Genomic DNA, 53,502 nt, shown 5'->3' with positions numbered 1-53,502 from the left:
ATATTGTTTTTTCTACAAAAGTTTACCACATTCTAGTTTGATATTTTGCTTGACAAGAGATAAAGTAAATTATAAAATAATTAAAATAAAACCTTTAAAGAAGTCCAGAGAGGCTACTAAGGAAGATACGGTTAAAATGGCAGTTACTGCCAATTTTCGTGTAACCTTGCCTCGGGCAAGGTTTTTCTATAGCTCGTAATAAGGCAAATTTAGAGCTATTGATGATTAGCTAGTGCTACTAAGCAACTTCACCGTTTGATGTAGTATAGTCAGTATTGAAAGGTGGCAGAGCTAGAGATTCTGTCAAAAGGTTAAAAATGGCGAAAAGCCTATAAAAAGGAGAAGAATCCATGCGTGAAGAACGTCCTATTATTGCCCTTGATTTTCCGTCATTTGATGATGTCAAGGAGTTTTTAGAGCATTTTCCAGAAGACGAAAAGTTATATGTCAAAATCGGTATGGAATTTTTCTATGCCATTGGTCCGGAAATTGTGCATTATCTGAAAGGTTTGGGACACAGCATTTTCCTAGATTTGAAATTGCACGACATTCCAAATACAGTACGCTCTGCCATGTCAGTTTTGAGAACCTTTGGGATTGATATGGTGACGGTTCATGCGGCAGGTGGCGTGGAAATGATGCGAGAAGCCAAGAAGGTTTTAGGTGATCAGGCAAAGCTGGTAGCAGTGACCCAGCTGACTTCTACCAGTGAGGAAGATATGAGGGATTGCCAAAATATCCAAACAACTGTTTCAGAATCTGTTGTCAACTATGCCTGCAAAGCTAAGGAAGCTGGACTGGACGGAGTTGTTTGTTCGGCTCAGGAGGTTAAGCTGATTAAAGCCGCAACATCAGAAGATTTTCTGTGCGTCACTCCAGGTATTCGACCAGCTGGTTCTGAAATCGGGGATCAAAAACGGGTTATGACGCCGCAAGAAGCTCATCAAATTGGTAGTGATTACATTGTGGTTGGGCGTCCAATCACACGAGCAACTGATCCAGTAGCTGCTTACCGAGCTATAAAGGCGGAATGGGTGAATGGTTAGAAAAATGTATCGAGCAATCATTGACAGACCAATAGGTTACAAAGACAACTTTGGCAATTGTTATCCTATCAACTATGGTTATATTCCGGATTTATTTGCTGGAGACAGCGAAGAACAAGATGTTTATATCATTTCGGAAAAAATACGAGAACCTTTGGAATCTTTTGAAGGAGAATTGACTGCTGTTATTCATCGACAAAATGATGTGGAGGATAAGTGGGTACTGACCTCTACAAATGAGAATGTGGCCTTAGAGGACATTAAAGAAAAAACACGTTTTTGGGAACAATATTTTGTTTCCACTATTGAATTATTGTAAAGGAGAAATCATGACTTTAGCAAAAGATATTGCCCGTGACTTACTGAACATTGAGGCTGTTTACTTAAAACCGGAAGAACCTTTCACTTGGGCAAGCGGTATCAAGTCTCCAATTTATACAGACAATCGTGTGACCTTGGCCTATCCAGAAACGCGAACGTTGATTGAAAGTGGTTTTGTAGATAAAATCAAGGCTGAATTTCCAGAAGTAGAAGTGATTGCTGGAACAGCGACAGCGGGTATTCCTCATGGTGCTATTATTGCAGACAAGATGAATTTGCCCTTTGCCTATATTCGTAGTAAACCAAAAGATCATGGGGCTGGAAATCAGATTGAAGGTCGGGTAAAATCAGGTCAAAAAATGGTCGTGGTTGAGGATTTGATTTCAACTGGTGGTTCTGTTTTGGATGCCGTTGCTGCAGCAAAGCGAGAAGGTGCAGATGTCATTGGAGTGGTGGCTATTTTCACTTATGAATTACCTAGAGCAGAAAAGAATTTTTCAGATGCAGGTGTGAAATTAGTAACCTTATCTAACTACACTGAATTGATCAATCTGGCAGAACAAGAAGGTTATGTTTCAGCAGAAGGATTGGCTCTACTTGAGAAATTTAAACATGACCAAGAAAATTGGCAGGGATAAGAAAGATGAATCTAATAGAACTAAGTAGGAAGTATCCTCGGGCAGAAGTTTGGGCACATCCAGATGAGTTTCCAAACTTATATGATTTAACATTGAGAGGAGTCAAGCAAGCGACAAGTTCTTGGTTTGAAGAGTATGAAAAAGACAAGGAATCGTTACCTAAAGTTGGAGAAGTCTCCATCATGCTAGATAGAATGGAGAATCCTAGTCGAGCCTTGGTCATGGTGACTAAAGAAGTTCTTGTCCGTCCCTTTCATCAAGTGACAGCAGAAGAAGCTTTTTTAGAAGGAGAAGGCAATCGCAGTTTAAGAGATTGGCAGACTATTTTTGGTGATTATTGGCGTAAAACCTTGCCAGAAGAAGGATTAGAATTTTCAGAGTCTGGTTTGGTTGTTACAGAAATTTTTACTGTCTTAGAAGATTATCTTTTAGACAATGAAGAAAACGGACGTAGCAAGTAATTAGACGTTAAGCAGCAATCTGACGATTGTTGTTTTTTTAAATAGCGAAACACTGTAGATTTTGTTATAATATCCCTATGCTAAAAATGTATTCTTTTTTCTTTTCAGCTTTGCAAAAAATTATGTTATTGATTGGTTTGCACTGGTTTTTTACTGTGATTATTCATCTAGGGACAATTTCTAATCTGGCTTTGATTGGGGTGGCGATACTAGCGTTTCTGGCATATCGTTATCTAGAAAATGTAAAAAAATGCTACCACTACCTGATGAAGCACAAAGTTGCTATTATGATAGCGGTAATTATATTTCAGTTAGCAATGCTTTTGTCTGCTCAGTTGCTGATTCGGCGAGATGCAGCAGTTGTTTTCAATGGTGCTTTCAAGTACTCAAAAGAGACTTCTATTTCCAGTTATTTGACACGCAATCCTAATAACTTGTTTCTCTTTTTGTATGAGCGCTTTTTTTATAATATCTTTGGAAGCTCAGCTTTATGGATTTTGCAGGGATTAAATATATTTTATGACGATATAACGGCACTCATTTTGTACAAGGGAATGAAAAAATATGTGAGTGAGTCTGCTGCTGATGTGACATTTAGTTTGCATGTCTTGCTAGTTGGCTTTTCACCTTATTTTTATTCGATGTACACGGATATATGGCCTCTTCCGCTCATTGCTTTACAAATATTCTTACTTTTTGATTTATTTGGGCTTCGATGGCAGGATAAGAGGGTACTCTTCATAAAGACAATCGGATTAGGTTTGATAAGTGGGCTTGCAGTGCTGATACGACCAACTGTGTTGATTATTATTATGGCGGGTTTTATGGTGCTGTTGTTCAAAAAGGAATGGAAGAAATTTATCTTAATCTTTTTCACCTTTCTCCTATCGTTTGGCGTAACTTCTATCGGCGGAAACTATCTGAAAGCGACACAAACAGAAGTGACATTGATACAAGAGAAAGGATTGTCTAAAAGTCCTCTGCTCTTTATTGACTTAGGGTTGACTTTTATTGGACACGATCAAGAAGACATGAAAGAGGGTTTGCTTCAATACATTGATGTGGATCAGAGAGAACAGTATAATAATGGAATGTTTAAGCAAGAAAATGTAAAAAAAGAAATCAAACGACGTTTAAAAGAGTATTCGTTTTTTGGATTTCTCAATCATCTTTACTATAAGCATTCATTAACTGTTTTAGAAGGAACTCTAGGCTGGTTGTATCGAGATGTGGAATATGAAAAAACGCCCTATATTTCTCCTCTTTATCCTTATACAAAAAAGAATCCTGTGGCGCAGTTTATCAGAACTTATTTTCTGAGTGTCGATAAGAATGAGTATCGGTATTATGAGATTGTGAAGCAGGTTATTTGGATTGTGATGAGTCTGGGTCTTGTTTTTGCCTTGTGGAAATATCGTGCAGATGATAAACTCAATATGCTCAGTCTTGCAGTCTTTGGTGGTTTGTTGTTTTTGCTCATTTTTGAAGGTGGAAAGACGCGGTATTTAATACAATTTTTACCGCAAATCATCATATTGTCTGCATTAGGATTGACTAAATATTTACCGGATTGGTTAAAAAGTAAGAAAGGAGAAAAGATAAAATGAGAAAATCGTTTTACACTTGGTTGATGACGGAGCGCAATCCCAAAAGCAAAGCACCGAAGGCGATTTTAGCAGACTTGGTGTTTCATGAAACAAATTTCCCTAAGCACACGGATGATTTTGATGAAGTTAGTCGTTATCTGGAAGAACATGCTGACTTTTGCTTTAATCTTAGCGATTTTGATGCGATTTGGGAAGACTATCAGGCTCATTAGTTCGGAGAAATGATAGAATTTTCCGAGTTACTTTGCTATAATAATAGTAAATAATGTGAAGAAAGAGGTTCTTTATTTGCAAGAACATTCAGTAGAAATTACCTTACAGCATCCGGATGATGCTTTTCATCTTTTTGGTTCCAATGAACGTCACTTGCGTTTAATGGAACAGGAGTTGCAGGTAACAATTCATGCAAGGACGGAGATTGTCCAGATTATCGGTAGCGAAGTAGCTTGTGAGGAGACTCGTCAGGTTATTCAAGCTCTGCTAGTTTTGGTGAATCGCGGGATGACGATTGGGACACCAGATGTAGTGACGGCTATTACAATGGTCAAAAATGGTGAAATTGATAAGTTTGTGGCTCTGTATGAGGAAGAAATTATCAAAGATTCTTATGGCAAGCCCATTCGTGTCAAGACCTTAGGGCAAAAAATCTATGTTGATAGCATTAAGAATCATGATGTTGTCTTTGGGATTGGACCGGCAGGGACAGGAAAAACCTTCTTAGCGGTGACCTTGGCAGTGACAGCACTCAAACGCGGTCAGGTCAAGCGAATTATTTTGACTCGTCCGGCAGTAGAAGCGGGCGAGAGCCTAGGATTTCTACCAGGGGATTTAAAGGAAAAGGTGGATCCTTATTTGCGGCCTGTTTATGATGCATTGTATCAGATTTTAGGTAAGGATCAAACAACGCGTCTTATGGAGCGAGAAATCATTGAGATAGCTCCTTTGGCTTATATGCGTGGACGAACATTGGATGACGCCTTTGTCATCTTAGATGAAGCGCAAAATACAACCATTATGCAGATGAAGATGTTTCTAACACGACTTGGTTTTAATTCCAAGATGATTGTCAATGGGGATATTAGCCAGATTGACTTGCCAAAGAATAATAAATCAGGTCTCATTGATGCGACAGAGAAATTGAAAAATATCAAGCAAATTGATTTCGTTTACTTATCAGCCAAGGACGTTGTGCGTCATCCTGTGGTTGCAGAGATTATCCAAGCTTATGAACATTCTACTGAAATGGCGCATCATCATTTTTCTAAAGAAGAAAAATCAAGTTTGACCAATTCCAAAATTGTCAGCGAGCCAGTCAAGGAGTCGGAAGATGATGAAGGAATATCTCTTGGCTAATCTGGACAAGTTTCACACGACTGATTTTGAGGAAGTACGCTTGCAAAAGAATCTGCTACGTGACTGATGACTATCAATGCATCTTCCTATGTCATGATCACAGGACACAGAAAGTAAGAATTAAAAAATAATTGACCAACTATCTAAGCATTACAGATGTAGGATACTAACCGAAAAGGATATCCCAAGTATTTTATCTTTATATGAAAGCAATCCTCTGTATTTTCAGCATTGTCCACCAGGCATATCCTGATGAGGAGACTGTTTTTATTGGTTTGTTTATGGTTGAACAAGCCTATCAGAGGAAAGGATTGGCAGTCAGATTGTGACAGAAGCACTAGCTTATTTTGTTAAGAACTTTCGAAAAGCACGTTTAGCTTATGTTAAGGGAAATCTTTAATCTCAGCATTTTTGGGAAAAGCAGGGCTTTAAACCAATTGGATGCGAGGTTAAGCAAGAACTCTATACGGTTGTTATCGTTGAACAGAGCTTAGGAGATTAGAAATGACATCAAGTAAGAACTATTTGGAATTTATTTTGGAGCAATTATCAGGATTAGATGATGTGACTTACCGTTCCATGATGGGGGAGTATATTCTTTACTTCCGTGGCAAGATTATTGGCGGCATTTATGACAATCGCTTTTTAGTTAAACCCGTGCAAGCAGTCTTAGATAAGATTGACCAACCTTCTTTTGAGTTTCCATACGAAGGTGCCAAAGAAATGATTTTAGTGGAAGACCTTGATAATAAGATGTTTCTAGAAGACCTGATTTTAGCTATGTATGATCAACTGCCAACACCCAAACCTAAAAAGAAAAAGCAAAGGTAAACGAAGCAAAAAAGAAGCCTGCTAAGGTCCTGTCTTTGCACGGGCAAAACTTTATATATAAAAAGAAGCTGGGACGAAAGAGCTCAGCTTCCTTTGGTTTATATAGTTGTCATTACAAGACGCAGTGGTTGAGCGAAACTCTGTTGACTTTATTCAATTTAGAGTTTCTTATGAACAATTGAGTCTGGAATGAAAGTCTCCAGTTGCAAAGTATACAGTACAATAAACCAACGATGCAGTAGCTGATGACACAAAGCATAGTGGGTAGGACTTGCGAAGTCACCCTTTTCTTTTCAAAATTTATACTAAATCATTGATATCGGTGTAGTCACGATTAAGCCATTCTGCGACGGGTCGGCTAGTGAGATAACCTTTATAAGTAGTCACTCCTTGTTGTAGCCCCAAATCATCTGCTATAGCTTGTTCAAAACCTTTGTCAGCCAAATCTTCAATGTAAGGAAGTGTTACATTTGTAAGGAAGTGTTACATTTGTAAGGGCAAGAGTTGATGTACGGGCAACAGCACCTGGGATGTTGCAACGGCATAGTGAAGTACACCATGTTTTTCATAGACAGGTTCATCGTGAGTGGTTACACGATCAGCAGTTGCAACAACTCCACCTTGGTCAACAGCTACATCTACAATAACAGATCCAGATCGCATTTTACTGACCATTTCATCAGTAACGAGCTTGGGAGCTTTGGCACCAGGGATTAATACTGCTCCAATCACTACATCGGCCTCTTTGACACTTTCAGCAATATTGAAAGAATTAGACATAAGGGTCTGGATTTGATGACCAAAAAGGTCTTCTAGTTCTGACAGTCGTTTAGCGCTGATATCAAGAATAGTGACATGCGCTCCCAGTCCTAAAGCGATGCGAGCTGCGTGTGTTCCAACAACGCCCCCTCCAATGATAGTGACTTTTCCTTTAGGAACACCTGGAACACCGCCCAGTAGTACACCAGAACCACCTCCTTGTTTGGTTAAAAAGTGATCTCCAATCTGCACAGCCATTCTCCCTGCGACCTCACTCATAGGAACGAGCAGAGGGAGTTTTTTTCTTGGTCACGAACGGTTTCGTAAGCAATCCCTGTTGTTTTGCCCACAATCATCGCATCGGATAATTCAGGTGCAGCAGCCATGTGCAGATAAGTGAAAAGCAAGAGGTCATCACGTAAGAAGCCGTATTCAGTAGCTAAGGGCTCTTTGACTTTGACAACTAGATTAGCCACCCAAGCTTCGGCTGCAGTTGCAACAACTGTCGCTCCCTGTGCTTTATAGTCGGCATCTGTAAATCCAGAACCAAGGCAGGCTTTGGTTTCAACTAAAACCTGATGACCTTTTTGGACAAGACTATGAACGCCAGCTGGTGTTAAAGCAACACGATTCTCATTGTTTTTAATTTCTTTTGGAATACCGATTAACATAGATTTAATCCTTTTTTGAGATGTTTTTATTGTATATGAAAACGCTTTAAAAATCAAAGCGAAATCAAAAAACATTGATTTCGGTGAATATTTATGTTATGCTATGAGACAAAAAAGGAGGTTCATTCAAGATAGAAAGTATTTATCTAAAGCTAGCTGAAAACCGAACTTTGGAAACAGAGCGCCTGCTCTTGCGGCCTGTGACCTTAGATGACGCTGAGGATATGTTTGAATATTCCTCTGATGAAGAAAATACTCGCTACACTTTTTTACCTAATAAAGATTTGGAAGAAACTAAAAATATTATTGCTCGTTTATTTATGGGGAGACCACTTGGAAATTGGGGAATTGAGTTAAAAGAAAATGAAAAACTGATTGGCAGCATTGACCTACACAAGCTAGATCCGGTCCTCAAAAAGGCGGCTATCGGCTATGTGATTCATAAGAATTACTGGAATCAGGGCTTGGCAACGGAAGCTTTGAAAGAAATAATCCAGTTGGTTTTTGAAAGTTTGAATATGAATATGTTGGTGGCTCTCCATGATGTGGAAAATCCAGCTTCAGGACGAGTTATGGAAAAGGCTGGTATGAAGTTTTCCCATATTGACCCATACGCAGCACTCGATGAGCACGAGGAAGGCCGAATTTCTCAGAGAGCTTATTATCGTTTGACAAAGAAAGATTATTTTGAAAAAGACTGATGTGAATGTTAGATTTATAGGAAATTTCAATGGTGACTAGGTTCTTTTTGGAACGTTCTAGCAAAATTTTTTTCTTTTAATGAAAACATTTTTCAAATCTATTGACAAGTACCTCTCTGCATGATATAGTAGATAGGGACTGCTGATTTAGCTCAGTTGGCAGAGCGCATCCATGGTAAGGATGAGGTCGCCGGTTCAATCCCGGCAATTAGCATGAGGAACAGGAAAAAGCCCAATTTTAATGGGCTTTTTTGCATTGGTGACGATATTAAGACATCAAATTCACCAGCTATTATATGTGATGGTATTCTCTTAGGTCAAAGCGTTGGTACAGACCTAGTCGGTTTGGACTTCTATCATGAACCTACTTTATCGTTTTTACGATCCCCAAAAAGGGAAAATATATATTGATCAACAAGACATCCAACAATATTCTCGTGAAAGTCTTCGTAGTCACATGGGGATTGTTTTGCAAGATCCTTATCTATTCACAGGAACACTAGCAACTAATGTAGCGATGAGCCATTCAGGCATCAATCGTGAAAAAGTCTTGGAATCTTTAGAAAAAGTCGGTGCAGGGGACTTGCTGGCTCGTTGTAAAGAAGGAATTGATGAGCCTGTAAAGGATAAAGGGGCAGCATTTTCAAGCGGTGAATGTCAACTGATTTCATTTGCTCGAGCTCTCTATGCTAATCCTCAAATTTTAATATTGGATGAAGCAACTTCTCATATTGATACAGAAACCGAAGAACTGATTCAAAAAGCAATGGCTGTGGTCAAGGAGGGGAGAACGACTTTTATCATTGCTCACCGTTTATCCACCATTCAAGATGCAGACCAAATTTTGGTTATTTCTGAAGGAAAGATTGTGGAGAGAGGGCAACATGATACATTGGTAAAACAAAATGGCATCTATGCGCAAATGAGCCGCCTCCAGCAACAAGTATAAGTTTTGAAAGAAAAAATATGAAATAAAGAGCAGAACGAAATAGTAAATGATTTATAAATCAGGCATTCCTATCTGAAATATGGTATAATGAAGTGATACTAATAAAGTAGGTGTAATATGTATATAGAAATGGTCGACGAGACAGGGCAAGTTTCAGAAGAAATCATCAAGCAAACACATGATATACTGGAATTTGCTGCTAAAAAGATTGGCAAAGAAGAAAAAGAAATGGCAGTGACATTTGTTACAAACGAGCGCAGCCATGAGCTGAATTTGGAATATCGAAATACAGATCGTCCGACAGATGTTATCAGCTTGGAGTACAAGCCTGAGCTGGACATTGCCATTGACGAGGAGGATTTACTAGAAAATCCTGAGCTGGCGGAAATGTTAGAGGATTTTGATGCCTATATCGGAGAGCTCTTTATTTCCATAGATAAGGCGCGTGAACAAGCAGAAGAATATGGTCACAGCTTTGAGCGGGAAATGGGTTTTCTTGCAGTACATGGTTTTCTGCATATCAATGGATACGATCACTATACGCCGGAAGAAGAGGCGGAAATGTTTGGTTTACAGGAAGAAATTTTGACTGCTTATGGACTTACAAGACAATAATACAAATAAACGCAAATGGAAAAATCGAGATGTGATTTCGAGTTTAGAATTTGCTCTGACAGGGATTTTTACAGCAATCAAAGAAGAGCGCAATATGCGCAATCATGCTGTTTCAGCAGTTGCGGTCGTGCTTGCAGGATTGTTTTTTCGGGTATCTGCGATAGAGTGGCTCTTTCTCTTTTTGAGTATTTTTCTAGTCATTTCTTTTGAGATTATGAACTCTGCTATTGAAAATGTGGTAGATTTAGCTAGTGATTATCACTTTTCCATGCGAGCTAAAAATGCCAAGGATATGGCAGCAGGAGCTGTTTTGGTTGTTTCGGGTTTTGCGGTTATAACAGGATTGATTATTTTCGTTCCGAAAATTTGGAATTTACTTTTTTAACATGAAAATCGGAGAATCCTTTCCGATTTTCTTATATTAGACTAATAAGGAATAAACGAGGTGAAAAATGACCTTTAAATCAGGATTTGTTGCTATTTTAGGACGTCCAAATGTTGGAAAGTCTACTTTTTTAAATCATGTTATGGGGCAAAAGATTGCTATCATGAGTGATAAGGCTCAGACGACTCGTAACAAGATTATGGGAATTTACACGACAGATCAGGAGCAGATTGTCTTTATTGATACGCCAGGGATTCATAAGCCAAAGACTGCCTTGGGCGACTTTATGGTGGAATCCGCTTACAGCACGTTGCGTGAAGTGGATACAGTTCTTTTTATGGTTTCTGCCGATGAAAAACGCGGTAAGGGTGATGATATGATTATGGAGCGTTTAAAAGTGGCTAAAGTTCCTGTTATTCTGGTTATCAATAAAATTGATAAAGTACACCCGGATCAGCTGCTGAGTCAGATTGATGATTACCGCAAGCAGATGGACTTTAAGGAAGTTGTGCCAATTTCTGCTCTTCAAGGCAATAATGTTTCGCATCTAGTTGATATTTTAAGTGAAAAATTAGAGGAAGGTTTCCAATATTTCCCAGCTGACCAGATTACCGACCACCCTGAGCGTTTTTTGGTTTCTGAGATGATTCGGGAAAAGGTTTTATTGCTGACACGTGAAGAAATTCCGCATTCGGTGGCGGTGGTCATTGACAGTATGAAGCGGGATGAGGAGACTGACAAAGTGCATATCCGCGCTACCATTATGGTGGAAAGAGACAGTCAAAAGGGCATTATCATCGGTAAAGGCGGCTCTATGCTTAAGAAAATCGGCTCTTTAGCACGCCGCGACATTGAACTCATGCTAGGTGATAAAGTCTTTCTTGAAACTTGGGTTAAAGTCAAGAAAAACTGGCGGGACAAAAAGCTAGACTTGGCAGATTTTGGATATAACAAAAAGGAGTATTAGAGGCTGAGGAAGATGAGGTCGTTATTTGTCGCAGAAAAAGGTCACCAAAATGATAAAAGTATTGTCCTTTTGCATGCGTCTGGTTCTAGCAGTCAGATGTGGGCACATCATATCGCTGAGTTAAAAAATGATTTTCACTGTATAGCTGTTGATTTGCCTGGACCTGCTTCTAGCCGCGACATTGAGTGGACAAATTTTAATGATGTTACAGAAATGATTGCTGATATTATCAAAAACAGGGTTCACGGCAAGCCGCACCTTGTTGGACTATCGTTGGGAGGCGGTCTCGTTCTTAAATTGTTGGAAAAACATGCTGATTTATTTGATAGAGCGATTGTTGACGTTGCCTGTCACCACCCTATAAAAGGCTACCGCAAAGTCATTGCCGGTGTTTACATCATGTCGTTATTAAAAAACACTAAGCTAATGGGCAACCTTATGGCAAAAATGATGCAGAAAGATGGTGTACCTGAAGAGAGCTATCGTTAGTTCATAATGGATTTGCAAAGGGCTTCTGCTAAGTCTTTTCGCCGAGCAATGTTACAGGCAAATCTGCTGAGGATTACTGCAAATTTCGACAATCCTGTTTTCTTTGTTTCGGGCGGTAAAGAATCGAAGTCAATTCATGAATCTCATAAAGAATTGGTAAGAAAAAACAGATTGAGTGATCGTGCCTATTATCCAAATAAAGGGCATGCGTGGCTGTTTAGTGATATTGACACGCATATACAATTACTCCGCTACTTTTTTCAAGACGGAGCATTTCCAGATAAATTAAAAGGTTTCTAAATATGGACTACATTTCCTACATTCGCTCAAAGGTTGGGCATGACAAGGTTATTCTGACCTTTGCTGGCGGTATTTTAGCAGATGACGAGGGACGCGTGCTGTTGCAACTACGCGGGGATAAGAAAACATGGTCTATTCCAGGCGGTGCAATGGAGCTTGGCGAATCCACTCTTGATACTGCTAAGCGTGAATTTTTTGAAGAAACTGGCATTGAAGTAGAAGCTACTCGTTTTCTCAATGTTTACAGTAATTTCGAGGAAGTTTATCCGAATGGTGATGCGGTGCAGACGGATGTCTTCATCTATGAGCTGGCGGCGATTTCATCAGTGAATATTGCAGATTTTCACAATGAAGAAACTCTACGCCTGCGTTTCTTTTCTAAGGAAGAAATTGAGAATTTAGAATCTGTGAGTAGTAAGCATCGCCTGATGTTAGCTGAGTATTTTGATGACAACTTTGCGATGTGACATTGAGTTGAGATTGACATATAATCCGTGATTAATTTATTTTTTAAGGAGGTAGGGCAATGGAATTTGTAAATCTTTTAGTGGAAAATGTGGAACGAGCCGAGGAGCGTTTTTTATCGGTTCTGGCTAATTTATCTGTGGAAGAAGCGAATGCTTTTCCGGTTGCGGATACAGTTCCGTCCATTAAGTCTGTGACTTAGTTGACTTGGCATACGGCGCGGGAGCTGGATTTTCAGATTGCTGATTTAGCTAAGACCGAGCCAGTCTGGTTCTCTAAAGGTTGGAAGAAAAAGTTTGCCTTGGATTTGCCAGATGATACGGAAGATTGGCACCATACTCCTCAAGAAGCGCATAAAGTTGTGGTGACAGATATTGAGTTGCTCAAAGACTATCTGTCTGATGCGGTTGCGGCAACAATTGCTTATTTATCAGAGGTGAATGAAGACAGTTTGGACGATGTTGTTGATGAGAATTGGACTCCAGCTATTAAACGTGGGAATCGTTTAGTATCGATCATTGACGATGCTGCTATGCATTCAGGTCAGGCAATCTATGCTCACCGCCTGCTAGGAAGAGAAGAGTGAAAAAGATAATGGTAGGGGAAATTCGAGCGGTCGAAAAATCTCAACTAGCTGACTGGGCTTACTTTGCTCATTTAGCTTGGAAGATAGAGAAAAAGAAATTACTAGCAGCATTTTCTGAAGGCAAATTTCCTAATGAATTTTTATACTACTTAGAGGGAGAAGCCGTTGCTTGGATCAGCTTATCTATGCGTTCGGAGTATGTGGAAGGAGCAGAGCAACTTCCTATCGCATATATTGAAGGCATAGCGGTAGCACCTGCTTTTCAAAGAAATGGCATCGCTCATCAACTTCTAGAGTTTGCACAGTCGTGGGCGAAAGAAAAAGGAGTGTACCAGCTAGCTTCAGATTGTGATATGGACAATGCAGTCAGTCAAGCTTTTCACAAGAGTGCGGAATTTGAAGAAATAAGTCGAACTGTTCATTATATGTTACATTTGGATAAGAAAGGATAAAGATTTTATGCCCGAATTACCAGAAGTAGAAACGGTACGCCGTGGTTTAGAGCGGCTGGTTAAAGGAAAAGAGATTGAAAAGGTAGATGTCCGTTATGCCAAGATGATTGGAACGGGGGCAGATCCTTTTGTCTTAGAATTACCGGGGCAAAGCATTGATGCTGTTGGGCGTCGGGGCAAGTATCTGATTTTTTATTTGACGAATTGGGTGCTGATTTCGCATTTGCGCATGGAAGGAAAGTATCTTTTCTATCCTGAAGAGGTCCAGTTGACGAAGCATTCTCATGTAATTTTTCATTTTACAGATGGCAGCAGCCTCGTTTATCAGGATGTTCGGAAATTTGGCACGATGGAGTTGTTGAGAAAAGAACAAATAACATCCTATTTTACTGAGCGAAAGCTAGGACCAGAACCGACTGAATCAGATTTTCATTTACTGCCATTTGAAACCGCTCTGAAAAAATCTAAGAAATTGATTAAACCTTACCTGTTGGATCAAACTTTAGTAGCTGGTCTTGGCAATATCTATGTAGATGAAGTATTATGGCGGGCGCAGATTCATCCGGCAAGAGCAGCTAAAAGTTTGACTGCTGGAGAAGCAGAGGAATTACGCAAGCAGATTATTGCAGTCTTGCAGCTAGGTATTGAAAAAGGCGGTTCAACCATTCGCACCTACCGCAATGCTTTGGGAGAAGACGGAACCATGCAGGATTTCCTGCAAGTCTATGGAAAAACAGGCCAACCTTGTACTAGATGCGGTCACGAAATTGAAAAAATCAAACTAGCTGGTCGTGGAACTCACCTTTGTCCATATTGTCAAAAAATGAGGTAGGACATGGCAAAAATAATCGGAATTACAGGCGGTATTGCTTCTGGCAAATCGACAGTCACAAATTATCTCAGGCAAAAGGGCTATCAGGTCATTGATGCGGATCAGGTGGTTCATGAATTGCAGGCGAAAGGCGGTAAACTCTATCAAGCATTGGTCAGCTGGCTAGGGTCTGCTATCTTGAACGAAGCAGGTGAGCTTGAGCGTCCTAAACTATCTCAGCTCATTTTTTCTAGCCAAGAAAATTTAGCGAAATCTTCCCAGCTACAAAATGATATCATTCGGCAAGAGTTAGCCAATCGACGCGACCAACTGGCTAAGACTGAGGAGACTTTCTTTATGGATATTCCGCTCTTATTTGAGCAGGATTATGCAGACTGGTTTGATGAGGTTTGGCTGGTTTACGTGAATCCAGAGACACAAATCAAGCGGCTGAAGGCACGAAATGGCTATTCACAAGAAGAAGCGCAGCAACGCCTTGCCAGTCAGATGAAGCTGGAGGATAAAGTTCCTTATGCAGATTTTGTAATCAAGAATGATGGCAATTTAGAAGAGCTGATAGAACAGATTGATAAGAAGCTTAGGAGATTAAGAAATGATGAAAGCAATGGTTTATAGAGGAGGCGATTTGGGGAATGCTTTTGAAGTAAAAGAGATAAAACGCCCCATTCCTAAGGAACACCAGATTCTAGTGAAAGTAAACTATTCTTCTCTAAATAATGTTGACTATGAGCGCTTTAAAGGGAAAAAACTGTCTTTGTTTGCTCGAACAACCCTTCTTTTTGGAGGTAAAGGAAAAATTTTGGGAGGTGAAGTTTCAGGGCAGGTCGAAGCAGTTGGAGAACAAGTTCAAAACTTTAAAAAAGGAGATGAGGTCTTTGGTCAAACATTAGGTTTCATGGCTTTCGGAGCTTGGGCTGAATATGCTTTACTGGAAGAAAAGCAGACTGTACTTAAACCAAGCTACCTCTCATATGAAGAAGCAGCTGTTTTAGCTAGTGCCTCTAAGACAGCCATAGGCGCTTTATGTACAGGGCAATTGCAGTCTGGTCAGAGTGTTAATTTATGGTGCTTCGGGCGGTGTAGGGCACCTTTTAGTGTGTTACGCCAAAGCTTTAGGAGCATCTATAACCGGTGTATGCGGCCAGCGCAATTTGAAGATGGCAACTGATTTGGGATGTGATAGAGTCATTGATTATCAACATGATGACTTTGAGAAAGCAGCAGGAAAGGATGATCTCATTTTAGCCGTTAATGGACATGTTGATTTGAAGATACTAAAGGCACATTTGAAAAAAGATGGTATTCTAGTAGGTGTAGGAGCGAGCTATCTGCCTGCTTCATTCTTGCAATCTTTCTTTTCAAAAAGGGTTCGCTATTTTAGTTACTTTCTAAAACCAAGAGCAGCTTATTATAATGAAATGCAGATGTTAGTGATAAAGAAAGAAATCAAACCTTTCATTGATAAGGTCTATCCCATTACTCAGGTTTCACAATCCATCCAATATGTGATGAACGAACACCCCCAAGGAAAGATTGCTTTAAGAATGCATTTTTAGTATAGACAACCCTATATTAGATAGGCTATCATTCAGATGATGCTCAAAGTAGTTTAATAGATTGATTATTGGTTAATGACAAAGGATAAGAATTGTGTCAATTGAACATTGATTATAAAAAATTTTTAAAGACTGGCTGGGAAAATCATTATTAAAAATGCACAACTAGGATCTTCAGAAGAATTAAAAAGGCAGAGTGATGTTTATTATTCTGTGTTATAAACAAGTTGGAAAGAAGATGATTTTATTAAGAATCAAGTGAATTGGAAACGGAATTTATGGATTGCTTGGCTGGGGAACTTTTTTATAGGTGCTAGCCTGTCACTAGTTGTTCCTTTTATGTCTTTGTACGTGGAAGAATTAGGCGCCAGAGGCTCTATGGTTGAATTTTATTCAGGCTTGGCGGTTTCGAGTACAGCTTTGACAGCCGCACTTTTGTCGCCTGTCTGGGGAAGTTTAGCTGATAGGTACGGTCGCAAACCAATGATGATTAGGGCAGCTTTTGCAATGACCTTTACGATGGGAGGCTTGGCTTTTGTACCGAATGTATTTTGGCTCATTGTATTGAGACTGTTAAATGGAGTGTTTTCTGGTTATGTACCGAATAGCACGGCTTTGATTGCCAGCCAAGCACCCAAAAAACATTCTGGATATGCCTTGGGAACATTGTCAACAGGTGTCGTAGCGGGGACTCTGATGGGACCACTCTTAGGAGGAATGGTAGCTCAAAGTTTGGGAATGAGAAATGTTTTCCTTTTGGTTGGATTTTTCTTGTTTGTTGTTACTTTGTGGACCATTTTTGGGATAAAAGAAGATTTTCATCCTGTCTCTAAAGGAAAAGAAGTTTCGACCAAGCAACTATTTCAGCGAATTCCTCAAAAATCAATCCTTTTTGGTTTGTTCATTACTAGCATGGTGATTCAGATGATTGGACAGTCCATTTCCCCTATTTTGACACTTTATATCCGCTCTTTAGGACAAAAAGAAAATTTGTTATTGGTATCTGGTGCAATCGTTTCAGCAATGGGCATTTCAAGCATATTTTCATCTAGTTGGCTGGGAAAATTAGGAGATAAAATGGGAAATCACCGTTTGCTTCTGCTGGCTCTTTTGTATAGTTTTGTAATTTATATTTTCTGTGCGAGGGCTGGTACGCCACTTGAATTGGGAATTTATCGTTTTCTGTTTGGTCTGGGGACGGGTGCGCTTTTGCCTGGAGTTAGCTCTCTGCTCAATAAAATTACTCCCCAAGAAGGTATTTCACGGATTTTCAGTTACAATCAAACCTTCTTTTATATTGGTGGCGTTATTGGACCGTTAATGGGGTCAGCTATTTCTGTTCATTTTGGCTATCATTGGGTTTTCTATAGCACAGCAGGTTTAGCTTTATTGAACCTCTTCTTTTTATTGTTTAGTTTTAGAAAATATTTAGGAGCAAAGGAAATCAGTGCGAGTAAAAATTAATTTAAAGTGTTCTTCTTGCGGCAGTCAGAATTATTTAACGAGTAAAAATATGAAAACACATCCAGAAAAGGTTGAGGTATTAAAATACTGTCCCAAAGAAAGAAAAGTGACCTTACATCTTGAATCAAAATAAATTTTATGGTAGAATAGATGAGATTTTAAGGAGTTTGATATGTATAATTTATTATTAACCATTTTATTGATTTTATCAGTATTTATTTTAATTGCAATTTTTATGCAACCAACCAAAAATCAATCAAGTAATGTATTTGACGCAAGTGCGGGTGATTTGTTTGAACGACCAAAAGCCAGAGGATTTGAAGCAGTTATGCAGCGTTTGACGGGAGTGATGGTTTTCTTTTGGTTGTTGATTGCATTAATGCTGACAATCTTATCTAGTAAATAAAATGGGCTCTGACTTTGTCTTTGCCTATTTTTTCTGTAGTAGATGAGTAAAGGCGACTTAAAGTTTAGAAAACATAAGAAAAAAGGAAAGAATGAAAGAAGAAATTTTAAGCTATTTAAGAGAAAAAAAAGAAGCTAGTATGGATGAACTGGCGCAGGGATTAGGGAAAGAAAAGGCGAAAGACTTTAGAAACCTAGTCAAAACGATTTCTGAAATGGAGCGAAAACGTCAGCTGGCCTTTAGCGATGCAGGGAAAATCCAGCTTCGCAAAGAAAAGCAAATGCTTACCTTGAAAGGAATCTTTCACGCCCATAAAAATGGCTTTGGTTTTGTTACCTTAAATGAAGAAGAGGATGATCTTTTTATTGGTCGCAATGATGTCAACTATGCGATTGATGGTGATACGGTAGAAGTTGCAATCACTAAGGTTGCAGATCGCAGCAAGGGAACATCTGCTGAAGCCAAGGTTATTGATGTTTTGGAACACAGCTTGAAAACAGCAGTGGGTCAGCTTATCTTAGATGAAGAGAAGCCTAAGTATGCTGGCTATATTCGGTCAAAAAATCAGAAAATCAGTCAACCTATTTATATTAAGAAGCCTGCTTTGATTTTGGATGGAACAGAGATTTTAAAAGTAGAGATTGATAAATATCCAACTAAAAAGCATGACTTTTTTGTAGCTAATGTTTTAGATGTGGTCGGTCATAAGGATGATCCAGGAATTGATGTTCTGGAAGTTTTGGAGTCCATGGATATTGTGTCTGAGTTTCCAGAAAGAGTTTTGAAGGAAGCATCAGCGATTCCAGAGGCGCTGTCTGAAAAAGATTTTGAAGGACGTTTAGATCTGCGTAATGAAATTACCTTTACCATTGACGGGGCGGATGCGAAAGATTTGGATGATGCAGTTCATATCAAGAAGCTGGAAAACGGGCATTTTGAACTAGGAGTTCACATTGCAGATGTTTCTTACTATGTCAAAGAAGGATCTGAGTTGGACAAGGAAGCCCTCAACCGAGCGACATCGGTTTATGTGACTGACCGTGTAATACCGATGCTACCTGAGCGCCTGTCCAATGGCATCTGCTCGCTTAATCCTAATGTAGATCGGCTGACGCAATCGGCTATCATGGAGATTGACCAAAAAGGTCAAGTTATCAAGCATACTATTACTCAAACAATCATTAAAACTACTTTTCGTATGACCTATAGCGATGTGAATGACATGATTGCAGGAGATGAGGAAAAACGAGCAGCTTTTAAAGCGATTTTACCGAGTGTTGAAGTAATGGTGGAACTTCATACAATTCTTGATCGGATGCGATACAAACGTGGAGCTCTTAATTTTGATACGAAAGAAGCTAAAATTTTGGTCAATAAGACCGGGCGTCCAGTAGATATTGTTTTGCGCCAGCGTGGACTTGCGGAGCGTATGATTGAGTCCTTTATGCTAGTCGCCAATGAAACAGTGGCGGAGCATTTTGCTACGTTAAACCTGCCCTTTATTTATCGAATCCACGAAGAACCTAAGGCTGAAAAAGTACAGAAGTTTATTGACTATGCTTCTACTTTTGGCGTTCGGGTTTACGGAACTGCTAATTCTATGAGCCAATCTGCCCTTCAGGATATTATGAAAGCAGTCCACAGTCAGCCTTATGAGGAAGTGCTGTCTATGATGCTTTTGCGCTCCATGCAGCAGGCTCGTTACTCAGAGCACAACCGCGGTCATTATGGTTTGGCAGCCGAGTTTTATACTCACTTTACTAGTCCGATTCGCCGTTATCCAGACCTTTTGGTTCACCGTATGGTGCGCGATTATGGGCATTCTAAAGAAATAGCAGAGCATTTTGAACAAGTCATTCCAGATATTGCCAGTCAGTCTTCCAGCAGGGAACGGCGAGCTATTGAAGCAGAGCGAGAAGTAGAAGCTATGAAAAAGGCTGAGTTTATGGAAGAATTTGTGGGAGAAGAATTTGATGGTATTGTGTCAAGCGTTGTTAAATTCGGTCTTTTTGTTGAACTTACAAACACAGTTGAAGGTTTGATTCATGTAACCAACCTGCCAGAATTTTTCCACTACAATGAACGCAATCTAACTTTACAGGGTGAAAAGTCAGGTGTTGTTTTCCGTGTCGGTCAACAGATTCACATTAAGCTAGTTCGGGCTGATAAGGCTACGGGAGAGATTGACTTTGAATACCTACCTAGTGAATATGATGTAATTGAAAAGAAAAAACACTCCAAGTTCAAGCAAGACGGACGTCAACAGTCTTATCGCGGTGACGGAGAGCGAAAGAGCAAATCTTCAAAAGGAATCATTTCTAAGGATAAGAAATCAAAGAAAAATAAGAGTAAGAAACCGTTTTATAAAGAAATGGCTAAGAAAGGAAGCAAGAATGGCAAAGGGAGAAGGAAAGGTCGTCGCTCAAAATAAGAAAGCGCGTCACGACTATACGATTGTTGATACGATTGAAGCGGGCATGGTTTTAACTGGAACTGAAATTAAAAGCGTACGCACTGCACGAATTAACCTAAAAGACGGCTTTGCTCAAATCAAAAATGGAGAAGTCTGGCTCAGTAATGTCCATATAGCTCCTTATGAAGAAGGAAATATTTGGAATCAAGATCCCGAACGTAGGAGAAAATTGCTATTGCATAAAAAGCAAATCCAGAAATTAGAGCAGGAAACCAAAGGAACTGGAATGACTTTGGTTCCCCTCAAAGTTTATCTTAAGGACGGTTATGCCAAGTTACTTTTAGGATTGGCTAAAGGGAAACACGACTATGACAAGCGTGAATCCATTAAACTTCGTGAGCAAAATAGAGACATTGCTCGGACAATGAAGGCTTATAATGTGAGATAATATACAAGATGTCAAAATCGGAAGTTGTTTCCGATTTTTTAGTAGTTCGAGGTAGTTGATTGGTCAATCTTTATCAAAAACCCTTTTCTAACATGGCAAAAGCTGAGAAATTTTTTTCAGCTTTTTTATTTGTTTTACGAATAAATAGATAAAGCAAATTTTCATTCAACTTAGGAGGAAAGATGTTAGAGACAATCATTGAAAAGATGAAAGAGTATAAAATTTTGATTGGTTTAAGTTTGATTGGTTTGATAATAGCAGGATTTTTTATGATAAATGTTCAATCTAGTAGACAATCAAATGTAGCAGAGCTCGCACAGGAAACAGTTACGAGTTCGGGGGCAGAATCAGAAGAAATTTCAACTGGAACGAAGAAAAACTCACAGAAAGAAAAAGCAGAGCCTCAAACGAGTTCAAGTGAAGAATCAGAATTTTTAACCGTAGATGTCAAGGGTGCAGTCAAAAATCCAGGTATTTATCAACTGAAAAAGACTAGCCGTATCAATGATGCGATTCAAAAAGCAGGTGGTTTAACGACAGACGCTGACAGCAAGTCTATCAATTTGGCGCAGAAACTAACGGATGAAGCTGTTGTTTATGTGGCAACTATGGGTGAGAATGCGGCGAGTGTTTCAAGTAATACAGGACAATCTTCAACGTCAGGAACTAGTGAAGTCGCATCGCAAAAAGGAAATAAGGTCAATCTAAATACAGCTGATTTATCTGAGCTGCAGACCATTTCTGGTATTGGTCAAAAACGTGCGCAAGATATTTTAGATTATCGTGAGGCAAACGGGAAATTTAATTCCGTTGATGACTTGAAAAATGTATCAGGAGTAGGCGCTAAAACACTAGAAAAATTGAAAGAATATGTCACAGTGGATTAAAAAATTTCCGATTAAGCCGATTTACATTGCTTTCTTACTTGTCTGGTTATATTTTGCAATCTATCCAAGTAGCTGGTTAGGCTGGTTGGGTTTTATCTTTCTGGTAATTCGTCTTTTTCGCTTTTATTCACCGAAAGAATGTTTCATGACCTTCATGATCCTCTCTTGTTTTGCTAGTTTTTTCTTTATTCGTAGGGAACTAGCAGAGCAGCAAACAAAAGCAGAACCTTCTCCCATAAAACAAGTGGCAGTTCTACCTGACACGATTAAGGTAAATGGAGATTCGCTTTCTTTTCGTGGTAAAGCTAATAGGCAGACTTATCAAGTTTACCACAAATTGAAATCAAAGGAAGAGCAGTTGGCTTTTCAAAATCTCTCTAGTTTGGTTGCGTTGACCGTTGAAGGAGATTTTGAAATTCCTGAGAAGAAGCGTAATTTTGCTGGTTTTGATTACCAATCTTATTTAAAAACTCAAGGGATTTATCGAATTTTAAAAGTAGATACCATTTTATCGAGCCAAGATAGAATCAGCTTGCACCCTTTGGAGTGGCTCTCTAGCTGGCGAAGAAAGGCACTGGTATTTATCAAGAACCATTTTCCAAATCCGATGAGTAATTATATGACGGGGCTCTTATTTGGCGCCTTGGATACAGACTTTGACGAAATGAGCAATCTTTATTCTAGCTTGGGAATTATTCATTTATTTGCGCTGTCTGGCATGCAAGTTGGCTTTTTTATGGAGGGATTTCGCAAGTTACTGTTAAGGCTGGGGTTCACACAAGAAATGGTTCGTAAATGCCAATATCCATTTTCTTTCTTTTATGCGGGAATGACTGGATTTTCAGTATCCGTTGTACGGAGCTTAGTTCAGAAATTATTATCGCAACATGGTATCACTAAGTTAGATAATTTTGCTTTAACGATGATGATATTGTCCTTGATTATGCCGTCCTTTCTTTTGTCGGCAGGAGGAGTTCTCTCCTGTGTCTATGCTTTTGTCATTAGTGTGATAGATTTTGAAGGTCTGGCTTCTTGGCGAAAAGTTGTTGTAGAGAGTAGCGTTATTTCACTTGGTATTTTACCGATTCTAATCTTTTACTTTGGCGAATTTCAACCTTGGTCTATTTTGTTGACATTTGTTTTTTCACTGATTTTTGATGCAATGATGTTGCCAGGCTTGACGTTAATTTTTCTTTTTTCGCCTTTGATAAAGTTGACTCAAGTCAATTTTCTATTTGAAGGTTTAGAAAATAGTATTCGTTGGATAGCAAGTGTCTTTGGTAAACCAATCGTTTTTGGGCAGCCTAGTCCGCTTTTGCTGATTGTTATGCTGCTTGTACTGGCTATTTTGTATGATGTTAGAAAAAATAAAAAATGGGTAATATTTCTTAGTCTGTTTCTTTCATTACTCTTTTTCATAAATAAATTTCCTTTGCAAAACGAGATCACAATGGTGGATGTCGGGCAAGGAGATAGTATTTTTCTGAGAGACTGGAAAGGAAAAAATGTATTGATTGATGTTGGCGGACGTGAGGAAATTAGAACAAAAGAAGCTTGGCAAAAACGAGCAATTAGCTCAAATGCAGAAAAAACTTTGATTCCTTATCTAAAAAGTCGTGGTGTAGATACGATTGATACTTTAGTCTTAACAACTCCTAATCCAGATTATGCAGGAGATGTATTAGGAGTTGCTAAAAAGTTTGCAATAAAAAAAATTTATATTTCCAGAAGTAGTCTAAGCAATGCAGATTTTCTAGAGAAATTAAGGAAACTAAACACATTCATTCATGTTGTAAAACAAGGCGACAAACTTCCTATTTTTGATCATCATTTGCAAGTTCTTTCGGGTGTTAGCAAGAACGACCATTCGATCGTTTTATATGGTCAGTTTTTCCGTACAAGATTTTTATTTGCAAGCGACTTGAAAGAAGAGGGCGAAGCAAAGTTAATGCAGCATTATCCAAAGTTGAAAACAGATGTTTTGAAAGTCGGACAGCATGAAGCCAAGGACTCATCAAGTTCAAAATTTTTGCAACAAATAGAACCAACGGTTGCGCTCATTTCTGTTGAGAAAAATAATCAATCTAAGCAACCTAGTCAAGATACAATAGAGCGATTTGCACAATTGCCTGCTAAAGTCTATCGGACAGATGAACAAGGGGCAGTTAAATTTTCAGGGTGGACAAACTGGCGATTAGAGATGGTCAAGTAATTGTTCTCTAAAAATTAATTTCCGTTGATTTATTAGGAAAAGTATGATATTTCTATTAGAAATTAAAATGTTAGGAGATTTATGATGTTTACAGCTTATAAAAAGTTTTGGACTCACTATGCTGATTTTGAAGGAAAATCAACTAGATCTGACTATTGGTGGTCTGTTTTGTACAATGTTTTGATTACACTTCCATTTGGTATTATGGCTTTTGGGTCAATTTTGGTTGCAATCTTCAATGTTGTACAACAAGCGACTTATTATGATTATGAAGGAGGATTTGATTTAAGTATTTTTATAAGTAGTTTAGGTTTCGTATTTTTTATCATCATTTTATTGAGTATTTTTGGGATAGCAACTTTAGTCCCAAATGTGGCGATTATTGTGCATCATTTGCGTGATGCTGGCTATCATTGGGCATTCATCTTTTTATATGTAGCTCCTGCGTTTTTGATGTGGGTTCCATTTTTAAATATCTTGGGTGCTTTAGCTATGTTACCATGTTCTATCGCTCTAATTGTCCTACTTTGTAAGCCAACTAAAGTACAACCTATGGTTTACCAAGGACAACTTACGACACAACAAGCACAATCTCAGCAACAACCTGTTCAAACACAACAATTTACTCAACCACAAGAATAAGCAGTTGAACCTGAAACAACACCAACTCAACCTCAACAAGAATCTGTGATTACCACTGAAACTCCAGAACAAGTTGTTCAATCAGATGAGAAAGAGTTGGACTCAGCTATCTCTGAGGATAACTAAACTAGAAATGCTCCAATAATGAATTGGGGTGTTTTTTAGAAATGACGATTTTTTTAATATCATTTTTAGGAATTTATTCCTGAATAAGCCAATCTTATATCTCATTTACCCCATTAGAAAAATGACCTATTTAAGCCAATTTTTAGTCTTTATTTGGATCGTTGTGATAATCAATAATAAGGCAAAGGATAGCAATCGCAAAAATAAATAATCCAAATCCGATAATAGTTTTTATTATGATATTTGAAAAGTAAAATAAAGCAATAACCAAAAGTAAAAATACAATAAACCAAGACCACATAAAATTGCTCCCTTCTCAATTTATTATAACATAAAGGAATATTCTGAATAATTGTAATCCTTGATTTTATTCGATTGTTTAGATAGAAAAGCATAGTTTGATTTCATAGGATTTTGTCAAAAGGGATGTCTCTACATAAAAAGTCGGCTAAATGAAGGAAAATTTGGTATGATAAAAGTAATCATGTAGCTAGGAGAAGGACTATGGAAAATAAGATACGCTATAATTGGGCAACTTTAGGTACGGGTGTGATTGCTAATGAATTGGCACAGGCCTTGCAGCAGTTAGGCGGGAAGCTCTATTCTGTTGCTAATCGAACACATCAAAAAGGCTTGGAGTTTGCACAAAAATATGGTATTGAAAAAGTTTATGATCAGATTGATGACGTATTTAAGGACGAAAATGTGGATATTATCTATATTTCCACACCACATAATACGCATATTGATTTTTTGCGAAAAGCATTAAAGAACGGGAAACACGTTTTATGTGAGAAGTCCATTACGTTAAATTCAGAAGAATTGGAAGAAGCAGTTTTATTAGCTGAGCAAGAACATGTCGTTTTGGCAGAAGCGATGACGATTTACCATATGCCAATCTATCGACAATTGAACAACATCATTTCCAGTGGTCAATTGGGTGATTTAAAAATGATTCAAATGAACTTTGGCAGTTACAAAGAATATGATATGACCAATCGTTTCTTTAATCGTCATCTTGCAGGCGGTGCACTGTTAGATATTGGTGTGTATGCCTTGTCATTTGTTCGGTGGTTTATGACATCTAGCCCTCATCAAGTCCTTTCGCAAGTGAAATTTGCACCAACGGGTGTCGATGAGCAAGCAGGGATTCTTCTGACGAATGCCGAAGGAGAAATGGCGACTTTGACCTTGAGCCTCCATGCTAAACAGCCCAAGCGTGGAACAATTGCTTATGATAAGGGCTACATTGAAATGTATGAATATCCTAGAGGGCAAAAGGCGGTCATTACTTATACTGAAGATGGGCATCAAGAAGTCATTGAAGCTGGAAAGACGAGCGAAGCTTTAATGTATGAGGTTCTTGATATGGAAGCGGCAGTAGCTGGCGACAAAAATGAGATTCATTTGGATTACAGCCGTGATGTCATGAAAATGATGACGGATTTGCGAAAAGAATGGGGAATGACCTATCCTGAGGAAGAAAAGTAATCGAGTATGAAAGAGGAGAAACAATGGAACACTCAGCTTGGCATAGTTTTATTAAGCAACAATTGCCTGACGGCTATTTTAGTAAAATCAATTATTTTTTAAATCAAGTTTATTCATCAGGCACAATCTATCCACCGCGTGAAAAAGTTTTTAATGCGATTCAAACAACAGATTTGGCAGATGTAAAAGTGGTGATTCTGGGACAGGATCCTTATCATGGTCCGCAGCAAGCGCAGGGGCTGAGCTTTTCAGTACCAGATGATATTCCAGCACCGCCTTCTCTTCAAAATATTTTGAAAGAATTGGCAGATGACGTTGGAATGAAAGAATCTCACGATTTGACATCTTGGGCACTTCAAGGAGTGCTACTGCTGAACGCCAGTTTGACCGTTCCTGCTGGGCAAGCAAATGGACATGCCGGTCAAATCTGGGAACCGTTTACGGATGCTGTGATTAAGGTTGTCAATGAAAAAGATACACCTGTTGTTTTTATTCTCTGGGGCTCTTATGCACGCAAGAAAAAAGCCTTGATCACCAATCCTAAACATCTCATTTTAGAATCTCCTCATCCGAGTCCTCTTTCAGCTCATCGAGGTTTTTTTGGAAGCAAACCATTTTCTAAAACAAATACCTTTCTGACATCTCAAGGAATGGAACCGATAAATTGGTTGTTATAAGTGGTTTGATATATTTTAGCTGTTGAAAGGAGAAAAATGGTTAAATTAGCAACAATTTGCTATGTGGACAATGGAAAAGAATTTCTGTTGTTGCATCGAAATAAAAAGCCTAATGATGTTCATGCTGGCAAATGGATTGGTGTTGGCGGAAAATTAGAGAAAGGTGAAACACCGCAGGAATGTGCGGTGCGAGAAATCTTGGAAGAAACGGGTTTGCGAGTCAATAAGCCCGTATTAAAAGGTATTATCACGTTTCCAGATTTTACACCTGATAATGACTGGTACACGTACGTATTTAAAGTGACAGAATTTGAGGGAGACTTGATTGACTGCGATGAAGGTACTTTGGAATGGGTTTCCTATGAAGAAATTTTGTCCAAACCGACTTGGGAGGGAGATCATACGTTTCTATCTTGGATTTTAGAAGATAAACCATTCTTCTCGGCTAAATTTTCTTACAAAGGAGAGAAGTTGGTGGAGAGTCATGTTGATTATTATGGAGAATAAGGAGAAAAGTACATGTTGTTAATTAAAAATGGTCGTGTCATGAACCCTAAGTCTGGTTTAGATCAGATTTGCGATGTTTTGGTTAAGGATAAAAAAATTCTTAAAATTGGTCAGGATTTGAAAGCAGAAAACGCTCAGGTGATTGATGCGACTGGATTGGTGGTGGCGCCAGGGCTGATTGATATTCATGTTCATTTTCGTGAACCTGGTCAGACGCATAAAGAAGATATTCATACAGGTGCTTTAGCAGCGGTAGCGGGTGGATTTACAACGGTTGTGATGATGGCAAATACCACTCCAACGATTTCAACAGTAGAGACACTAAAGGAAGTATTAGCATCTGCCAATCGTGAAAATATTCATATTAAGTCTGTTGCAACTATTACAAAGAATTTTGATGGACAGCATTTGACAGATTTCAAAGCGCTTTTAGCAGCGGGAGCTATTGGTTTTTCAGATGACGGGATTCCATTAAAAAGTACAAAAATAGTACGCGAAGCTTTGGAAGAAGCTGACAAAAATGGTACATTTATCTGCCTTCACGAAGAGGACCCAGAACTCAATGGTATCCTTGGGTTTAATGAGCAGATTGCCAAAGAACATTTTGGATTTTGTGGTGCGACTGGGGTCGCTGAATATAGTATGATTGCGCGTGACGTGATGATTGCTCATGCAACCAATACTCATATTCATATCCAGCATTTATCAAAAGCAGAAAGTGTGAAAGTCGTGGAATTCGCTCAGCGATTGGGCACTCACGTAACAGCAGAAGCAGCGCCCCAGCATTTTTCTAAGACAGAAGAGCTATTGTTGTTAAAAGGTAGCAATGCTAAAATGAACCCGCCACTTCGTTTGGAATCAGATCGTTTAGCTGTCATTGAAGGGCTTAAGTCTGGAGTTATTTCAGTCATTGCGACAGACCATGCACCTCATCACTCTGATGAAAAGAATGCAAAAGACATCACCAAAGCACCGTCTGGTATGACAGGTCTAGAAACGTCACTTTCGCTTGGTTTGACTTATTTGGTGGAAGCAGGTCATTTGACACTCATGCAGTTGCTGGAAAAAATGACAATTAACCCAGCGCAACTCTATAATTTTGAAGCGGGCTACCTTGCTGAGAATGGACCAGCAGATCTCACGATTTTCGATACAAATGCTGAACGCATGATAACAGAAGATTTTGCCTCAAAAGCAGCTAATTCACCATTTATCGGTGAAAAATTAAAAGGTGTTGTTCACTATACGATTTGTGATGGACAAATTGTTTATGGAGGCAAATCATCATAACAAGCATAAGGTTGGAAGTGTTTTTCAACTTTATTGTATTTTAAATTTCTTATAATTTTTAGAATATTTTCTGTTTATTAGGATAAAAAATGATACAATAGAGAAGTTAAATAGTCCCGAAAAGGTAGTCAAAGGTTAAATATTAACCATAGAGACTAGTGCTTTGTAACTTTTTAACGTAAGTCTGTTTACAGATTTTCAAGTAACTTCCTAGCAATAATAGAATTTTTAGGAGGGAATATTTCATTAAAAGGGGGACATGAATATGTCAGAACGTAAACTTTTCACGTCTGAATCTGTATCTGAAGGACATCCAGATAAGATTGCAGATCAAATTTCAGATGCTATTTTAGATGCTATCTTGGAGCAGGATCCAGAAGCTCATGTGGCTGCTGAGACAGCTGTCTATACAGGATCTGTCCATGTTTTTGGGGAAATATCCACAAATGCTTATGTGGATATTAACCGCATAGTTCGCGATACAATTGCAGAGATTGGTTATACAAAAGCTGAATATGGTTTTTCAGCAGAAACGGTGGGGGTGCATCCGTCGCTTGTTGAGCAATCACCAGATATCGCTCAAGGGGTGAATGAAGCCCTTGAAATTCGTGGAAATGCTGAACAAGATCCGCTTGATTTGATTGGTGCCGGTGATCAGGGGCTGATGTTTGGTTTTGCTGTAGATGAAACACCTGAACTAATGCCGTTACCTATTTCTCTCAGTCACAAATTAGTCCGTCGTTTAGCAGAGCTTCGCAAGTCTGGAGAAATTTCCTATCTTCGTCCGGATGCAAAATCTCAAGTAACGGTTGAATACGATGAAAATGACCAACCAGTGCGCGTGGATGCTGTCGTTATTTCTACACAACATGACCCAGAAGTAAGCAATGAGCAGATTCATCAAGATGTGATTGAAAAGGTCATTAAAGAAGTAGTTCCAGCAGAGTATTTGGATGAAAAAAGTAAGTTTTTCATCAATCCAACCGGCCGCTTTGTTATTGGCGGACCTCAAGGAGATTCTGGTTTAACTGGACGTAAGATTATCGTTGATACATACGGCGGTTATGCACGCCATGGAGGTGGGGCTTTCTCAGGAAAAGATGCCACAAAAGTCGATCGCTCTGCTTCTTATGCAGCGCGTTATATTGCTAAAAATATTGTTGCAGCAGGATTAGCTAAGAAAGTAGAAGTTCAGCTAGCCTATGCTATCGGAGTTGCACATCCAGTATCAGTCCGCATTGATACTTTTGGTACAGGTGCAGTTTCAGAAAGCAAGCTTCAAGAAACAGTTCGACAAATTTTTGATCTTCGTCCAGCGGGTATTATTCAAATGCTTGATTTGAAACGACCAATTTACCGTCAGACTGCTGCCTATGGGCACATGGGACGTACGGATATTGACCTGCCGTGGGAAAAACTTGATAAAGTAGATGCTTTAAAAGCAGTTGTTGCAAAATAAAGAAGAAGTTAGGATACAAGTCTCTTGTTTATAAATTTTTTATGTGGCATTTTACAATCAGCCGCAGTTGCAATCTGACTTAAAACGTATTTATTTGTGCCGATTATATTAGTGTTATCTGCAAACTCCAGCAGTTCCCTAGATTGTCGGATCTAGTTATCATTTTGAGGAGCGGGACAAAATTGATTTTTGTCCCGCTCCCTTTTTAGAATGACACAAAAGTAAAATAGTTTTGTAATCGTTATATAACAAGAATGACAAGTTAAAAGAGATTTCTTTAAAAGGATAGGATTTTCACAGAAACTGTGTTATAATAAAGTGCAGTATATTTGATTATAAATTCCTTGAAAGAGCTAAAAATGAAAAAAATTGTAATTAATGGTGGTCACCCCTTAAAGGGAGAGGTGACTATTAGTGGTGCCAAAAATAGTGTAGTCGCTTTAATTCCGGCGACAATTTTATCTGATGAAATCGTGACATTGGATTGTGTGCCAGATATTTCCGATGTTGTCAGTTTGATTGACATCATGGAAGCTATGGGAGCAACCGTTGAGCGTCAAGACGATACGCTGAAAATTGATCCTCGCGGGATAAAAAATATGCCCATGCCTTATGGTAAAATCAATAGTTTGCGTGCTTCTTATTACTTTTATGGTAGCTTGCTAGGTCGCTATGGCGAAGCAACAGTTGGTTTGCCTGGTGGCTGTGATTTAGGTCCGCGCCCTATTGATTTGCATTTGAAAGCATTTGAAGCCATGGGAGCTACCATGTCTTACGAGGGAAATTCCATGAACCTTTCGACAAGAGGCAAGCGGCTTCACGGAGCTAGTATTTATATGGATACAGTTAGTGTTGGGGCGACCATTAACACCATGCTTGCGGCAGTAAAAGCAAAAGGGCGCACCGTTATTGAAAATGCAGCTCGTGAGCCTGAAATCATTGATGTAGCGACACTTTTGAATAATATGGGAGCACACATTCGAGGAGCTGGTACGGATATTATTGTCATTGAAGGTGTTAACAAACTTCATGGTACTCGTCATCAAGTCATTCCAGATCGAATTGAAGCAGGAACTTATATCTCAATGGCTGCTGCAATTGGTGAAGGTGTGCAAATCAACAATGTCCTTTATGAACACTTAGAAGGCTTTATTGCGAAATTAGAAGAAATGGGAGTTCGCATGACCGTTTCTGAAGATAGTGTGTATGTCGAAAAGCAACATGATTTGAAAGCAATTAATATTAAGACGGCTCCTTATCCAGGCTTTGCTACAGACTTGCAACAGCCTATTACGCCACTTTTGTTAACTGCTAAAGGACGTGGCTTAATTATTGATACGATTTATGAAAAGCGAGTAAATCATGTCCCTGAGTTAGTAAAAATGGCAGGAAAGATTTCAACGAGTGTCAATCATATTGCTTATGAAGGCCCTAATCAATTGCAAGGTGCAGCGGTCAAAGCAACTGATTTGCGGGCAGGAGCAGCACTTGTAATTGCAGGCTTGCTAGCTCATGGAAAAACCGAAATTACAAATGTAGAATTTATTTTACGAGGTTATTCAAATATTATTGAAAAGTTGACGAGTTTAGGAGCAGACATTCAACTTGTCGAAGAATAGATTCGAAACAGCGTTGACATGATGAGGTGAAATAGCCCAGTTGGCGTACCAACTGGGTCTTATCTTTAGAGGTAAGATATGAATTTGTGGACAAAATTGGCGGAATTCGCCTTTATAGAAACAGAACATTTAGTATTACGTCCATTTTCCTTTATGGATAGTGAAGATTTTTATAAAATTGCCTCCAATCCTGAAAATCTACGCTTCATTTTTCCTGTGCAGGCTAATTTACAAGAAAGCCAACATGTATTGGCTAATTATTTTATGAAACATCCTCTTGGAATTTGGGCGATTTGTGATAAAGCTTCTGAGAAAATGATCGGATCTATCAAATTTGAAAAGATAGACGAAATCAAGGGCGAAGCAGAGCTTGGTTATTTTCTTCGGCATGATTATTGGGGACATGGTCTGATGACTGAGTGCGTCAAAAATATTGTTTATTTGGCATTTACACAGTTTGATTTGAAGCGACTTTATATTATAACTCATCTGGAAAACAAAGCCAGCCAAATAGTTGCCGAGAAGACAGGATTTTCTTGTAGGCGGCAGTTCAAGGGGAGCGACCGTTATACACGTAAAATGCGGGATTATTTAGAGTTTTGCTATGAAAAAGGAGACTTTCATGAGTAAACATCAAGAAATTATCGCTTATTTGGAAGAATTACCAGTAGGAAAGCGTGTTAGTGTACGCAGTATTTCCAATTATTTAGGAGTAAGCGAGGGGACTGCTTATCGTGCGATTAAAGAAGCTGAAAATCGTGGATTGGTAGAAACACGTCCTCGTAGCGGCACGATTCGCGTAAAATCTCCCAAAGTAGAGCTGGAGCACTTAACATTTAAAGAAATTGCTGAAATTACGAGATCAGAAGTCTTAGCTGGTCAAGACGGACTTGAAAAGGAATTCAGTAAATTCTCAATCGGGGCAATGACCGAGAAGAATCTTTTGCGTTACTTAACGGAAGGAGGTCTCTTGATTATTGGAGACCGCACCCGTATTCAGTTATTGGCTTTGAAGCATGAAAATGCTGTTTTAGTGACAGGTGGCTTAGAAGTGAGTCCTGATGTTTTAAAATTAGCGAATCGCTTAAGCATTCCTGTTCTAAGATCGCAACATGATACCTTTACAGTTGCGACAATCATCAATCGTGCATTGTCTAATATGCAGATTAAAACAGATATTTTAACAGTGGAGCAAGTGTATCGGGGGAGTCATGAATATGGATTCTTGAAAGATACTGATACCGTTCGTGATTTTATGGATTTGGTCCGGAAAAATCGCAACAGTCGTTTTCCTGTCGTTAATCAGCACCATATGGTAGTTGGCGTGGTGACCATGCGTGATACTGGTGACAAGTCTCCTCACACGATTTTAGATAAAGTCATGACAAAAAATATCTATGCCGTCACTTTAAACACCAGTATTGCCAATGTTAGCCAGCGTATGATTACAGAAGACTTTGAAATGGTACCAGTCATTCGGAGCAATCAAACTCTTCTTGGAGTCATTACGCGTCGTGATGTCATGGAAAAAATGAGTCGCGACCAAGTCTCCAGCCTGCCCACTTTCAGCGATCAAGTCTCTCAAAAACTGCGTCACATTAATGATGAATTTACTTTTGTTGTAGAACCCTTTATGTTAGAAAATAACGGTGTCTTATCTAATGGTATTTTGACAGAAATTTTAACGACAGCAACGCATCAGTATGTGACCTCTGGCAAGAAGAATATTGTCATTGAGCAAATGACAATTTATTTCTTGCAAGCTGTTCAGATTGATGAAAGTTTGACACTTCGACCAAGAATTGTCCGACAAACAAGGCACTCTGCTATTTTGGATTACGATATTTACCTCAAACTTCAACTGGTTGCAAAAGTAACAATTACAGTAAAAATAAATTAATACCTCAGATATTAAGGAGAAAGAATGATAACTTTAAAATCACAACGTGAAATTGATTTAATGGAAAAAAGCGGTGCATTTCTCGCCAGTATTCATATTGGTTTAAGGGATTTGATTAAGCCAGGTATTGACATGTGGGAAATTGAAGAATACGTCCGCAGACGTTGTAAGGAAGATAATGCTCTTCCGCTTCAAATTGGTGTAGAAGGGAGCATCATGGACTACCCTTATGCCACTTGCTGCTCATTGAATGACGAAGTGGCACATGCTTTTCCACGCCACCAAAAATTGGTTGAGGGCGACTTAATTAAAGTCGATATGGTTGTTGGCTTGGTTGATAAAGCTGAGTTAGATGTTTCTAAACTCGATTTCAATAATGTGGAACAAATGAAATACTATACGGAAAATTTCCGTGGAGGTGTGGCGGATTCTTGCTGGGCTTATGCAGTTGGTCAAGTGAGTGAAGAAGTACAACAATTGATGGAGGTTACAAAAGAATGCCTTTATCGTGGAATTGAAGCTGCTCAAGTTGGCAATAGGATTGGTGACATTGGTGCAGCGATTCAAGAATATGCGGAAAGTCATGGTTATGGTGTTGTTCGTGACTTAGTAGGACATGGTGTTGGACCAACTATGCACGAAGAGCCAATGGTGCCTCATTACGGACGTGCTGGACGCGGATTACGTCTTCGTGAAGGCATGGTCTTGACAATTGAGCCGATGATTTCAACAGGTACTTGGGAGATTGACACAGATTTTGAGACGGGGTGGGCTCATAAAACGCTGGACGGTGGACTTTCTTGTCAATACGAACATCAATTTGTGATTACCAAAAATGGACCTGTTATCTTAACTAGCCAAGGAGAAGAAGGAACTTATTAAAAATAAGAATAGAAAGGGGCTTTTTGCTCAGTATTCTAGTAGGAGACGAGATGAAAAAGTTTGTTTCTAAGATTGGACAGAATCCGTTTTTACAATCCTTTTTTAAATTTTATCAAGCATCAGAGATTGATTTAACAAGCATTGCGGTGGCATATTATTTGCTGATTTCGATTTTTCCGTTGTTATTGATTGTTGTGAATATATTGCCTTATTTTCAAATTCCGATAGCAGAATTTTTGGAAGCAATAGAAGATGTTCTGCCTGAATCTCTGTATGAAGTCGTTGCAAAGGTTACCCGAAATTTGATAACTCAGCCTTCTTCTGGCTTATTGAGTTTTTCTATCCTTTCGGCTCTATGGGCATTTTCACAATCAATGTCATTTTTGCAAAAAGCATTTAATAAAGCTTATGGTGTTGCAAAAGATAGAGGTCTGATATCACATAGATTATTTAGTTTAGTCATTAGCTTGGGGTTGCAATTTCTCTTTGCCTTGTCTCTTTTACTGACAATGTTTGGGAGAATGTCGCTTCGCTTGCTTCATAGCTTTTGGGAGTTTGATGATCAACTATATGCCAGTTTGCAAAGAATGACCCAGCCGACTATTTACACCTTGCTGTTTCTTTCTTTACTGATGCTTTATTACTTTTTACCCAATGTAAAAATCAGGAAAATCCGCTATGTTCTGCCAGGAACGATTTTTGTAGTTTTTACGATTGGGGTATTGTTAAATTTATTTTCTGTTTATTTGGACACTTATGTAAATCACTTAATGGATGTCCGATTTTTTAGTTCCATTTTTGTTGTCTTCGTCATGATTTGGTTTACCCTCATTGCCCAAATTATGATTATTGGGGCAATCTTAAATGCAAGTTATCAAGGTTGTCACGAAAAAGAATTTGAAACGAGGCACAAACAACTGACAACGAGACTTATAAAAAATAAAGAGAAGTTTAAATGAAACTTCTTTTTTTGCAGTTATTTTATTGCATTTGCAATAAAATGTGGTATAATATTGCTCAAGGAGGCAATATGACGATTTTGCGAGAGATTGGTATCATCGCCCGAGCGTTGGATTCAATGGCGAATATTGAATTTCGCCATGTTGATTTGGCCAAAGGGCAGTATCTTTATTTGGTTCGTATCGTAGAAAATCCCGGTATTATTCAAGAAGAGCTTTCAGATTTGCTGAAAGTTGATCGTTCAACTGTTGCTCGCTCCGTCAAAAAATTAGAGAGTAAAGGTTTGATTGAAAGAAGAAGTGTAGCTGGAAATTTAAAAAATAAAGAGCTTTTTGCGACAGATACAGGAAAAAAACTTTATCCGTTTATCTTATCAGAGCACACTTATTCTGAGCAGCAGGCTTTGACAGGATTTCCCAAAGAAGACGCTCAATTGTTAGAAGACATGTTAGTAAAGGTGCGACAGAATATTACTGATGATTGGGAATTGGTTAAAAAAGGTCAAAAAAGAAATTATTGAGAGGTGTAAAATGAAAGTCACAGTTGAAAACGAATTTTGGGAATTATTCCCTCAAGCACAAATTAGCATTATGGTTGTTAAAGGCTTGGATAATAGCGTTGACGAAAGCAATGACCCTTATTTTAAATCTTTGTTGGACAAGGGAAGCAAGCGAGCAGAAGATTTTATCGTAGATGAAACCTTTACGCAAAATGACGTGATTCAAGAATGGCGCGGTGCTTTCAGTAAGTTTAAAACTAAAAAAGGTGCGCGTTCTTCTATTGAAGCTCTTTTAAAAAGGGTAAGTCAAGGTCGTGAGTTCAATCCAATCAATCCATTGGTGGATATTTATAATAGTGTATCACTTTCCTATGCTGTTCCTTGTGGTGGTGAAGATATTGCTAAGATTCAAGGAGGCTTGCATCTTGGAAAAGCGCAAGGAGGCGAACCTTTCTTTCCACTTGGTGCAGAGACAGACGCACCAGCTCTTCCAGAGGAAATTATTTATTATGATGATGAAGGAGCTGTTTGTCGTTGTTTTAACTGGAGGGAAGCGCAACGGACAATGCTGACTGAAGGCACAAAGGATGCAGTATTAGTCATCGAAGCAATCAATGAAGACCAAGCTAAACGCGCGCAAGCAGCTATGCAGGAATTGCAAAGTTTAGTTGAAGATTATTTTGGAGTCAAAGGAGAAATCACTCATCTAACAATTGACAATCCAAGTGTAGATATTTAAGAAAAAAGAGCCTCAAAGCTCTTTTAGATTGCAGAGAAACCACCATTTGAGGTAGGTTTGTCTTTTTAATTAGTTGATTTATTTTTAAATACAAAGACTTTACTAAAAACATAATTGAGCACAATAATAACGATTTGAGCAAATAAAGTTTCAATGGTATTAACCGCTTTGATATCATTGTGGACAAATTGACCAATAATGCTAGGAAATGTTGTAACAAAAATGAATGTGAGCCCCATGTCCAGCAGAAAAGTGGAAAGTCGCGCAAGAGCAAATTTGACAAAACGAGCGCCCCAGCCCCTTCTTTGTTGCTTAAAAACAATTGTGTCATTTGTCGCAAAAGAAAAAAGAATTCCAGCAATATTACCTATCGCTGTAGAAAGCAATTCATTACTCGTGAAAGCATAACAAAGCATACGTGTAAGAACTGCAACAACAGTTGTAGCAACACCAAAAAATAAATAAGATAAAATTTCGTTGTCAAAAAAGTGTTTAACATATTTTTTCATAGATTTAGTCTATCATATTTGCAAAAAATGTGCTATACTTGAAAGGCTGTATTCGTTTTGTCAATACAGCCCTTGGCGCTTAGTTCCCTTTCGTCAAGCATATTACACGCGGTTTAGCCGCTAAAGGAGAAAACATGGAAAAAATTACTGTTCGTGATATGGCTCAGATTGCTCTTGTTGCTGCGATTTATGTCGCACTAACAATGACACCGCCCTTGAATGCTATTAGCTATGGTGCCTACCAATTTCGGATTTCTGAAATGATGAACTTTATGGCTTTTTATAAACCAAAGTACATCATCGGAGTCACGTTGGGGTGTATGATTGCAAATTTATTTAGTTTTGGAATCATCGATGTCTTTGTCGGTGGTGGCTCAACTTTGGTCTTTTTGATCTTAGGTGTGTATTTCTTTAGAAAATACATGCATGAATACTTGTTTAATGGACTGATCAATAAAGCTTTCTTTTATTTTGCGATTTTCTTTTCACTTTCTATGGTTACCATTGCAGCTGAATTGTATCTTGTCGCTAAAGCACCGTTCTTTTTGACTTGGTTTACGACAGCAGTAGGTGAGTTTGCTTCACTCATCATTGGTGGAATTTTAATGGACAAGCTAAATAAGCGGATTGATTTAGGAAAATAATTTTTGTTAATATTAGATTCAATAAAAAATATGCCCAAAAATTCTTCGGCATATTTTTGTTTATCTAGAAATTAAAAAATATAAGACCATATCGTTTTATGATTTTTGTAAAAACAATGAATTTTCTAGCTAAGTTTATTTTGCACCTAATAATTGTTCTTTACAATGGACGAGTTCAGTTATAAGGGCACAGTATGGCGTGTCTACACCATATTGTTGTCCCTTTCGTGCAATAGCTCCGTTGATATAATCAATTTCTGTCAAACGATTGTACTCGTTCAAATCTTGATACATTGACGGATAATGTAAGCCAATTGTATCGCGATTATAACAATTCTTTTCAATGTAGTCCACGGTTTCTGTGACATTCAAGTCTACATTTTCGTGTTTTGCAACTTCTGCAAACTCGCTAACAATTTTCACAACAATATTATGTGCAGGAGTAGTGTCTCCAAAGTCTGCCATATTAGCAAGCAAAAGGGTACACAAACTATTCATCGTTCCGTTGACACAAGCTTTTTTATAAATGGCATATAAGATATTTTCTGTGTATTGCGCATTTAATCCGGCAGAATTCAAGGTTTCAATGACTTTATAAGCTGCTTGTTCAGCTTTTGGATCTGCGACTAAATTCTTCAAAGCGATTGAGCCGTTTCCGAATAATTTTGCACGTTCAGGTTCTTCCATACCAGCAGTCCACATGGTATTTCCAATCATAATTTGATTTCTTGGGACATATTTTTCAATGACTTCTTCGTGACCAATCCCATTTAATAGACAGAGAACAGCAGTATTATCATGTATCAAAGGTTGAATATCTGCTAACATCGCTTCTAGCTGCATGGCTTTTGTAAACAGAATAATTAAGTCATTAGATAAGGTTGGATCTACTTCACTTTGCAAATAGATGGGCAACTTGGCAACAACTTCTTCGCCGTTTAAGTTAGCTTGTAAGCCATCTTTTTGGATAGCTGTGACATGTTCTTTCCAACCATCTACTAAAGTCACTTTATGCCCTGCTCGATGCAACATCAGAGCAAAGCGGCTACCCATGGCACCGACACCTGCAATTGTAATATTCATACTAACAATTCTCCTAGCTTTTTATTTATAGTATATTTTACTTCTTTTATGTATTTTAATCAATTAAATTTTGGAAATTTATCATATTTGATGTGACGATGATTATTTTTCTGCTATTTTACATTTTTGTCTAATTTTTTGTAAAGAATATAGGTAAGAATGCTGTAGAAACACATGAATTATGATAAAATAGAAATATGAAAGACAGAATGTTAGAACTGGTGAAGTTGCTCAATCAGTATGCTCATGAATATTATACGACTGATAATCCAAGCGTATCGGACAGTGAATATGATAAGCTGTATCATGAATTATTAGATTTAGAAAAGCAGTATCCAGAGTTCGTTCAGCCTGATAGCCCAACTCATCGTGTGGGAGGTAAGGTTTTAGAAGGTTTTGAAAAATACCAACACCAGTATCCGCTCTATAGTTTGCAGGATGCTTTTTCACGTGAAGAGTTAGATGTATTTGATGCACGGATTCGGAAAGATTTTCCAGATGTTAGCTATCTATGTGAACTAAAAATTGACGGCCTCTCTGTTTCTCTCATGTATGAAAAGGGGATTTTAGTTGCAGGAGCGACTCGCGGAGACGGTTCTGTTGGTGAAAATATCACAGAAAATCTGAAAAGAGTGAAAGATATTCCTTTAAAGTTGCCAAGCGAAGTTGATATGACTGTCCGTGGTGAATGTTATATGCCACGTAGCTCTTTTGATGCGGTGAATCAGCTACGTCAGGAAAACGGAGAACCAGAATTTGCTAATCCGAGAAATGCAGCGGCAGGAACATTGCGTCAGTTGGATACGGCGATTGTTGCCAAGCGAAATCTTGCAACCTTTCTCTATCAAGAGGCCAGTCCGACAAGTGCGACGAGCCAAGAAGCTGTTTTAAATCAGTTATCTAAAAATGGATTCAGTGTGAATGAGTGGCATATTTTGGCACATTCGATGGATGAAGTGTGGCGGTTTATTGGACAAATCGCTCAAGAACGCGACCAGTTACCGTATGATATTGACGGTGTTGTAATCAAGGTAAATGATTTGGCGGTACAAGAAGAGCTTGGTTTTACCGTAAAAGCACCTAAATGGGCGATTGCTTACAAATTTCCAGCCGAGGAAAAAGAAGCGCAGCTTTTATCAGTTGACTGGACGGTTGGGCGGACTGGAGTTGTTACGCCGACCGCCAACTTGACGCCTGTGCAATTAGCAGGGACAACGGTCAGCCGAGCCACTTTGCACAATGTAGATTACATTGCTGAAAAAGATATTCGCAAAGACGATACAGTTATCGTTTATAAGGCGGGCGACATTATTCCGGCTGTTTTGCGAGTGGTTGAAAGCAAGCGCCAATCAAAAGAGAAATTGGAGATTCCAAAGAATTGTCCAAGTTGCAACAGCGAGTTGATTCACTTTGAAGATGAGGTTGCTTTGCGCTGTATCAATCCACGTTGTCCTGCACAAATCAAAGAAGGCTTGATTCATTTTGCTAGTCGCGATGCCATGAATATCACTGGTCTTGGTCCTGCTGTTGTAGAAAAGTTATTTGATCAGCAGTTGGTAAATGATGTGGCTGGCATTTATCGCTTGACTGTCGAAGATTTGCTGCAATTGGAAAATTTTAAGGAAAAATCAGCTAATAAGTTGTATACTGCTATTCAGGCTTCCAAGGAAAATTCTGCTGAGAAATTATTATTTGGCTTGGGCATTCGCCATGTTGGAAGTAAAGCCAGTCAGATTTTGTTGGAGCATTTTCATGATTTGGAGCAATTAGCAAAAGCAAAAAGAGAAGAAATTGCTGCGCTGGATAGTCTAGGAATGGTGATTTCTGAGAGTCTTTCCAGCTATTTCGCACAAGAAGGAACTCATATTTTATTGTCGGAATTAAAAGAAGCGGGATTAAATTTCACCTACCTTGGCGAAAAAGTGGCAGCAGATGCAGCGCTTTCTGGATTGACTGTTGTTTTAACAGGAAAATTGGAACGTCTCAATCGTTCAGAAGCAAAAGCGAAATTAGAAAGTTTAGGTGCAAAGGTGACGAGCTCGGTATCTAAGAAAACAAGTCTAGTCGTTGCCGGAGCAGATGCAGGAAGTAAATTAACAAAAGCTCAAGAGTTGGGCATAACCATTCGTGATGAAGCTTGGCTTGAGAGTTTATAGAGGTTTGTATGGAAACAGCTAGAAAAAGAGCACGATTGATTTATAATCCGACCTCTGGTCAGGAAATTATTAAAAAAAATATCGCAGAAGTTTTAGACGTTTTAGAAGATGTAGGCTATGAAACAAGTGCTTATCAGACGACGCCGGCTCCTTTATCAGCTCAAAATGAAGCAGAGAGAGCAGCCAAAGCGGGATTTGATTTAATTGTTGCAGCTGGTGGCGATGGGACAATCAATGAAGTGGTCAATGGGGTAGCACCGTTGAAAAATCGTCCAAAGTTGGCGTTTATTCCAACTGGTACGACCAATGATTATGCACGCGCCCTCAAGATTCCAATGGGGGATCCGGTGGCAGCAGCTCGTATCATTGAAAAAAATCAAACTATAAAAATGGATATTGGTCAGGCTTATGGGAAAAAATATTTTATTAACATTGCTGCAGCGGGAACTTTGACAGAATTGACCTATAGTGTTCCAAGTGAAGTCAAGTCACGTCTAGGCTACCTTGCCTATGTCGCAAAAGGAGCAGAAATGCTGCCAAAATCTAAATTACGCAAGGTACACATTGAGCACGACCACGGTGTGTTTGAAGGTAAGGTCTCTTTGATTTTTGTTGCCTTGACAAATTCAATCGGCGGTTTTGAAAAATTAGCGCCAGATACAGTACTAGATGATGGTAATTTTACCTTGATTTTGGTGAAAACTGCTCGGTTGTTTGATATGTTGGCGTTGATGATTCAAGCAATCAATGGTGGTCAACATGTGACAGATGTGAATGTAGAATATTTAAAAACAAGTAAGTTAAAGTTAGAAGTTTTAGACAAAAAAGCCCCATTCATGTTAAATCTGGATGGCGAATATGGTGGAGATACTCCTGTTGAATTGGAAGTTTTTCATAACCATTTAGAATTTTTTGCAAATATTGATGAGATTAGCGATAGTGCTTTGTCATTGGAGAATAAAGAATAATCAGGAGAATGTGATGTTAGACTATCGTGTCTTAATCCATTACCATAATCAATTAGGAAATTATGCAGCCTATAATATGTGGAAATGGCAAATGAATAAATGGGGAGAAGAGAGTACTTTTTCCCAGTATGATGATTTCGGGATTCAAGGAACCTTGTCCTATAAAAGCGAACAAGCTTTGAGTAATGTCCATGTCATTGTAAAAACAACCGATTGGTCTCACCAGTCGGTTGACTATTCCATTCAGTTGTTACCATCTCATTTAGTGACTGAGGTTTGGATTATAGAAGGAGACAGTCAAGTTTATTATTCTAGGCAGGCTGCTATGACTAGTCCGTATCATGCAAAGCAAGATCCTCATGCTTTTGATATGGCATTAGACAGCAAACATTTTGATCAGCATTGGGGGTATCAAGGTTGGTTAGGGTGTCGGTATAATGGTGAACAAGCAGAATTCAAACTCTGGGCACCGACTGCAAAAAAAGTTCAGCTAGTAGTCTACAAGAATAGCACTAACAAAGCGAAAATCTGGAAGGTCTACGACTTACAAAGAGGAGAAGATTTTTCCAAAGATCATGCTAAAAATACAATCGGAATTTGGTCTCGAGTGATTTCAGATGACTTGGCAAATAAAGCCTATCAGTACCAGCTAGAGTTTGAACATCACACAACAGTAACACGCGATCCGTATGCGGAAGCCGTAACGGAAGATGGAAAGCGTTCTGTCATTTTATCGCCTGCGGAGCGAAATCCAAAACATTTCCAAGTGAAACAAGGGCAACAGGCAATTTGGCGTCTAAAGAATCCTTGTCAAGCTGTTATTTATGAGATGCATGTACGAGATTTGACGAAGTCTAGCAGTTCTGGCGTGTCTAAAAAACACCGAGGAACCTTTTTAGGGGCTTGTCAAAAAGGAACCAAAAATCGATCTGGCCAGGCGACGGGATTTGATTATATCCAATCTTTAGGTATCAATGTTGTACAATTGCAGCCCATCTCTGATCGACATAAAGAGTATGATTGGCATGGAAATGTGACCTACAATTGGGGGTATGATCCACAAAATTACAATGCTCCAGAAACAAGTTTTTCAACTGATCCAGCAACCCCATCTCAAGGAATGCGGGATTTAAAAACGATGATTCAAGCCTATCATGATGCGGGCATTTCCGTAGTGATAGATGTCGTGTATAACCATATTTATTCGACTCATGATTCACCGTTTCAACAAGCAGTGCCTGATTATTACTATCGAATGAATCCAGACGGATCTTTCCAAAATGGAACAGGTGTGGGGAGCGAGACAGCCAGCGAGCATGAAATGTTTCGTAAATATATGATTGATTCTATCCTTTATTGGGTAAAAGAGTATAATATTGATGGTTTTCGTTTTGATTTAATGGGCATTCATGATATTGAAACGATGCGTCAAATTCGGGAAGCGTTAGATAAAATTGACCCGAGAATTCTCACATACGGTGAAGGTTGGGATATGGGGACAGGATTGCTTCCGCTTGACAAAGCCAAAAAAGATAATGCCTTTGAATTACCTAATATCGGATTTTTCAACGATACTGAACGTGATGCTATCAAAGGCGCAGAGGTTTATGGTGGTTTGAAAGCTGGCTTTGTAAGTGGTCAAGCGACAGAATCAATTGTTGCCAAGGCAATTCTAGGAAGTAGTGAACTAGGAACCTATCTGGAGCCAAAACAAGTTGTTAATTATGTAGAAGCGCATGATAATTACAATTTGCACGATTTGTTAGCTGAACTGCACCCATATGATGATGAATTGACTCGTACTAAGCGGATTGAATTAGCAACTGCGATGAATCTCCTCTTGCAAGGCATGAGTTTTATGGAGTTGGGACAGGAATTTTCACGTAGCAAGCTAGTAGCAACTGGAGAAAATGGTCAAACTATTCAGGAAGATTATGAACGTGCTATGAATAGTTATAATGCTCCTGATACTGTTAATCAGGTAAATTGGGATTTGATAGCTGATCACCAAGAAAGTATCAACTATATCAAACAGATGATCCATTTAAAAACGACAACAAAAGAATTTTCTTACCAGCATTATGATGACATTTACCATCATGCCTTTGTACATTCGGCGCATTCCGGAAGTGGAATTGTCATTTTTGAAGTGAAAGATGATAATTATTACCTCGTAATTTTTAATGCAAGTGGTGAGAGATACAATATTGAAGATATTGGAAATTTGAAACTTGTAGCTGGAAATAGTCGTCAAGTTAGCGATTCTTTTGTTGAAGATCTGACAGCTACAGTCTTTGAAGTCGTAGAATGGTAATATCAAAAGATGTCAAGATTTTTTCTTGACACCTTTTCTTTCTTGTGATAAGATAGAGTGTGTTGGGAATAGTTCTGCTATTCCTAAAAATAAAAAAGAGAAAAGAGAAATTTTTAAAATGGCAGTTAAAATTCGTTTAACTCGTATGGGTTCTAAGAAAAAACCTTTCTACCGTATCAATGTAGCAGACTCACGTTCACCACGTGACGGACGTTTTATCGAAACAGTTGGAACTTACAATCCACTTGTTGCTGAAAACCAAGTAACTTTAAAAGAAGATCGTATTCTTGACTGGTTGTCAAAAGGTGCTCAACCTTCTGATACTGTTCGTAACATTCTTTCAAAAGCTGGCGTGATGAAGAAATTCCACGATTCTAAATACTCTAAATAATAGAAGTGCAGGTTGACTATGGACACGATTGAAAATCTTATTATTGCGATAGTGAAACCTTTGATTTCACAACCAGATGCTTTAACTATCAAGATTGAAGATACACCAGAATTTTTGGAATATCATTTAGATCTTGACCCTAGTGATGTTGGACGTGTAATCGGTCGTAAAGGTCGCACGATCTCTGCGATAAGAACGATTGTTTATTCTGTCCCAACCGAAGATAAAAAAGTCAGAATTGTTATTGATGAGAAATAAAAATGGAGCCATTCTGTACTGACCCCCAAAAGTTGGACAAATAATTATTGAAAGGATTTAGTTCTGTATTGCACAGGGCTAAGTCCTTTTAGTTTGACCTTAATTCGTTTGTTGTTGTAATAATCAATGTAGTTCACAATAGCTTGTTCAAGGTCTTCTAAAGACCTAAAGTGATTCTCATAGCCATAAAACATTTCGGATTTCAAAATGCCAAAGAAAGATTCCATCATACCATTGTCTGGGCTATTACCCTTGCGCGACATAGATGCTTGAATTCCCTTACTCTCTAGGAAATGATGATAAGAATCGTGTTGGTATTGCCAGCCCTGGTTGCTATGGAGAATCGTATTCTCATAGTGTTTCTCTGTGAACGCCTGTTTTAACATGCTCTTCACTTGTTCCAAGTTCGGTGAAGTAGAAAGATTATAAGCGATGATTTCACTGTTGAAACCATCTAAAACAGGTGATAAATAGAGTTTCTGCGTGCCATTCGGAATAGAAAACTCTGTCACATCCGTATAGCACTTTTCCATTGGCCTCGATGCTTCAAACTGGCGTTGAATGAGATTCTCTGCTTTCTTGCCAATCTCTCCTTGGTAGGAAGAATACTTCCGTTTGCGACGAATTCGAGCCGTTAAACCAAGGACTTTCATCAAACGTTGAACCTTTTTATGATTAATCACAAATCCGCGATTCCTTAATTCTAAATGGATTCGACGATAGCCATAGTTGCCTGTATGTTCATTATAAATGGCTTGTATTTCATCCTTTAGCTCTTTATCCTTATCTGGTTGATCCAGCTGTTTCAATTGATAATAGTAAGTTGAGCGAGCTAAACATGCTGTTTCAAGAAGTAAATATAATCGAAATCCTCCTGAAACCATTTCTCTAACTGTCTCTGCCTTTCTCGCTCTAAGGCTTCGTCCCTTTCCTCTAACTTTTTAGGTAGGCCACCTCAGTACGTAACCGTTCATTCTCCTCCTGAAGTCGCTCTAGTTCTGTCATTTCTTCCCAAGTTTTCTTCCGTTTACGTCCCATTTTAGCTGGTCTCCCTTTTGTTTTCTCAACAAGAGTATACCCGTTTTTCTTGTATTGCGCCAGCCAATTTGGAAACATTCCTTGGTTTGGGAGGGCATAATCAAGACTAACACTTCTTTGCGAACGACCTTCAAGAAGAACTTTATCAATCATTTCTTGTTTTAATTCTGGAGAATAATAACGATTCTTTCCTTTCTTGACTATTTCTATCCCGTAACGAGCAATCAAACTAAACATGTATGTCAGTGTAGAAATACGTACTCCAAATTTATTTGAGAGTTGCTTTAAGCTGATTCCTTGTTTTTTTAGTTCATAGATTTGCACTTTATCTTCATAACTCAATTTCGTAATAAAATACCCCAAAAGTTAGATTTTTTCTGTCTAATTTTTGGGGTGCAGATCATTCAGGCTCTATTTTTTTGAAATCTATGTAGAAATCATGTTTGAATTTTATAATAAAAATCCCAATTTTTCTAGTGCTTTTTCGACATAGTCTAAATCTTGTTGCGAATCAGCTTCTACTAGATGATAATGGACACCGTCTGTCAATTCAGATAAACCGCGGAAATTGGTCTCGTGAATTTGTTGAATGAAATGCTGAACATCTCTGCGGCAAGTTAATTTCAGATAGGTTTGAATTTCCCCATAAACGGGATGCTCTACCATAATATTTTGAACTCGTCCACCATTATCTACAATTGCCAGTAATTCCGCTTCAATATCTTCAATCGTATGCTTAACTTTAAAAAGCTGGTGATAATATTTAGCAGTATCATTCGTTTTGTAAATATAGCCTCGATTTGTGCTAATAATAGGAGCGCCATCTGCTCGTAAAACGGCAATGTCTTGTACAATGATTTGTCGAGTAACATGGAATTTCTCTGCTAAAATTTGTCCATTTAAGGGAGTTTCCGCAGTTTTTAAAAGCTGTAATAAATCTGTTCTTCTTTGTTTTATCATAAATTCATTGTAGAATAAATCTGTTAAATATTCAAGATTTAGCGGATTTTTTGTAGAGCTTTATAGATAAATTGTGCAATGATAAAATCAACGATACTATGAATGATAGTTCCAACTCCTACAAGGATGAAAAGCAGATAAAACATATTTGCTGGAAAAGAAGTTGAGGCGTAAAAGATGAGGCAAGCAAGGACTTCAGCAATTGCATGAATAAAAGCAAGGACAATATTAAGAATCCAAGTCTGGATTGGTTTATCTAAAGTTTTAGGATATTTTTTTAAATAAAGAGCGCCTACCAAGCCGAAGCATAGGTGCGACAGGGCACGAAGAACGATAACAATGGGATAACCAGCTACTAAAAAACCAAAAGTAGATCCTAGAATAACGATCAAAGCCATTAACGGCGAGATAAACATGGCTAAAAAGATGGGAACATGGCTTGCCAAAGTGTAGGATGCAGGCGGAATAATAATCTTTGCAGGCATAACCATGGGAATAACAATAGCTAGTGCGGTCAGAAGAGCTGTAAGAGTTATAAATTGATTTTTTGTTTTAGGTTTCATAATTTTCTCCTTTTTACTGTATATACATAAGTATAGTATACTGTTTTTCCAGATAATGTCAAGAGAAAATTTTGATAGAATAGGACAGAATTCCTAAACAATCTGTGTCATTTCTGTTAGAATGTCAGTAAGAGGAGAATATTATGATAGATGTAAAGAAACAACCAGAGTATATTTCCATTGATTCTTCCTTACGTTTGCGAAAGTATGATGGACAAGCTCACCTCGCTTTTTCTTGGTATCAAGACCTTGAGGTAATCCGTTTGACTGATGGTAGTAGAGCGCCTTACACACTTCAACGAATCAAGAAAATGTATGATTATCTTACTCAGCAGGGAGAAGTGTATTTTATTGAAGTTTTGACAAATGCAGGGTGGCAGCCGATTGGTGATGTGAGTTTTTGGCAAGAGGACATGCCGATTGTTATTGGCAATTCAGCTTATCGTGGTCAGGGAATCGGGAGGACAGTTGTTCAGGTATTGATTGAACGCGGACGTAAGTTGGGTTATAAGCGCTTGTATGTTCAAGAAATCTATGATTATAATGAAGCTTCTAAGAAGATGTTTGAGTCAGTAGGGTTTTATCCTTTGGAAAAGACTGGAAATGGGCATCGCTATGCTTTGGATTTGATGCTTCCTTTGTCAGCTATTCAACCAAGTCAATTTTATCTTTCTGAGAAGAAATTAGAGCAGGTACAGATATGGTTCGATACAAAGGACATAAACGCCTTAAATCCTTTACCAATTAAGCGATTGAAAGGTAAAATCTTTTTAACTGATGGCCACAGCAGAGCATTTATAGCCTATCAAGCTGGTTTTGAAGAGATTCCAGTTTATGCAGAAGAGGACAATTTGAATTTGGATTTCTATTACTATTGCCTTCAAACTTGTGAAGAAAAAGGAATTTTTACGATAAAAGATTTAGAAAATCGTATCTTGTCTGAGTCGGATCATAGGAAAAAATGGTTGGATTGGTGCCAGCGAGTCGCGAAAGATTTTGAAGAATAAATAGTAATTATGTTATAATAAACAAGAAAACACTTTCACATAGAAGAGGTCAAAAATGATTTATGAATTTTGTGCAGAAAATGTGACTAATTTGGAAAAAGCCATGCAGGCTGGTGCTCGACGAATTGAACTTTGTGATAATCTAGCAGTTGGCGGAACAACGCCTAGTTACGGTGTCATAAAAGCGGCTGTTGAGCTAGCAAAACCTTACAATGTGACCGTTATGACGATGATTCGTCCACGCGGGGGAGACTTTGTATACAATGACTTGGAATTGGAAATCATGCTAGAAGACATTCAAATGGCGCGCAGCGCTGGGACACACGGACTTGTTTTTGGTGTTTTGACAACTGCTAATAAAATTGATTATCCAAAAATGGCAAAATTATTAAAAGCCTCGCAAGGGCTGGAAGTCGTCTTTCACATGGCTTTTGACGCTACTCCAAGAGAACATCAATTTAGTGAAATGGACTGGCTAATGGAACATAGCGTGAAACGGATTCTAACTCACGGTGGACTGGCAGAAGAGCCGATTCAAGAGCATTTTTCTTGGTTATATGAATTGATAAATCATGCAGCTGGTAGGATTGATATTTTACCAGGAGGCGGTATTACGGTTGATAATCGTGATGAAATTGTTGCAAAGCTCGGCGTCAATCAACTTCATGGTACCAAAATTGTATTTTAGAAAGTGAAGATCATGTTAGACTTATTTGAGAAATATCAAGCAAATCCAGAAAAATTACAGGTATTTGGTTTTGAAAAAAGAGGAGAAGAGTTTGTTTATTCTCAGGAAATAATGAATGGTGATTTTCTGTTACAGCTAAAACTTCAGGGTGAGAAGCTGGACTACCAAGTGTTTGACCAAGAGGCTGGTGATGAATACGTGCAAGTCAAAATGAAGACTATGACAGGTGAATTTGTCGGTCAAGTCCGTGAAGCTTGTCAGGAGATTTTTTTGATGATTCGAGCTAATTGTTTTGAGGAAGTTGGCTTTCTTTATGAACAGAGCAGTCGCTTGCAAGATTATGTTGCAAAAACCTATGATGGAAAGCTAGAATACCTCTGGGAAAAGTCTTCCAGGAAGAGTTCTACCAAAGCTGGAGTTTTCCGTCATCAGGACAGTAAAAAATGGTATGGAGCCTTTCTGACTACAGATTGGTCTAAGTTTGAAAATGGCAAAACTGGTCAAATAGAAGTGCTGAATGTCAAAAACAATCAAGTAGCTAATTTGCTTAAGAAAGCAGGAATTTACCCAGCATTTCACATGAATAAAAAATATTGGCTGAGCCTGCCCTTGGATGATACTTTGACGGATACAGAACTTTTTTCCCTTTTAGATAAGAGTTTTGAATTGACCCAAAAGAAATGAGGAACACAGTTAGGTTGCGCTAGCTGCGTTTTATTTTTACAGATAATGCAACAAAATAATGTATAATGGTAATTAGTAATAGCAGAGGAGAAAATATGAATCTTATCAGAAAATTGGGCTGGTTTTTCAAACTGGAGAAAAAACGTTATATTATCGGAATTCTAGCCTTGTATTTGGTTAGTGTTTTTAATTTAATTCCTCCTAGAGTAATTGGTGTGGTCATTGACCGTATTGTTAGTCGAAATCTAACATCAGAGCAATTACTTTTAAATCTTTCACTTTTGGTTGCTTCGGCCTTTATTATGTATGGTCTGCGTTATCTTTGGCGTCTATATATTTTTGGTACGGCAAATCACTTGGGACGACTTTTACGTTCTCAACTCTTTGAGCACTTTACCCAAATGGCATCGTCTTTTTACCAAAAATATCGAACAGGAGATTTGATGGCGCATGCAACGAATGACATTAATGCAGTTGTAAGTGTGGCAGGTGGGGGTGTCATGTCGGCGGTAGATGCCTCTATCACAGTACTGGTAACGCTGCTGACTATGTTTTTTGTTTTAGACTGGCGCTTGACTTTGATTGCTATTTTGCCATTGCCATTTCTTTCCTGGGGAACCAGTTTAATTGGACGAAAAAATCATGAGAGCTTCAAAGCGGCTCAGGAGGCCTTTTCTGACTTGAATAACAATGTACAGGAAAGCGTTTCGGGGATTAAAGTGACGAAGTCTTTTGGCTATCAAAAAGCAGAAAGTTACTCTTTTGCTAGAACAAATCAGGATGTCTATGAGAAGAATATTTTAGCTGCTAAATACAATTCCCTCTTCGACCCTATGGTTCTGATTTTCATCGGCTTATCTTATGCGTTAACTTTGATTTTTGGGGGAATATTCATCTCTAGAGGGCAATTTACAGTCGGGGAATTAGTGACATTTATTACTTATCTAGATATGCTGGTATGGCCTTTGCAGGCGATGGGCTATCTCTTCAACATCAGCCAGAGGGGAATGGTGTCTTATGAGCGGATTGAGCGACTGTTAGCAGAAAAATCTGATGTCAAAGAGACAAAAAAACCAGTTTCCCCTATCCAAAACGGTCGTTTGGTCTATAACATTAAATGTTTTTCTTATAAGGAAACAGCAACTTTGTCCAATATTCACTTTTCGTTAGAAAAAGGGCAAACGTTAGGAATCGTCGGACAAACAGGTTCTGGTAAGACGACACTTTTGCGCTTACTGATGAGAGAGCAAGATATTCAAGATGGTGCTATTTATCTGAATAATCATGATATTCGAGAGTATAGATTAAAGGATTTGCGGAGTTTGATTGGTTATGTACCACAGGAGCAGATCCTTTTTGCGATGTCAATTGCGGACAATATTCGTTTTGCAAATCCAGACTTGTCAGTTGACGAAGTGATTCAAGCTAGTAAACTTTGTGGTCTTTATGAGGATATTATTGCCATGCCAGAAGGCTTTCAGACGATTGTCGGTGAACGAGGGGTATCGCTTTCAGGAGGTCAAAAGCAACGATTAGCGATGAGTCGAGCGCTCGTTCTGAAACCAGATATTTTAATATTGGATGATTCTTTGTCTGCTGTTGATGCTAAAACAGAGCATTTGATTTTGGAAAATCTCAAGGAAGAACGAGACAGCAAAACGACGATTATTACTGCTCACCGATTGTCAGCAGTTGTTCATGCAGATTTGATTTTGGTGATGGAGAATGGACGCATTAAAGAGCGTGGCACTCACCAAGAATTGCTGGCTCAAAACGGTTGGTATGCACAAACTTATCATAAACAACAATTGGCAGAAAATCTAAAGGAGGATCGATAATGAGAAAACAAGTAACCTTTTATCGCCTTCTAACTTATATGTGGCGTTATAAATGGATTAGCATTTTGGCGCTCGTTTTCATCTTTGCGACAACCTTGGTAACGACAACTTTGCCACTTTTAGCTCGCTATTTCATTGACCATTTTATTAGTCGTTATCAGATTATGACAGGTTTTTATGTTCTGATTATGTACTATGCTCTTTTTCTTTTGCAAGTGTTATTTACTTTCTTGGGACAATATTCTTTTGCGCGTGTGGCACATAGCATTGTACGTGATTTGTGTCAGGAAAGTTTTGAAAATATTGAACATTTAGGGATGGTCTATTTTGATCAGACCCCAGCAGGAGCGATTGTCTCCCGTTTGACAAATGATACACAAGCGGTTTCATATATGTTTAGTAGTATTTTTTCAAGTTTTTTAAGCTCTGTTTTTATTCTTGTTGTAACATTGGTGACGATGTTTAGCTTGAATTGGCGATTGACAGGTCTTATTGTACTCTTTTTACCAGTCATGTTAGGTTCCATTTTGCTTTATCAACGCTTATCTAATCGTCTCCTCAAGCTTGTCAGAAGTAAACTAAGCGATTTGAATGTTAAACTTTCTGAAAGTATTGAGGGAATGCGAATTATTCAGGCATTTAGTCAGGAAAAGCGTCTAATAAATGAATTTGAAGCGATTAACGGGGAGCATTTGGAGTATACAGTTCGCTATCTCAATATCAATAGCCTTTTTCTCCGTCCAGCTATGTCTTTGCTGAAAATTTTAGCTTATGCAGTTATTTTAGCCTATTTTGGCTTTACTTGGCAGGTTGCAGGAGTGACAGCAGGAGTCATGTATGCTTTTATCCAATATGTCAATCAACTTTTCAATCCTCTGATTGATTTGATGCAGAATTACTCTGTTTTACAGACATCTATGGTGGCTGCAGACCGTGTTTTTGAAATAATAGATCGTAAGGACTATGAGCCCAAGCAAGCTAATCTTCCATTGGAAATTACAGCTGGGAATATTGAATTTCGTCATGTTTCTTTTTCTTATGACAGCAAGCGTGATGTTCTGAAAGATATTTCATTTTCAGTCAAGCAGGGGGAAACAATCGCCTTTGTCGGTGCGACAGGCTCAGGCAAGTCTTCGATTATCAATCTCTTTCTGCGATTTTATGAATTTGAAAGAGGAGAAATTTTAATTGATGATCAAAATATTAAGGATTACAGCCAAGCTGAACTGCGTCGCAATATCGGTTTAGTTCTTCAAGATCCTTTCCTCTATCACGGTACCATTGCTTCTAATATACAAATGTATCAGGAAAATATGAGTCGAGAAGATATTGTAGAAGCTGCTAAGTTTGTGGATGCTCACGACTTTATTAGTCAGCTTCCTGCAGAATATGACAGTCCAGTAACCGAGCGAGGTGCGACTTTTTCAAGCGGACAAAGACAACTATTGGCTTTTGCGAGAACAATTGCTAGCAAGCCCAAAATCTTGATTTTGGACGAAGCAACTGCTAATATTGACTCAGAGACCGAAGAACTTATCCAAACTTCGCTGAAAAAAATGCGCCAAGGACGAACGACGATTGCCATTGCTCACCGTCTGTCTACCATTCAGGACGCTAACTGCATTTATGTCATGGAGCAGGGGCGTATCATTGAATCTGGCACACACGAAGAGCTTCTAGCGCTTAAGGGTACTTATTATAAAATGTATCAATTGCAGGCTGGAATGATGAAAGAAGAGTGATATGTTAAAGAAAAGGCTGTGCAAAAAGTGTCCCAGCTTCTATCAGATTTAGTA

At 38.5% G+C, this 53,502-nt stretch carries 54 protein-coding genes, 1 tRNA gene, 6 pseudogenes and 1 riboswitch; of the genes and pseudogenes, 55 read left to right on the top strand and 6 right to left on the bottom strand.

The window, feature by feature from the left end; translation table 11 throughout:
* From HMPREF2574_RS10665 to HMPREF2574_RS05935, 10 genes and pseudogenes are all read left to right on the top strand, one after another.
* The coding region (locus HMPREF2574_RS10665; protein ID WP_218970105.1) for a hypothetical protein at window positions 1-199 on the top strand (199 nt) is incomplete at its 5' end.
* A gap of 151 nt (window positions 200-350) precedes the next feature.
* On the top strand, window positions 351-1,046 hold the full coding sequence (gene pyrF, locus HMPREF2574_RS05970) for an orotidine-5'-phosphate decarboxylase (RefSeq protein ID WP_003035645.1): 696 nt from the start codon (window positions 351-353) through the stop codon (window positions 1,044-1,046).
* Window positions 1,039-1,365, top strand: coding sequence for an inorganic pyrophosphatase (locus HMPREF2574_RS05965; RefSeq protein ID WP_070812294.1), 327 nt, complete (start codon window positions 1,039-1,041; stop codon window positions 1,363-1,365). The genes pyrF and HMPREF2574_RS05965 overlap by 8 nt, the downstream gene beginning before the upstream one ends.
* Window positions 1,366-1,375: 10 nt before the next feature.
* Complete coding sequence (gene pyrE, locus HMPREF2574_RS05960) at window positions 1,376-2,005, top strand: orotate phosphoribosyltransferase (protein ID WP_024051629.1); 630 nt, start codon at window positions 1,376-1,378, stop codon at window positions 2,003-2,005.
* 5 nt (window positions 2,006-2,010) lie between these two features.
* Window positions 2,011-2,466, top strand: coding sequence for an ASCH domain-containing protein (locus HMPREF2574_RS05955; protein WP_003035663.1), 456 nt, complete (start codon window positions 2,011-2,013; stop codon window positions 2,464-2,466).
* 77 nt (window positions 2,467-2,543) lie between these two features.
* The gene (locus HMPREF2574_RS05950; RefSeq protein WP_070812293.1) at window positions 2,544-4,073 is read left to right on the top strand and encodes a glycosyltransferase family protein; all 1,530 of its coding nucleotides are present in this window, start codon (window positions 2,544-2,546) and stop codon (window positions 4,071-4,073) included.
* Window positions 4,070-4,285, top strand: a complete 216-nt coding sequence (locus tag HMPREF2574_RS05945; protein WP_024051626.1) for a YozE family protein — start codon at window positions 4,070-4,072, stop codon at window positions 4,283-4,285. Before HMPREF2574_RS05950 ends, HMPREF2574_RS05945 begins: the two co-directional genes overlap by 4 nt.
* Before the next feature lie 76 nt (window positions 4,286-4,361).
* Window positions 4,362-5,426, top strand: coding sequence for a PhoH family protein (locus HMPREF2574_RS05940; protein ID WP_024051625.1), 1,065 nt, complete (start codon window positions 4,362-4,364; stop codon window positions 5,424-5,426).
* A 127-nt stretch (window positions 5,427-5,553) separates the two neighbouring features.
* A pseudogene (locus tag HMPREF2574_RS10210) lies at window positions 5,554-5,928 on the top strand (GNAT family N-acetyltransferase).
* 2 nt (window positions 5,929-5,930) lie between these two features.
* The gene (locus HMPREF2574_RS05935) at window positions 5,931-6,257 is read left to right on the top strand and encodes a TfoX/Sxy family protein (RefSeq protein WP_070812292.1); all 327 of its coding nucleotides are present in this window, start codon (window positions 5,931-5,933) and stop codon (window positions 6,255-6,257) included.
* A 300-nt stretch (window positions 6,258-6,557) separates the two neighbouring features.
* Here HMPREF2574_RS05935 and ald read toward each other — a convergent pair.
* Window positions 6,558-7,687: pseudogene (ald, locus tag HMPREF2574_RS05930) on the bottom strand (alanine dehydrogenase).
* A gap of 131 nt (window positions 7,688-7,818) precedes the next feature.
* Here ald and HMPREF2574_RS05925 point away from each other — a divergent pair.
* The 34 genes and pseudogenes from HMPREF2574_RS05925 to HMPREF2574_RS05760 all read left to right on the top strand — a co-directional run bounded on the left by HMPREF2574_RS05925 (window position 7,819) and on the right by HMPREF2574_RS05760 (window position 36,605).
* Window positions 7,819-8,388 (top strand): GNAT family N-acetyltransferase, encoded by a 570-nt coding sequence (locus tag HMPREF2574_RS05925; RefSeq protein ID WP_070812291.1) that lies wholly within the window; start codon window positions 7,819-7,821, stop codon window positions 8,386-8,388.
* A 141-nt stretch (window positions 8,389-8,529) separates the two neighbouring features.
* Window positions 8,530-8,602: transfer RNA gene (locus HMPREF2574_RS05920), tRNA-Thr, on the top strand.
* Between the two features lie 135 nt (window positions 8,603-8,737).
* Window positions 8,738-9,337: pseudogene (locus tag HMPREF2574_RS05915) on the top strand (ABC transporter ATP-binding protein); the annotation flags it as partial.
* 117 nt (window positions 9,338-9,454) lie between these two features.
* Entirely contained in the window at window positions 9,455-9,952 is a 498-nt protein-coding gene (gene ybeY / locus HMPREF2574_RS05910; RefSeq protein ID WP_003024775.1) for an rRNA maturation RNase YbeY, read from the top strand.
* The gene (locus HMPREF2574_RS05905; RefSeq protein ID WP_024051615.1) at window positions 9,933-10,337 is read left to right on the top strand and encodes a diacylglycerol kinase family protein; all 405 of its coding nucleotides are present in this window, start codon (window positions 9,933-9,935) and stop codon (window positions 10,335-10,337) included. Before ybeY ends, HMPREF2574_RS05905 begins: the two co-directional genes overlap by 20 nt.
* Window positions 10,338-10,404: 67 nt before the next feature.
* Window positions 10,405-11,304, top strand: a complete 900-nt coding sequence (era, locus tag HMPREF2574_RS05900) for a GTPase Era (protein ID WP_070241659.1) — start codon at window positions 10,405-10,407, stop codon at window positions 11,302-11,304.
* A 12-nt stretch (window positions 11,305-11,316) separates the two neighbouring features.
* Window positions 11,317-12,093: pseudogene (locus HMPREF2574_RS10890) on the top strand (alpha/beta fold hydrolase).
* Between the two features lie 2 nt (window positions 12,094-12,095).
* Window positions 12,096-12,560 (top strand): NUDIX hydrolase, encoded by a 465-nt coding sequence (locus HMPREF2574_RS05885; RefSeq protein ID WP_070812289.1) that lies wholly within the window; start codon window positions 12,096-12,098, stop codon window positions 12,558-12,560.
* Between the two features lie 59 nt (window positions 12,561-12,619).
* Window positions 12,620-13,144, top strand: a pseudogene (locus tag HMPREF2574_RS05880) (DUF664 domain-containing protein).
* 8 nt (window positions 13,145-13,152) lie between these two features.
* A complete protein-coding gene (locus tag HMPREF2574_RS05875) occupies window positions 13,153-13,596 on the top strand; it encodes a GNAT family N-acetyltransferase (protein WP_042753932.1) in 444 nt (147 codons plus the stop codon).
* A 7-nt stretch (window positions 13,597-13,603) separates the two neighbouring features.
* The gene (gene mutM / locus HMPREF2574_RS05870) at window positions 13,604-14,428 is read left to right on the top strand and encodes a DNA-formamidopyrimidine glycosylase (RefSeq protein WP_070672573.1); all 825 of its coding nucleotides are present in this window, start codon (window positions 13,604-13,606) and stop codon (window positions 14,426-14,428) included.
* A gap of 3 nt (window positions 14,429-14,431) precedes the next feature.
* Window positions 14,432-15,043 (top strand): dephospho-CoA kinase, encoded by a 612-nt coding sequence (gene coaE, locus HMPREF2574_RS05865; RefSeq protein WP_024051606.1) that lies wholly within the window; start codon window positions 14,432-14,434, stop codon window positions 15,041-15,043.
* Window positions 15,021-15,596, top strand: coding sequence for an alcohol dehydrogenase catalytic domain-containing protein (locus HMPREF2574_RS05860; RefSeq protein ID WP_070812288.1), 576 nt, complete (start codon window positions 15,021-15,023; stop codon window positions 15,594-15,596). The genes coaE and HMPREF2574_RS05860 overlap by 23 nt, the downstream gene beginning before the upstream one ends.
* Window positions 15,481-15,984 carry a zinc-binding dehydrogenase gene (locus tag HMPREF2574_RS05855; RefSeq protein WP_306806739.1) on the top strand — a complete coding sequence of 168 codons (504 nt, stop codon included), beginning with the start codon at window positions 15,481-15,483 and terminating at the stop codon, window positions 15,982-15,984. Before HMPREF2574_RS05860 ends, HMPREF2574_RS05855 begins: the two co-directional genes overlap by 116 nt.
* Before the next feature lie 258 nt (window positions 15,985-16,242).
* The gene (locus HMPREF2574_RS05850; protein WP_171021860.1) at window positions 16,243-17,448 is read left to right on the top strand and encodes a multidrug efflux MFS transporter; all 1,206 of its coding nucleotides are present in this window, start codon (window positions 16,243-16,245) and stop codon (window positions 17,446-17,448) included.
* Window positions 17,432-17,581 carry a 50S ribosomal protein L33 gene (gene rpmG, locus HMPREF2574_RS10205; protein WP_003024746.1) on the top strand — a complete coding sequence of 50 codons (150 nt, stop codon included), beginning with the start codon at window positions 17,432-17,434 and terminating at the stop codon, window positions 17,579-17,581. Before HMPREF2574_RS05850 ends, rpmG begins: the two co-directional genes overlap by 17 nt.
* Window positions 17,582-17,620: 39 nt before the next feature.
* Window positions 17,621-17,854, top strand: coding sequence for a preprotein translocase subunit SecG (gene secG, locus HMPREF2574_RS05845; protein WP_003024744.1), 234 nt, complete (start codon window positions 17,621-17,623; stop codon window positions 17,852-17,854).
* A gap of 91 nt (window positions 17,855-17,945) precedes the next feature.
* The gene (gene rnr, locus HMPREF2574_RS05840; RefSeq protein WP_024051603.1) at window positions 17,946-20,285 is read left to right on the top strand and encodes a ribonuclease R; all 2,340 of its coding nucleotides are present in this window, start codon (window positions 17,946-17,948) and stop codon (window positions 20,283-20,285) included.
* The gene (smpB, locus tag HMPREF2574_RS05835) at window positions 20,248-20,715 is read left to right on the top strand and encodes an SsrA-binding protein SmpB (protein WP_024051602.1); all 468 of its coding nucleotides are present in this window, start codon (window positions 20,248-20,250) and stop codon (window positions 20,713-20,715) included. Before rnr ends, smpB begins: the two co-directional genes overlap by 38 nt.
* 182 nt (window positions 20,716-20,897) lie before the next feature.
* On the top strand, window positions 20,898-21,602 hold the full coding sequence (locus HMPREF2574_RS05830; protein ID WP_024051601.1) for a helix-hairpin-helix domain-containing protein: 705 nt from the start codon (window positions 20,898-20,900) through the stop codon (window positions 21,600-21,602).
* Window positions 21,586-23,814 carry a DNA internalization-related competence protein ComEC/Rec2 gene (locus HMPREF2574_RS05825; RefSeq protein ID WP_070812286.1) on the top strand — a complete coding sequence of 743 codons (2,229 nt, stop codon included), beginning with the start codon at window positions 21,586-21,588 and terminating at the stop codon, window positions 23,812-23,814. Before HMPREF2574_RS05830 ends, HMPREF2574_RS05825 begins: the two co-directional genes overlap by 17 nt.
* Before the next feature lie 81 nt (window positions 23,815-23,895).
* Window positions 23,896-24,456, top strand: coding sequence for a DUF805 domain-containing protein (locus HMPREF2574_RS05820; protein ID WP_257374217.1), 561 nt, complete (start codon window positions 23,896-23,898; stop codon window positions 24,454-24,456).
* Between the two features lie 630 nt (window positions 24,457-25,086).
* Window positions 25,087-26,073 carry a Gfo/Idh/MocA family protein gene (locus HMPREF2574_RS05815; RefSeq protein ID WP_024051597.1) on the top strand — a complete coding sequence of 329 codons (987 nt, stop codon included), beginning with the start codon at window positions 25,087-25,089 and terminating at the stop codon, window positions 26,071-26,073.
* Window positions 26,074-26,096: 23 nt separating this feature from the next.
* The gene (locus tag HMPREF2574_RS05810; protein ID WP_024051596.1) at window positions 26,097-26,750 is read left to right on the top strand and encodes a uracil-DNA glycosylase; all 654 of its coding nucleotides are present in this window, start codon (window positions 26,097-26,099) and stop codon (window positions 26,748-26,750) included.
* Between the two features lie 36 nt (window positions 26,751-26,786).
* Window positions 26,787-27,257 (top strand): NUDIX hydrolase, encoded by a 471-nt coding sequence (locus tag HMPREF2574_RS05805; protein WP_024051595.1) that lies wholly within the window; start codon window positions 26,787-26,789, stop codon window positions 27,255-27,257.
* Between the two features lie 12 nt (window positions 27,258-27,269).
* Window positions 27,270-28,547, top strand: coding sequence for a dihydroorotase (locus HMPREF2574_RS05800; RefSeq protein ID WP_024051594.1), 1,278 nt, complete (start codon window positions 27,270-27,272; stop codon window positions 28,545-28,547).
* A 265-nt stretch (window positions 28,548-28,812) separates the two neighbouring features.
* Window positions 28,813-30,006, top strand: a complete 1,194-nt coding sequence (gene metK / locus HMPREF2574_RS05795) for a methionine adenosyltransferase (protein WP_070812296.1) — start codon at window positions 28,813-28,815, stop codon at window positions 30,004-30,006.
* A 359-nt stretch (window positions 30,007-30,365) separates the two neighbouring features.
* Window positions 30,366-31,625, top strand: coding sequence for a UDP-N-acetylglucosamine 1-carboxyvinyltransferase (locus tag HMPREF2574_RS05790; protein WP_070812284.1), 1,260 nt, complete (start codon window positions 30,366-30,368; stop codon window positions 31,623-31,625).
* Between the two features lie 78 nt (window positions 31,626-31,703).
* Window positions 31,704-32,255: a GNAT family N-acetyltransferase gene (locus tag HMPREF2574_RS05785; RefSeq protein WP_024051591.1), complete on the top strand. Its 552-nt coding sequence runs from the start codon at window positions 31,704-31,706 to the stop codon at window positions 32,253-32,255.
* Window positions 32,248-33,525 carry a CBS-HotDog domain-containing transcription factor SpxR gene (spxR, locus tag HMPREF2574_RS05780; protein WP_070241666.1) on the top strand — a complete coding sequence of 426 codons (1,278 nt, stop codon included), beginning with the start codon at window positions 32,248-32,250 and terminating at the stop codon, window positions 33,523-33,525. Before HMPREF2574_RS05785 ends, spxR begins: the two co-directional genes overlap by 8 nt.
* A gap of 24 nt (window positions 33,526-33,549) precedes the next feature.
* On the top strand, window positions 33,550-34,407 hold the full coding sequence (locus HMPREF2574_RS05775) for a methionyl aminopeptidase (RefSeq protein ID WP_024051589.1): 858 nt from the start codon (window positions 33,550-33,552) through the stop codon (window positions 34,405-34,407).
* Between the two features lie 50 nt (window positions 34,408-34,457).
* On the top strand, window positions 34,458-35,366 hold the full coding sequence (locus tag HMPREF2574_RS05770; RefSeq protein WP_070812283.1) for a YihY/virulence factor BrkB family protein: 909 nt from the start codon (window positions 34,458-34,460) through the stop codon (window positions 35,364-35,366).
* A 71-nt stretch (window positions 35,367-35,437) separates the two neighbouring features.
* Window positions 35,438-35,887 (top strand): MarR family winged helix-turn-helix transcriptional regulator, encoded by a 450-nt coding sequence (locus HMPREF2574_RS05765; RefSeq protein WP_024051587.1) that lies wholly within the window; start codon window positions 35,438-35,440, stop codon window positions 35,885-35,887.
* A gap of 10 nt (window positions 35,888-35,897) precedes the next feature.
* Complete coding sequence (locus tag HMPREF2574_RS05760) at window positions 35,898-36,605, top strand: B3/B4 domain-containing protein (RefSeq protein ID WP_070812295.1); 708 nt, start codon at window positions 35,898-35,900, stop codon at window positions 36,603-36,605.
* 65 nt (window positions 36,606-36,670) lie between these two features.
* Here the strand turns inward: HMPREF2574_RS05760 and HMPREF2574_RS05755 are convergent, their stop codons facing one another.
* Window positions 36,671-37,114 (bottom strand): GtrA family protein, encoded by a 444-nt coding sequence (locus tag HMPREF2574_RS05755; protein ID WP_024051585.1) that lies wholly within the window; start codon window positions 37,112-37,114, stop codon window positions 36,671-36,673.
* 28 nt (window positions 37,115-37,142) lie between these two features.
* A riboswitch (PreQ1 riboswitch) is annotated at window positions 37,143-37,251 on the top strand.
* On the opposite strand from HMPREF2574_RS05755, the gene HMPREF2574_RS05750 reads away from it, so the two are divergent.
* On the top strand, window positions 37,249-37,758 hold the full coding sequence (locus tag HMPREF2574_RS05750) for a QueT transporter family protein (protein ID WP_024051584.1): 510 nt from the start codon (window positions 37,249-37,251) through the stop codon (window positions 37,756-37,758). It overlaps the preceding riboswitch by 3 nt.
* A gap of 135 nt (window positions 37,759-37,893) precedes the next feature.
* Here HMPREF2574_RS05750 and HMPREF2574_RS05745 read toward each other — a convergent pair whose 3' ends face one another.
* On the bottom strand, window positions 37,894-38,841 hold the full coding sequence (locus tag HMPREF2574_RS05745; RefSeq protein WP_024051583.1) for a 2-dehydropantoate 2-reductase: 948 nt from the start codon (window positions 38,839-38,841) through the stop codon (window positions 37,894-37,896).
* A gap of 197 nt (window positions 38,842-39,038) precedes the next feature.
* On the opposite strand from HMPREF2574_RS05745, the gene ligA reads away from it, so the two are divergent.
* From ligA to kphA, 5 genes are all read left to right on the top strand, one after another.
* Window positions 39,039-40,997 (top strand): NAD-dependent DNA ligase LigA, encoded by a 1,959-nt coding sequence (ligA, locus tag HMPREF2574_RS05740; protein ID WP_024051582.1) that lies wholly within the window; start codon window positions 39,039-39,041, stop codon window positions 40,995-40,997.
* A gap of 8 nt (window positions 40,998-41,005) precedes the next feature.
* Complete coding sequence (locus tag HMPREF2574_RS05735; RefSeq protein ID WP_070812282.1) at window positions 41,006-41,965, top strand: diacylglycerol kinase family lipid kinase; 960 nt, start codon at window positions 41,006-41,008, stop codon at window positions 41,963-41,965.
* A gap of 13 nt (window positions 41,966-41,978) precedes the next feature.
* Window positions 41,979-44,279 carry a type I pullulanase gene (gene pulA / locus HMPREF2574_RS05730; protein ID WP_070812281.1) on the top strand — a complete coding sequence of 767 codons (2,301 nt, stop codon included), beginning with the start codon at window positions 41,979-41,981 and terminating at the stop codon, window positions 44,277-44,279.
* Window positions 44,280-44,397: 118 nt separating this feature from the next.
* A complete protein-coding gene (rpsP, locus tag HMPREF2574_RS05725; protein ID WP_003024685.1) occupies window positions 44,398-44,670 on the top strand; it encodes a 30S ribosomal protein S16 in 273 nt (90 codons plus the stop codon).
* 18 nt (window positions 44,671-44,688) lie between these two features.
* Complete coding sequence (gene kphA, locus HMPREF2574_RS05720) at window positions 44,689-44,928, top strand: RNA-binding protein KphA (RefSeq protein WP_003001620.1); 240 nt, start codon at window positions 44,689-44,691, stop codon at window positions 44,926-44,928.
* A 44-nt stretch (window positions 44,929-44,972) separates the two neighbouring features.
* Here kphA and HMPREF2574_RS10200 read toward each other — a convergent pair.
* From HMPREF2574_RS10200 to HMPREF2574_RS05700, 3 genes and pseudogenes are all read right to left on the bottom strand, one after another.
* Window positions 44,973-46,317, bottom strand: a pseudogene (locus HMPREF2574_RS10200) (IS3 family transposase).
* Window positions 46,318-46,416: 99 nt separating this feature from the next.
* On the bottom strand, window positions 46,417-46,926 hold the full coding sequence (locus HMPREF2574_RS05705) for a transcription repressor NadR (protein WP_024051576.1): 510 nt from the start codon (window positions 46,924-46,926) through the stop codon (window positions 46,417-46,419).
* 38 nt (window positions 46,927-46,964) lie between these two features.
* Window positions 46,965-47,489, bottom strand: a complete 525-nt coding sequence (locus HMPREF2574_RS05700) for an ECF transporter S component (protein WP_024051575.1) — start codon at window positions 47,487-47,489, stop codon at window positions 46,965-46,967.
* A 143-nt stretch (window positions 47,490-47,632) separates the two neighbouring features.
* Between HMPREF2574_RS05700 and HMPREF2574_RS05695 the strand changes: the two genes are divergently transcribed.
* The 5 genes from HMPREF2574_RS05695 to HMPREF2574_RS05675 all read left to right on the top strand — a co-directional run bounded on the left by HMPREF2574_RS05695 (window position 47,633) and on the right by HMPREF2574_RS05675 (window position 53,448).
* On the top strand, window positions 47,633-48,496 hold the full coding sequence (locus HMPREF2574_RS05695; RefSeq protein WP_070812279.1) for a GNAT family N-acetyltransferase: 864 nt from the start codon (window positions 47,633-47,635) through the stop codon (window positions 48,494-48,496).
* Between the two features lie 55 nt (window positions 48,497-48,551).
* Window positions 48,552-49,184, top strand: a complete 633-nt coding sequence (locus HMPREF2574_RS05690) for a copper homeostasis protein CutC (RefSeq protein WP_024051573.1) — start codon at window positions 48,552-48,554, stop codon at window positions 49,182-49,184.
* A gap of 12 nt (window positions 49,185-49,196) precedes the next feature.
* Window positions 49,197-49,868 (top strand): MmcQ/YjbR family DNA-binding protein, encoded by a 672-nt coding sequence (locus HMPREF2574_RS05685; RefSeq protein WP_070241669.1) that lies wholly within the window; start codon window positions 49,197-49,199, stop codon window positions 49,866-49,868.
* Window positions 49,869-49,963: 95 nt separating this feature from the next.
* Entirely contained in the window at window positions 49,964-51,706 is a 1,743-nt protein-coding gene (locus HMPREF2574_RS05680; RefSeq protein WP_070812278.1) for an ABC transporter ATP-binding protein, read from the top strand.
* Window positions 51,706-53,448: an ABC transporter ATP-binding protein gene (locus HMPREF2574_RS05675; protein ID WP_070812277.1), complete on the top strand. Its 1,743-nt coding sequence runs from the start codon at window positions 51,706-51,708 to the stop codon at window positions 53,446-53,448. The genes HMPREF2574_RS05680 and HMPREF2574_RS05675 overlap by 1 nt, the downstream gene beginning before the upstream one ends.
* Window positions 53,449-53,502 lie beyond the last annotated feature (54 nt).

It is taken from the genome of Streptococcus sp. HMSC034E12, assembly GCF_001835915.1.
GTDB lineage: Bacteria > Bacillota > Bacilli > Lactobacillales > Streptococcaceae > Streptococcus > Streptococcus vaginalis.
This window is presented reverse-complemented; position numbering and strand designations above follow the sequence as displayed.

Bases quoted from the DNA above. Each gene is read 5' to 3' on its own strand.
- pyrF (WP_003035645.1), top strand. From the start codon at position 351: ATGCGTGAAGAACGTCCTATTATTGCCCTTGATTTTCCGTCATTTGAT.
- HMPREF2574_RS05965 (WP_070812294.1), top strand. From the start codon at position 1,039: ATGGTTAGAAAAATGTATCGAGCAATCATTGACAGACCAATAGGTTAC.
- pyrE (WP_024051629.1), top strand. From the start codon at position 1,376: ATGACTTTAGCAAAAGATATTGCCCGTGACTTACTGAACATTGAGGCT.
- HMPREF2574_RS05955 (WP_003035663.1), top strand. From the start codon at position 2,011: ATGAATCTAATAGAACTAAGTAGGAAGTATCCTCGGGCAGAAGTTTGG.
- HMPREF2574_RS05950 (WP_070812293.1), top strand. From the start codon at position 2,544: ATGCTAAAAATGTATTCTTTTTTCTTTTCAGCTTTGCAAAAAATTATG.
- HMPREF2574_RS05945 (WP_024051626.1), top strand. From the start codon at position 4,070: ATGAGAAAATCGTTTTACACTTGGTTGATGACGGAGCGCAATCCCAAA.
- HMPREF2574_RS05935 (WP_070812292.1), top strand. From the start codon at position 5,931: ATGACATCAAGTAAGAACTATTTGGAATTTATTTTGGAGCAATTATCA.
- ybeY (WP_003024775.1), top strand. From the start codon at position 9,455: ATGTATATAGAAATGGTCGACGAGACAGGGCAAGTTTCAGAAGAAATC.
- HMPREF2574_RS05905 (WP_024051615.1), top strand. From the start codon at position 9,933: ATGGACTTACAAGACAATAATACAAATAAACGCAAATGGAAAAATCGA.
- era (WP_070241659.1), top strand. From the start codon at position 10,405: ATGACCTTTAAATCAGGATTTGTTGCTATTTTAGGACGTCCAAATGTT.
- HMPREF2574_RS05885 (WP_070812289.1), top strand. From the start codon at position 12,096: ATGGACTACATTTCCTACATTCGCTCAAAGGTTGGGCATGACAAGGTT.
- HMPREF2574_RS05875 (WP_042753932.1), top strand. From the start codon at position 13,153: ATGGTAGGGGAAATTCGAGCGGTCGAAAAATCTCAACTAGCTGACTGG.
- mutM (WP_070672573.1), top strand. From the start codon at position 13,604: ATGCCCGAATTACCAGAAGTAGAAACGGTACGCCGTGGTTTAGAGCGG.
- coaE (WP_024051606.1), top strand. From the start codon at position 14,432: ATGGCAAAAATAATCGGAATTACAGGCGGTATTGCTTCTGGCAAATCG.
- HMPREF2574_RS05860 (WP_070812288.1), top strand. From the start codon at position 15,021: ATGATGAAAGCAATGGTTTATAGAGGAGGCGATTTGGGGAATGCTTTT.
- secG (WP_003024744.1), top strand. From the start codon at position 17,621: ATGTATAATTTATTATTAACCATTTTATTGATTTTATCAGTATTTATT.
- rnr (WP_024051603.1), top strand. From the start codon at position 17,946: ATGAAAGAAGAAATTTTAAGCTATTTAAGAGAAAAAAAAGAAGCTAGT.
- smpB (WP_024051602.1), top strand. From the start codon at position 20,248: ATGGCAAAGGGAGAAGGAAAGGTCGTCGCTCAAAATAAGAAAGCGCGT.
- HMPREF2574_RS05830 (WP_024051601.1), top strand. From the start codon at position 20,898: ATGTTAGAGACAATCATTGAAAAGATGAAAGAGTATAAAATTTTGATT.
- HMPREF2574_RS05825 (WP_070812286.1), top strand. From the start codon at position 21,586: ATGTCACAGTGGATTAAAAAATTTCCGATTAAGCCGATTTACATTGCT.
- HMPREF2574_RS05820 (WP_257374217.1), top strand. From the start codon at position 23,896: ATGATGTTTACAGCTTATAAAAAGTTTTGGACTCACTATGCTGATTTT.
- HMPREF2574_RS05815 (WP_024051597.1), top strand. From the start codon at position 25,087: ATGGAAAATAAGATACGCTATAATTGGGCAACTTTAGGTACGGGTGTG.
- HMPREF2574_RS05810 (WP_024051596.1), top strand. From the start codon at position 26,097: ATGGAACACTCAGCTTGGCATAGTTTTATTAAGCAACAATTGCCTGAC.
- HMPREF2574_RS05805 (WP_024051595.1), top strand. From the start codon at position 26,787: ATGGTTAAATTAGCAACAATTTGCTATGTGGACAATGGAAAAGAATTT.
- HMPREF2574_RS05800 (WP_024051594.1), top strand. From the start codon at position 27,270: ATGTTGTTAATTAAAAATGGTCGTGTCATGAACCCTAAGTCTGGTTTA.
- metK (WP_070812296.1), top strand. From the start codon at position 28,813: ATGTCAGAACGTAAACTTTTCACGTCTGAATCTGTATCTGAAGGACAT.
- HMPREF2574_RS05790 (WP_070812284.1), top strand. From the start codon at position 30,366: ATGAAAAAAATTGTAATTAATGGTGGTCACCCCTTAAAGGGAGAGGTG.
- HMPREF2574_RS05785 (WP_024051591.1), top strand. From the start codon at position 31,704: ATGAATTTGTGGACAAAATTGGCGGAATTCGCCTTTATAGAAACAGAA.
- spxR (WP_070241666.1), top strand. From the start codon at position 32,248: ATGAGTAAACATCAAGAAATTATCGCTTATTTGGAAGAATTACCAGTA.
- HMPREF2574_RS05775 (WP_024051589.1), top strand. From the start codon at position 33,550: ATGATAACTTTAAAATCACAACGTGAAATTGATTTAATGGAAAAAAGC.
- HMPREF2574_RS05770 (WP_070812283.1), top strand. From the start codon at position 34,458: ATGAAAAAGTTTGTTTCTAAGATTGGACAGAATCCGTTTTTACAATCC.
- HMPREF2574_RS05765 (WP_024051587.1), top strand. From the start codon at position 35,438: ATGACGATTTTGCGAGAGATTGGTATCATCGCCCGAGCGTTGGATTCA.
- HMPREF2574_RS05760 (WP_070812295.1), top strand. From the start codon at position 35,898: ATGAAAGTCACAGTTGAAAACGAATTTTGGGAATTATTCCCTCAAGCA.
- HMPREF2574_RS05755 (WP_024051585.1), bottom strand. From the start codon at position 37,114: ATGAAAAAATATGTTAAACACTTTTTTGACAACGAAATTTTATCTTAT.
- HMPREF2574_RS05750 (WP_024051584.1), top strand. From the start codon at position 37,249: ATGGAAAAAATTACTGTTCGTGATATGGCTCAGATTGCTCTTGTTGCT.
- HMPREF2574_RS05745 (WP_024051583.1), bottom strand. From the start codon at position 38,841: ATGAATATTACAATTGCAGGTGTCGGTGCCATGGGTAGCCGCTTTGCT.
- ligA (WP_024051582.1), top strand. From the start codon at position 39,039: ATGAAAGACAGAATGTTAGAACTGGTGAAGTTGCTCAATCAGTATGCT.
- HMPREF2574_RS05735 (WP_070812282.1), top strand. From the start codon at position 41,006: ATGGAAACAGCTAGAAAAAGAGCACGATTGATTTATAATCCGACCTCT.
- pulA (WP_070812281.1), top strand. From the start codon at position 41,979: ATGTTAGACTATCGTGTCTTAATCCATTACCATAATCAATTAGGAAAT.
- rpsP (WP_003024685.1), top strand. From the start codon at position 44,398: ATGGCAGTTAAAATTCGTTTAACTCGTATGGGTTCTAAGAAAAAACCT.
- kphA (WP_003001620.1), top strand. From the start codon at position 44,689: ATGGACACGATTGAAAATCTTATTATTGCGATAGTGAAACCTTTGATT.
- HMPREF2574_RS05705 (WP_024051576.1), bottom strand. From the start codon at position 46,926: ATGATAAAACAAAGAAGAACAGATTTATTACAGCTTTTAAAAACTGCG.
- HMPREF2574_RS05700 (WP_024051575.1), bottom strand. From the start codon at position 47,489: ATGAAACCTAAAACAAAAAATCAATTTATAACTCTTACAGCTCTTCTG.
- HMPREF2574_RS05695 (WP_070812279.1), top strand. From the start codon at position 47,633: ATGATAGATGTAAAGAAACAACCAGAGTATATTTCCATTGATTCTTCC.
- HMPREF2574_RS05690 (WP_024051573.1), top strand. From the start codon at position 48,552: ATGATTTATGAATTTTGTGCAGAAAATGTGACTAATTTGGAAAAAGCC.
- HMPREF2574_RS05685 (WP_070241669.1), top strand. From the start codon at position 49,197: ATGTTAGACTTATTTGAGAAATATCAAGCAAATCCAGAAAAATTACAG.
- HMPREF2574_RS05680 (WP_070812278.1), top strand. From the start codon at position 49,964: ATGAATCTTATCAGAAAATTGGGCTGGTTTTTCAAACTGGAGAAAAAA.
- HMPREF2574_RS05675 (WP_070812277.1), top strand. From the start codon at position 51,706: ATGAGAAAACAAGTAACCTTTTATCGCCTTCTAACTTATATGTGGCGT.